Genomic DNA, 57,671 nt, shown 5'->3' on the forward strand with positions numbered 1-57,671 from the left:
CAGGCCGGCATGAAGACAGATCTGCGCGAAATCTTTTCCGCCCCGAACCGAGCCTCAGCCGAGACGGCGATTGCCGTCTTTGTCGAGAAATATGATGCGAAATACGGCAAGGCGGTCGACTGCCTGACCAAAGATCAGAATGCCTTGCTGGCGTTCTACGATTTCCCCGCCGAACATTGGGATCATCTGCGGACATCGAATCCCATCGAGAGCGTTTTTGCCACCGTTCGCCATCGCACGGTGCGCACGAAAGGCTCCCTATCATCGAAGACCGCAAGGCTGATGGTCTTCAAACTGGTCATGGCCGCCGCCAGGACATGGCGACGATTGAAAGGACAAAATCAGTTGCCGAAACTCATCGCAGGTGCCAGATTCCAAGATGGAATCGAGGTCATCGAATTGAAGCCGCAGAGCGCCGCTTGATCAGCCTCGTCACCCAAATTCCAGCATAGCTCCGACCATGGGCCGGTCGATCGACGTTCGCTTGACCGTTGCAGCATTGAAGGCGGCAATCGAACGGCGAAAGCCACCGCCGGGCTGCGTCCATCACTCGGACCGAGGCGCCCAATATGCCGCACGCCTCTACCGCAATCTTCTCGCCGAGCACGATCTTATCGGATCGATGCGGCGGCGTGGCAATCCCTACGATAATGCCAAAGCGGAAAGCTTCATGAAGACGATGAAGGTCGAAGCCGTCTATCCGATGGCCTATGAAACCTTCACCGACGTCGCTGAGGACCTTCCCGCTTCATTAATGAGGTTTACAACACCCGCCGATTGCACTCAGCGCTCGGCTATCTCAGCCCGCAACAGTTCGAAGACCAACACGCCCGGAAGATGGTCAAAACTGCCGCTTGATCCTGTCCGCTCCGAGGGGCGCACTCCACTTGGGGCTGCGCAACAACTGCCGGACGTCTGCAGTCGCGATGTCAGAGATCAGACGTCCCAGTTCGATCAGGAGCGGGATCGGCGCCAATCCAAATACTGCCAGGCGACGGATTTCCTGCCACTCCATCCGCCCTCGGACTTTCTCGGCGAAGCCGGCCCGCAAGTTGCGGACGTGGACGCGCCAGAAGTCCGGTTCGTGATCGGGCAGATCGAGCGTCGAGAGATCGAGATCAATCCAACCATGGTCAAGGGGATAGCGATCCGGGATCATCGACCATTTGAGGTCGCCTTTGGCCACGGGGGATTCGTTGGTCCCGATACTCGCAGCGTATCGAATGACGTGACTGCCCAGATCCTCGTCGATGGCTGTGACCGTCCGGATCCGGTCTTCGTGGCGGCGCTTCATCGCCATCAGCACATCCGCGGGATGCTCGGCGACCATCTCGCGATCGAAAACGCGATGATGGCGGTCGCAGACCAACATCAGGTTGTCGGGCTCTTGGGCAAAATTGGGTGAGAGAACCGAACCGCCTCGCGGGCCGCCCTCTGTGTCCGCAATGATGTGCCCGATATAGGCCGAGTTAGCGTTGGCAGCTCCCTACACCTCGTCGCCGATGAGCAGGGCATTGCATCCCGCATACTGACACCGTCCCGCAGCGCGGCCCCATACGATGTTCTTGACTTTGTCCGGTAGCGCCCGCCGGCGACCGCGGCGCGGCTCTGCGGGACCTGATCTTCCATCTCGGGTTCTGCAACCACACGCATGGTTTCGTCTCAGAGTTGATTCACGATTCGTTCGGCCTGGCATTTCGCGGCAAGCATGAGCCCACCGCGAAACCCCTTGTTTATCGCTCAGCGCCAGTGGCACCGAGTGGGGAATTACGTGACCCCGACGGGGGGGAAGTATCCGGTTTCGCGGCTGAAGCATCAAGCGCCAGCAGGATGAGCGCACGCCAAAGCGCCAGCGTGGCGAGGATGAGGCGCAGATTGTGGCCTGCGGCCACGAGCAGCGCATTGATGGCGTCGCCAACATGGCCGAGAAAGAAGTTCCCGTCCAGCCGCCCATCGGTTTTCATATGACCGATGGTGGCCTCGATGGCCGACCGTCGCTTCAGTTCCCGCTTCATGGTTGCCGTCAGGCCGCGCCGATGGCCGGCGATCATCACCGAGCCCGAGCCTTTGTAGTCGTGGCCGCGATAGCCCTTGTCGACATAGATGCGGTCCGGTTCGACGCCGCCAATCTCCACCGCCTGATCGACGGTCGCGGCGAGCGTATGACCGTCATACGGATTACCTTCGAAGGATTTGGCGGCCAGCACGAGGCCTTCCCGGTTCGTCGTTGCGATCCCGACCTTGCAGCCAAACTCGTAGGGCGTACGGGCTTTGCCTTTCGAGATGCAGATCATCTCGGGCGCATGCAGTGAATAGAGCTTGTTCTTGTCTTTCGGCTTCTGGACCAGCAGCCGCTCGACCAGCCCGAGCAATCGAGCAAACCTGACCTCGAGTTCACCATTGCCGGCGATCTTGCGGCTGATGTCGAGGAACACACGTCCGAGATAGGTGCGCAGGCGCTTCAGTTCGCGTCGCATCCGGCAGAATTGCCGGGCGTGGGCATAGCGGCCGGCGCGAACCGCCGCGGCCTTGGCCAGTCGAGCGTGGCTCTGCCTGAGCACGACGCCATGCCGCTTCGCCTGGCGAACCAGTATCTGGATGGCCTTCAGGTAAAGCCGGCTGTCGGTCGGATGGGCGATCGCCCTCGGCTGCACCGTGGTGTCGATGGTGATCCGCTCCAGCGAGTTCGGCTTGGCCGTCCCGGTGTCAAGTGCAACCTCGACGCTCGCCTTCAGCATTTCCTCAAGCCCCTCCGGCCCGACCCGCTTGCGCCAGCGCGTCATCGTGCTGGCGTCGATCGGCGCCTCGTGCTGGAAGAACTCCAAGCCGCAGAAATACTGCCAGTAGGCATTCTCCAGCCAGCGTTCCACCACCTCCTCGTCCGACACGTCATGGCCGTGCTTGAGGTAATGCAGCCCGACCATCAACCGCGTCGGCTTGGCCGGCCTGCCGACCGGACGGTAGAAGCGGCCCAACGCCTCATCGAACCGTGCCCATCGCATCAGACCCGACGATCGCGTCCAGACGTTCGCGGAAGAGGTCATTCCTGTTGCGTGTCGGACGGGATGGCAGCATCGTTAAAACACCAGAAAGGGACAGGATCAGATTCGATTTCTGGCATTTTCCAATACTTCAAACCTTGGGAATCCCTGCAGCACAAGGCTTCAACCTATTTTTCAGGCCGAACCAATTAGCGCCGAGGCCCTCGCGATAAGCGTTGGCGTTTTGGATGATGAGCGCGCCTTCACCGAGCTATGCTGGAATTTGGGTGACGAGGCTGATCAAGCGGCGCTCTGCGGCTTCAATTCGATGACCTCGATTCCATCTTGGAATCTGGCACCTGCGATGAGTTTCGGCAACTGATTTTGTCCTTTCAATCGTCGCCATGTCCTGGCGGCGGCCATGACCAGTTTGAAGACCATCAGCCTTGCGGTCTTCGATGATAGGGAGCCTTTCGTGCGCACCGTGCGATGGCGAACGGTGGCAAAAACGCTCTCGATGGGATTCGATGTCCGCAGATGATCCCAATGTTCGGCGGGGAAATCGTAGAACGCCAGCAAGGCATTCTGATCTTTGGTCAGGCAGTCGACCGCCTTGCCGTATTTCGCATCATATTTCTCGACAAAGACGGCAATCGCCGTCTCGGCTGAGGCTCGGTTCGGGGCGGAAAAGATTTCGCGCAGATCTGTCTTCATGCCGGCCTGCATTGAGTTCGCACCTTGTTGAGCACGTTGGCTGTCTTGTGCACCCAGCACCGCTGGTGCTTGGTGCCGGGAAGGACCTCATCGAGCGCGCTCCAGAAGCCAAGCGCGCCGTCGCCGACGGCAAGATCGGGCGCGATTTGCAGGCCACGACGCTTCACGTCGACCAGCAGCTCGCGCCAGCTCTGCGCACTCTCACGAATCCCTGTCTGGAAGCCGACGAGTTCTTTTTTGCCCTCAGGCGTGGCGCCGATCAGCACCAGCATGCATTCGGCATGGTCTTCCATGCGCGCCTGGAGATAGACCCCGTCCGCCCACACATAGACATAATGGCGCGCCGAAAGATCGCGCTTTTGCCAACGCTCGTATTCGGTGGTCCACTCTGCCGTCAGCCGCGTGATCACCGAGGGTGAGAGGTTCGCTGCCTCCTTGCCGAGCAGGGCTGCCAGAGCTTCCTGAAAGTCGCCCGTCGAAACGCCGCGCAGGTAAAGAACGGGAAGCAGCGCGTCCAGACTTCGCGTCCGACGCGCCCATTTGGGTAGGATCGATGAGGAAAACCGGACCCGGTCCGCTTCGCCGGTCGCGCCGCGGTCCCGGACCTTCACCCGGCTGACGGGCACCGGCCCGATCCCCGTCTGGATGCTCCGCTCCGGGCCGCGACCGTGCCGGACCAGCCGCTCACGTCCGTCCGGCAGCTTCAGATCCCGCATCTCGGCAAGAAACGCTTCGGCCTCCATCTCGATCGCCTGCGCCAGCAATTTGCGCGCGCCGGTGCGGAGCACATCCGTCAGGGGATCATCGATCTCGTCGGGCTGACGAAGGCGAACAATGTTGATAGTCTCGTTCATGGCGTATCGCTCTCCTTGAGAGGTTCTGGCAGGCTTCAATCACCCGCCTCGATACGCCGCCCTTCTCAAACCGTCATCACCCATTTTCCGCCATAGCTCGCCTTCACCTGGTCGGGACGGCTGAGCGCCATGCGGAACCCGACCGGGCCGCCATAGTCCTGCATGAAGAGCGCGTAGCTGTCGATCTTTAAATATGCGAGCAAGGCGCTGATGGACGCGGCTAATGCGTCAAAGGTGTAGCTGTAGCGATCTCGGGACGGCGCTTCGATGTGACCGAAGCCGGGATAGTCGGGCGCGATGACGTGATAAGTGTCCGCGAGCAGCGGGATCAGCAAAGTACATGCGCGAGGACGAAGGGAAGCCATGGAGGAGCACGATGGTAGGGGCGTCGGTGGGGCCGGCCGGCCGATAGAAGGCATCCAGTCCATCTACTTTGGCCTGGCGATAGGTATTCGATACTGAAGTGAAGGTCGTCACGGTGCTGTACTACTCCGTGGCGAAGGTGCCGGTTCATCGAGGTGCGTAGGGCTCCTGCTAAAGCAGAGTGCGCCAGCGACCAGCAGAGCCAATGTCGCGATGACAAGCGAGGCATCGAAGGAGGCGGTCCGGAGGTAGAGAGCGTTAGCCATCAGAGGACCGATGACCTGTCCCACTCCATATGCGGCGGTCATGATCGCAAGCATGTTGAAGTGAACTTTCCCTGACAGTTTGCGAGCTGCGGGCATCGCAATTGTCACTGTCCCCATAAAGGTCCCGCCGACAAGCAACGCGCTGACGATGTAGGCTGCGGGCGTGTGGAGAACCGGCAAGAGGACACCCGTGGCTTGAACGACCAAGTTCAACATGAGGCTGCGGTGGGTCCCCCACCTTTGATCCAGAGCATGCCACAAAAAGCAAGATGGCACGGCCCCTAGGCCGAACATCGCCCAAATATGCACTGGGTCGAATGAGGCACCCGCGCTGCGCACGAGAAGAGGCAGATAGGTCGCAGTGATGATATAGCCCAGGCCCGCGAGCCCGTAAATCAGGATGAGCCTCGTTGCGCCGAGCATAATTGGGTTTTGTTCTTCTGAGGCAAGTTGCGATTGAACTTGATGAGGTTTTGAGCCATCTGCCCGACCCTGCATCGCAACGGATATGATTGTCACAGCGAGCGCCGCGGCAGCGAGGGCAAACCAGATCGTGTAGCTCGACAGAGAGGTCAGACGGCCTACGGCGATTATCTCAGCCGAAACGACAATACCGAGACCTACCCCCGAGTAAAGCGCCGGAGCGCTTCTATGCTGTCTGTGATCATGTATGAGCCAATGCGAAGCGGCCACCATGGACATAGCACTGAAAAGGCCCGCAAATCCGCGGATCGTCACGACAAGCCATTCCGGCAAGGGAAACGCCAAAAGCCAAAGAGTGATAACTGTCATGAACGTTGCGAAGATGCACAGCTTGCGACTTGGGACACCCGAGAGCAGCGCGGTCAGCAGGGCGCCGATCAGATATCCGGCGTAGTTTGCCGACGCCGCATAAGAGCCGCCCCCAACCGTAATCTGCTGGTTGACGACCATCAGCGGATAGAGACCTGTGAAGGCGAAGCGGCCGAATCCCATGCCGATGACCAACACCAAGGCGGCCGCGACTGTGGCCTCGGTCGCAGCCTTCTCATGCATCGCCCTGATCCTTGATGTCCGAAAACGCCTCAAGCGTCTTGCGAAACTCGGAAAAGGCCGGCGTAGCGAAGCCCGGTCGACAAGCCAGATAGGTATCGACGGACATTAGCGGATGCTCTTGGACCGGTCCCAGATGCCGCATCAGGTCCACGACGCTGCGAGGAATAATGCTGACGCAGGAGCCTGCAGCCGTGCAGGCAAACATCGCGTGGTAGGATTTCACCTCCTGGACCGCAAAGCGCTCCTTGAGCGTGCCGAATCCAGTCAGCCATTCCTCGGCAAGCATGCGGTATGTGCAGCCTGGTGCAAAGGCGGCTAACGCCTTCGGCTTGATGTCACTCGCATCGCGCACGACGGGATGTTCGGGCGGCAATAGCAGCACCAGCTCCTCCCGAAAGATCGCAATCTTATCAAGCTCCGTCGGTGCGAGCCACCATTCTCCTGAAGGCACCGCAATGAGGGCGCAGTCAATCCGGTGTGCAAACAGCGCGTCGATGAGCTGCCGGGTAGGGGCCGTCGACAGGTCGATTATCACCTGAGGCCACTTCTTGTTGTAGGTGGCAAGTGGAATCGGAAGCCGGCTCGCCACTGTGCTCTCCATGGAGCCAACGCGTAAGGTGCCGATCGGCCCCGACGGATTGACGAGCTGCTGCGCCTCTTCGGCGAGATTCAGAATCCGATCGGCAAAGTCGAGGTAAGTCTGCCCTTCGTTCGTCAGCGTCATGCGCTTCTTGTCGCGTTGGAACAGCGGCACACCGATCTCGGCCTCGAGCTGCTGAATGCGAGTGGTGACGTTAGAAGGGACGCGGCCGAGCAATCCGGCAGCTCGGGTGATGCTTTGCTCGCGGGCGACGGTGCGGAACACCGCGAGAGCTGCGAGATCCATAGAAGATTCTCCATTGCAGAATTGTTTCGAGTATGTATTCTTCTTTTGTGAACGTTAGTCAATCAAAAATTCCGACCCAAGGCGGAGCCCGATCCTAGAAGCCATGACAACACTGGAGCCGATTCTGTCTGTGCGACGGCGCTCATTCGTCACTGACCTGATTCGGGCAGGCGCATCGCCGGACCACGCACATACGATTCTTCGGTCCGACCGACGAACTCTTGAGCTGCCGAGGAGAAGCATTCGTGCTGGATAAACTTGGAATGACACTACCGATCGTTCAGGCGCCGATGGCCGGGGTTTCGACCCCGGCATTGGCTGCCAAAGTCTCCAATGCCGGCGGGCTCGGCTCTATCGGTATTGGCGCGAGCGACGCAAATGGCGCGCGAACGATGGTCGAGGAACTGCGCGCAAGGACCGATCGCGCCTTTAACGTAAATGTGTTCGTGCATGGCTCGGCGAAAGTTGATCGCGAGCGTGAAGCGGCCTGGCTCGAATGGCTAGCGCCGGTCTTTCGCGAGTTTGGTGCCGAGGCTCCAAAGGAACTCCGCACGATCTACAAGAGCCTCAACGATGACCCTGAACGATTGTCGTTTCTGCTCGAAACAAAGCCACCCGCCGTCAGTCTGCATTTTGGCTTGCCGTCGACGGACGCGATCAGGGCGCTGAAGGCGGCTGGTATCATGCTCTTTGCGACCGCGACCAGCCTTGAAGAGGCCCGCAAGATCGAAGCGGCCGGCATCGATGTCATCGTGGCACAGGGAATCGAAGCCGGGGGGCATCGCGGCGTCTTCGACCCAGCCTCGCCCGATGACGGTCTCGGCACATTTGCATTGACGCGGCTGCTCGCTCGCCAAGCCAATCGGCCCGTCATCGCGGCGGGCGGTATCATGGATGGTGCAGGCATCGCAGTGGCACTTGATCTCGGTGCAGTTGCCGCGCAACTCGGGACGGCGTTTATCTCCTGCCCCGAGTCCGCCGCGGACGAGGCCTATCGCAAAGCCTTGACCGGACATGGCGCGTATCACACTCGCCTGACTTCGCTCATCTCCGGACGACCGGCACGGGCGCTCGCCAACCGTTTCACGGCGCTGCAGGAGACGCTCCTTGACCAGCTGCCGCCCGATTATCCGATCGCCTATGACGCTGCGAAGGCATTATACGCCGCAGCCAAGGCCAAGGGCGAACATGGTTTTGGTGCGCAATGGGCCGGGCAAGGCGCGCCGCTGTCGCGTGCGCTGCCAGCAGCTGAACTGATGGCTACGCTGGCACGCGAGTTGGCGAACGCGCCCCGTCCTTCCGCTGCTGAAGGGCGCCTGTCGATCTAACAGGACGCATCCTATTTGATAGTCGGGTTCATTCTCTCGACCTGGCCGTTGGTCCACGGGTGCCTGGCCTTGGTCGTGCGGTGCTCGATGTCGTTCCTGGCGCAGGCGTATTCGAAGGCGTGAGCGCGGAATATCTCGCCATTTGCTATTGCCTCCTTGATCAGCGGCACCGCCGAGCCACCGGCACCGGGGGTGGTGAACCGGATGCCATTGTCGGTAAGCACGGTGTGGATCTTGTAGGGCACGGCCGCGATCAACCGCAGTAGAAAGTCTCTTGATACGGCTGTGGGGGCTTCTCGTGCAACTCGACGAAGGCGAACTTCGAGGTGCGGTCGATAGCGACGAACATGTGCAGCTTGCCTTGCTCGGTCCTGACCTCGGCAATGTCGATGTGGAAGTAGCCGATCGGGTAGCTCTTGAATTTCCTCTTCGCCGGTTTGTCGCCCTCGACATCCGGGAGCCGGCCGATGCCATGGCGTTGCAGGCAGCGATGCAATGAAGACCGCGTCAGGTGCGGGATGGTCGCTTGAAGCGCATAGAGGCAGTCGTCGAGCGGCAGCAGCGTGTAGCGGCGGAAACCGCCCTTGCTCGTTCCGCAATCAGGGCAAATCCAATCATCGGACACGTCTTCCCAATGGGTGCCGGGCGGGATGCCCTCTTCTGGTGACGTGCCCCCGTTGAATTAGGCCATTCAGACTTGGAATTTTCCACTTATTATCCCTGTTGGGCAGAAGAGGAGAATTCGATGAAGGCCTCGAAGTTTTCGGAAGCGCAGATCGCCTTTGTTCTGAAGCAGGCGGAGGACGGGACGCCGATCGGTGCGGTCTGCCGCAAGGCAGGAATTTCGGACGCGACCTTCTACAATTGGCGCAAAAATATGCCGGTCTGATGCAGTCAGAGATGAAGCGGTTGCGGCAGCTCGAGGAGGAGAACGCCAAGCTGAAGCGGATTGTTGCCGACCTGTCGCTGGACGAGGCGATGCTTCAGGACGTGCTGTCAAAGAAGCTCTGAAGCCTGCCCGCAAGCGCACGCTTGTCGACACGATCAAGGCAGACTGGAAGGTTTCTATCCGGCGCGCATGTTCGGTGCTGAAGATTGACCGGTCGCTTTATGTCTACAAGTCCAGGCGCGGCGAGCAGGCCGAGTTGAAGCTGAAGATCAAAGACATCTGCCAGACACGGGTGCGTTACGGTTATCGTCGCGTTCATGTCCTGCTCAAGCGCGACGGGTGGCCCGTCAATCCGAAGCGAATCTATCGTCTTTACAAGGAGATGGACCAGCAACTCCGCAACAAGGTTCCCAAGCGTCGGGTAAAGGCGAAGCTGCGAGCCGACCGGACGGAGCTGACCCATTCCAATCACGTCTGGGCGATGGATTTCGTTCATGACCAGTTGGCCACCGGGCGCAAGATCCCTTTGTTGACGGTGGTCGATACCTCCTCGGGCTTCTCACCAGCAGTCGATGCACGCTTCAACTACCGGGGCGAGGACGTGGTCCAAACGCTCGAACGAGTATGCCGGCTAGTCGGTTATCCGGCGTCCATTCGTGTCGACAATGGCAGTGAATTCATCTCCCGAGATCTTGATCTGTGGGCCTACCACAAGGGTGTCGTGCTCGACTTCTCGCGCCCAGGCAAGCCGATGGACAACAGCTACATCGAGAGTTTCAACGGCAAGTTCCGGGCTGAGTGCCTGAACGCTCACTGGTTCATGAGCCTTGACGACGCGCGCTTGAAGATGGAGGATTGGCGTAGAGACTACAATCCTGTTTCATAACACCCATCTGTCTATGTTGTTGAATGGAATAGGCTTTGCTGATCTGGATGCGATCCTGCGGGGTATTTGGGGTTCTGTCGCGCGCGATGAACGATCTGCAGGGCATGCGGCGTTGCGAGTTCTGACCGGCTGAAGATCCACGGACCATCCGGCAGGGGATGAACGCCTTCGATCTCGCCTGTCTCGGCGGCGAGCCTGAGGGTCTTCGGGGCAACGCCGAGAAGGCGTGCGGCCTTGTTCAGGTTGAGCCACGGTTCGTTGCCCTCCGGCGCCGGCCGGAAGACCGGAATCTTGTGATGCGACCGGTGCGCGCGCCGTGACCCGTTCGCGCGTCCAGCGATTGCCATGCCCGGTCACCAGGCTGTTGCGGTTGAGAATGCCGGCAATCTGATCGTCGCTGGCGATCAGTACCAGTTGCCGCATGGCGGCGATGATGTCGGCGGAGGTGCTGGTGCGTTGTCCGCGGCGCCGCTTCGGCAAGCGCAGTTCAGTGTGAACCCCGCCGATCCAGTGGATCAGCAGCACGATCTCGGAGGCTTCATCATCAATATCGGCGATCACCTCCTGAATGACGGTACGCGCGATGCGCTTCTTGAGCCGCGCATCTGTCGTCGGTGCCGCCCAGACGCTGTGGAGGTTCGCGGCCAGCGCGCCAAGGTCCATCGTCAACACAGGCGACGGCTTCGCCCTTGCGGTATCATGTGTGGCGATCTTGCCCTCGATCTCGCCGACATGTGCGAGGGCACGGTTCCACCGCATCTCCAGTTCGGCAGCGACCAGCCGGTTCTCGGGGTCGGCCGCGTCATATTGCCGGAAAGCCCGGTCGGCGGCGTAGCGTGCAGCCTCCAGATCGCGACTGAGAGCGTCCCGAACCTGGTCGCGGCGATTGGCTGCCTGCGCTTCGGCCTCGGCGGCAGCCGCGACCGCGCCGGGCTCGACGACCCGCAGAAGGGCCTCTTCAATAGCGTCATCGACGCGAAGTCCGCCGAAGGCGATGCAGCGCGGTTCGCCATTGTCCAGCAGGCCCCGCCAGCAGGAATAGCGCGGGATGTTGTGCTTGATACCCGTGTATCGCACCGTGAGCTTGCGGCCGCAGCGGCGGCACCGGACAAGCCCGGCGAGCAATGCATCGCCATGCTTCGGTGCTCCGTGATGCCGGCCCGTTGGCACGTTGTCGCTCACCATTGTGCGGATTGCCTCCGCTCGTTCCCAACTGACGTAACCTTCATGGCTGCCCGGGATCAGAGCCAGCCATTCCTCCCGGGCTTGGCGACGAACGCCCGGCCGAGGGGCTGTCGATCCAAATCCCGGCGCGGCACGAGTCCTACCATAGGCATAGGCGCCGCCGTAGATCGGGTTCTCGATCATCCGGTGGATCGTGGCATAGCTGGGTCTGCGCCAGATGACATCGCCGTTGTTGCGCCTGGTGGGCAAATCCAGGCCATGCTCGAGGAACCACATCAAGGCCTGACGGGCGCTGCCGAGCGCGGCGACCTTGTCGAACACAAGGATGATCGCCTCTTGCACGCGGCGGTCGGGATCCTTCTCGAGCCGATCCCCGACCTTTACGAAGCCGACAGGTGCCGCGACCACGAGTTCGCCACGGCGTGCCTTCTCGTAGCGGGCCGAGAGCGACCGCTGGCGCAAGAGATCGAGTTCGTACTCGTTGAGGCTTCCCTTTAACCCCAGCAGCAGCCGGTCGTTGCCTTGGCGCGGCGCATAGACCGTCTCCTGGTCGACCAGCACGGTGTCGACGACGCGGCACATCTCGATGAGCTGCTGCCAGTCGCGGCTGTTGCGGGCAAACCGCGACACTTCCCGCGCCGCGACCGCACCGACTTTGCCGAGACAGACTTCCGCGACCATTCGGTCGAAACCGACGCGTGCGACGCCGCCGGCGGCGGACCGGCCGAGATCGTCATCGACCGTCTCGACGCGAGACCACCCAAGCGCCGTCAGGCGATCGCGCATCGCATATTGAAGCGTGCTGCTCTCGCGGTTGTGCAGGACCTGATGGGCCGACGACTGCCGCACGTACAGTATCGCCTTGCGCTCAAGATGGTGCGGCCTGATCTTCTCATGCATCATGATCCGCGCCCTCCTGTCGCCCGGCGCGATCGCCGCCGACGTGGTCGAGGATCAGACGCACCATCAGCTTCGTCACTGACCGACGCGTCTCGACAGGCAGCGCCTGCCATCGCGGCGCCTCCATCATCGTGTCGGTGTCGTTCAACCTGGAGAACAGATCGAACTGGTAAGTCGTGGGCTTGCGCGGCATGGACCTCTCCCCGATTCGAGTCGTGAGAGTCCGATGCTGCGCCGATCCTCTGAGATTGCGACGGCACGCCTGTGTCACGCAGAAACTCAGCCAAGGCGACAAGCACGGCAAGATCGACCTGCGCGGCAGCCGTGATGCGCCAGCTCATGCTAGCCGATCGGTCGAACATCCACGCCGGAACCTCCAGCCACCGGTCCGGCGCTTGGCCGGAAAGGCTGCAGCGGAAAACCGTCACATCACCCTTCTTGATCACTTCATGGGTATGGACCTGCAGCCCGGCCCACGGATGCCACGGGTAGCAAAGCTCGCGTTCAATCCCAGTCCCGTGGGTGTTAAGTCGTCGAGTTGTATAACGAGTTCCGGCCACACAGAGCGATCGGCAACAAGGTGCCGATTTCGCTGATGAACGGCTCATCGGCACCCCCGCCGAGCTGAGCTTTACCCCGGAAAATCCAGCTCCCGCTGGCCCAAAATCGGGGAGCACTTCAACCCACGCCGGAAACGAACTCAAAACTGGATAAAAACTGGAGGCAACGTCACCCTCTCAAAGAGCCGCGCCCTGGCTCGGTTTGTTTGGACAGGAATTCCCGATTTATAAGTGGAACACTGCCTCTGATTAGGCCGCCTCGGGAAGCGGTATCGGGGTGAAGTAGGCCTCATCTGGCGCTCTGCCGTCAAGGCTGGAATGCGGGCGTCCCCGATTGTAGAAATCGAGATATTTTCCGATCGACGCTCGCCCTTCGCGAACGCTGTCATAGGCCTTGAGATAGACCTCCTCATATTTCACCGACCGCCAGAGACGCTCGACGAAGACGTTGTCGCGCCAGGCGCCCTTGCCATCCATGCTGATCCTGATCTCCCGGTCGAGGAGGACCTTGGTGAAGTCATGGCTGGTGAACTGGCTGCCCTGATCGGAGTTGAAGATCTCGGGCTTGCCGTATGTCGCCAGCGCCTCCTCGAGGGCTTCAATGCAAAAGGCCGCATCCATGGTGATCGACAGCCGCCAGCTCAGTACCTTGCGCGTGAACCAGTCGACGACAGCAACCAGGTAGCAGAAGCCGCGGGCCATCGGGATATAGGTCAGGTCCGTCGCCCAGACCTGGTTGGGCCGCGTCACCGCCAGCTTGCCCAGCAAATACGGATAGATCTTGTGCCCGTCGCCCGGCTTCGAAGTGCGCGGCTTGCGGTAGAGCGCCTTGATTCCCATGCGCGTCATCAAGGTGCGCACATGCAGCCGACCCGTCTGTAGCCTTCGCGCTTCAAAAGCTTCTGCACCATGCGGCTGCCCGCGAACGGGTAATCCAGGTGCAATTCGTCGATGCGCCGCATCAGCTTCAGGTCTGCCGCCGATGTCGGCTTGGGTAGGGAGTAGACGCTGCCGCGGCTGATCCCCAGTTCGGCCGCCTGCTTGGCAATCGGCAGTTCATGTTCCCGGTCGATCATCGTCTTGCGCTCCCCGACCAGCCGGCCTTGCCGAGCGCCGAGCCTAAGAAATCATTGGCCAGCGTCAGCTCTCCGATCTTGGCATGGAGGGCCTTTATGTCCACCGTCGGCTCCGATTTCTCCGCGCCAAACACGTTCGAGGCCCCTTCCAGAAGCTGCTTTAGCCAATCCGTGATCTGGTTCGCATGCACATCATACTGCTGCGCCAGCTCGGCCAGCGTCTTTTCTCCCTTGATCGCCGCAAGCGCAACTTTCGCCTTGAAAGCCGGGCTGTGGTTCCGGCGTGGTCGTCTGATCATTCGTCATTCTCCTGTTCCGGCACTCATGCCGATCTCAGGCAGAAATTCCACTTATCACCCTGTCCAATTTTGCCGAGCCACCTCTGACCTCTGTGCCCCTATTCAGCCGTCGCAACAAAACCTCGTAGTCGTCAGGTTCTCAACAGCTTCCCTGTGATACATCCAATCGCTTATATTGCTGAAAGTGACAACGGATGGATTTCACCTCAACCAAGCGGGTGCGCGGACAATCGAACCGGGCCAGCCTGGAAGATAGCTCACGTTCGGCTCCGATCGCAGGTGTGGCCGCGTTTGAGCGGCAACTGAGCGAAATCGCCAATTCAGGTGGAGGTGGTGGAGCAGTGCCGGCCGGCTCGGCGCCGCAGCCGCCTCAGTTTGTGAAAAGGCTCAGTAAGCGCCCTCTTCACGCCGTGGATTCTGAGTCTATTTCGGCCCTCGAGGCTGCCCTCATTAAGGGCAATGCCGCCGAGTACACCGCCAGCACCTATGTAGGTGTTCTTCGCGGCTTTGGCCGCTGGCTCTTCGCAAACAACAAAGATCCCATTAAGGATCGGCTAGATCTCGAGTCGCTGACCGATGATGCGCGCGAGTTCGTTGGAAAGGGTGATCCCAAGACACTCCTTACGGCAATTGATCATCTCCGGACCTCGCAATCGACGGGGGGCGTCGTGCCGATCGCAGCCCGCGCTGAGTTGATTCCTCACCCCGAGGATGTGGCCCTGATACATGAGTACAAAAACGAAGTGGCGACAAAGACCGGCAGTACGTATGCAGGTTCTCTTAGGAGCTTCAGTGACTACCTACGTCAAAACAACAAGAAGGGAATTGCTGGTCGACTTTCCGACGGGTTGTTGAATGGAGATGTCAAGGGCTATAAGGAGGACGCTGGTGGTAATCGAAATATCGCTTACGCACTGGCTTGTCTCCGAAAATCGCAGGCTGGGGTTAAAGCGATTGAGCGCGCGCGCCACATGTTTGGGGTGATGGCCGAACAGGGCGTGTCGTGTTCGGCGCCGCAGCAGACTCAGTCAGCTCGGCTGGGCAGAAACCAGCCCCTTTATCTCGAGGACACAACTCTTATTTCGGCGCTTGGCGCGGCCCTCATCAAGGGCAACGCCGCCAAGCGCACCGCCAGCAACGACATAAGTTCTCTTCTCAGCTTTGGCCGCTGGCTCTTCGCAAACAACAAACCTCCTATTAAGGATCGGCTCGATTGCGAGTCGCTGACCGATAATGCGTCCGAGTTCATCGGAAAGGGTGACCTCGCGAGGCTCCTTAGGGCAATACGCCATCTCCGGACCGCGCAGTCTACCGGCGGGATCGTGCCGATCGCAGGCCGCGCTGAGTTGGCTCCGCATCCGGAAGACGCGGCTCTCATCAACCAGTACAAAGACGAAGCCCAGACAAATACCGGCAGAAGCAATGCAACGGTTCTCAGGAGCTTCAGTGACTACCTGCATCAAAACAACAAGAAGGGCATTGCTGGTCGGCTGTCCGGCAAGGCGTTGGATGGAGATGTCAAGAGCTACAAGGAGGACGCCGGCGGTGGTCCAAGGATCGGTTCCGCACTGACTGACCTCCGAAAATCGCAGGCCGGCGTTAGAGCGATGGAGCTCGAGCGCCGGGTTCCCCTCGTTCCTATTCCCGCGGACGCGGCACTGATGGAGCCGAGGCGGGCCGGCGAGGCGATTGCGCAGCACAGCGCGTCGCAGGAAGCTGTTAGTTGGCCAAAGGAGCTTCGGACACGGCAGGATAATCAACCAGCCCCGTCATTTTTCATCGCTCCAGGGAAGTTGCCCGCTGGACCGGATAGCCTTAACAATATCGCGGCGGGCGCTTTCGGAGCAGCCGACGCTCGGCACGCTGGGGATCAGGCTGCCGCCCGGCCGTTGTTAGCGCTTAGCGAACAGCAGATTCGCCGCTCGCCTGGCGCGCCTGACAGGGGCAACCTCCTACCGACCGATTGGGTCATCATCAACAATGAACATTCCACAGCGCTGTTGAGGCCAGCGAAGCGGCAGAGGAAACTGAATGCGCCGCCAGCCGTCGCCATTCAGCTGCAGCTGAACGGGATCGCTAATTCAGGCGGTTGCATGCCGATGCAGCCCTCCGCCTACCAGGTGGGCGCATTGCCATTGGAAGAGCAGCTCGTCGTGCGGGGGAGAGAGTCCGAATACATTCCAAGGCTGCAGTCTGAGATTAGGGGTATCGGGGGCGCCGCTGCGCAGCACAGTGCCCCGCATGACGCTATCGCTCCGCGATTCGTCGTTCCTATGGAAGATTACGATCAGGATCTACTTTGGGAGGGAATGAACAAGGCCGACTCACTGCCCTCTCTGGGGTCAAGTGCGAGCCATTGTCAACCGCCGGCGTCTGCAGGAGCCGTGCATGCTTTGAACAGGCGTCACGACCGCCATCCGGGTGCGGACGAGTTTGCCGGGAGCAGCGTCCTGCCGAGGCGCAAGGACGGCGGGTTCGAGGCAATGGTCCATCGGAATCCGCCCACACCATTCGAGCTCAATGCTATGGTTCCGGCACCTGATTTTCCGCCGCCGTTTGCCGGGCCAGTACCGGCTCATCACCATGGCGCTCGACAACCCAGCGTGCCGCAGGAACTTTCTCCCGTGCCAACGTCATCGAACGGTAAAGGTTTGGCGTGGTTAAGCGAGGAGTTGGTGCGGCGGCAGATGCAAGAGCTGGCTTCACTATTACGTGCCGGAGCTCAGCATCTCTATCCTGGCTCTGAGGCATTGGTTGCTTCAGATCCGTCCGACTTGCGCGACGATGCTCACTTTGCGCCAGGGCCGCCGCCCGGTACGAGGGCTCGTTCAGGCACCTTCGATGGTCTTCAGTCTTTTGTTGATCTGAATGCGCCCACACCGTCCGACTTGCGCGACGATGCTCACTTTGCGCCAGGGCCGCCGCCCGGTACGAGGGCTCGTTCAGGCACCTTCGGTGGTCTTCAGTCTTTTGTTGATCTGAATGCGCCCACGCCGTCCGACTTGCGCGACGATGCTCATTCCGCACCGGTGCGTCCGCGCAAGCAGACGCTCGGCGACACGGAGCGGCAAACGATGATGCAAGGGACAGAGGCCGCCGCCGTCTTCGGGCCGGGAGGCCCCGGTGACGGTCCGCTCATGCATCGCGGTCGACTTTCGCCGATGGGTGAAGCTGCGCCAGCGACGCGGGCCAAGATTCGCCAACCCGCATCGCCAGTAACCACCAGGCCGGGAGACACCTACCGCGGCCTTCCAGTGGTTGATTTGACTACGTCCACGACCACCTCCTCCGATACTCAGCTCGGGGCGTCGGGTCCGAGAGCCTCATCCAATGTCGCGAAGGGATTGGTGCTCGGGCCCGACCAGTGGCTCGCCGACGAGCACATACTGAGGGATTACAATTTGCTTCACGAGCAGCTGCAGGCGCTCGATCCGATGCTCGCCGCGCGGACGCTGCTGGTGGATCCGTCGGTATCCCATCTACTGCGTCATCGCGAGCTGCAATACGCGCGAGACATATTGCAGTCCATCTATAATCGAAATGCCGGCCCAGCCGACTTCGTGTTCGTGCCAGTGAACAACGGCACTCTTACCCGCGAAGGCAGTCATTGGTCACTGCTGCTGGTTGATCGCCGCAATCCAGAAATGCCGGTCGCCTATCATTACGACTCCCTCCAGCGAGCGGGCCACAACAACGCGCCTGCAAAACGGCTCGCGAGAGTGCTGAACGCCACCTCGGAGCCAGCTCCCATGGCCCAACAGCTGAACAATCATGATTGCGGCGTCTTTGTCTTGGACGGCACGTGGGAGCTGGTTCGACAATTGTTGGACGGGCAGCGGCCGGACCACGGGCCCCTACCCCTGGACGACCTCGTCGCCGACCGGCCGGCGCTGCAAGACCGCCTAAGGAGACGCTTGCCACACGAGTAGCAGCTGCGGCAGCCGCTGGATTATAAACTCGCGCCCCAATGATGGCGTTCGAGCCAGGGGAATTCCGGCAGCTGTTGGATAAGAAGCATGCCTCATCGACGCCGGAACTAGATGTTTAGTCCCGGCATTTGCTGGAGCGGATTTAGCGTGAAGCGTTCCGGCTGTGCAGCCCAGGGCTTGCAGATGAACTCGTATGGAGTGAGGCCCTTGAGGGTCTTCAGTCTGCGAGCGAAGTTGTAGGCTGCGACGAAGTCGGCGAGGTGCTGCCGGAGCTGATCGTGGCTCTCGTGGTAGAAGCGCTTGACGGTTGCGTCCTTGATGGTCGGTTTCATCCTCACGACCTGGCCGTTGGTCCATGGGTGCCTGGCCTTGGTGGTGCGGTGGTCGATGTCGTTCCTGGCGCAGGTGTATTCGAAGGCGTGCGCCCGGAACAGTTCGCCGTTGGTGATGGCCTCTTTAATCAGCGGGACGGCCGAGCCACCGGCGCCAGGCGTCGTGAATTGGATGCCGTTGTCGGTGAGCACGGTGTGGATCTTGTAAGGGACGGCCGCGATCAGCCGGAGCAGGAACTCTTTGGAGACGGCGGTGGTGGCCTTCTCGTGCAGTTCGACGAAGGCGAACTTCGATGTGCGATCGATGGCGACGAACATGTGCAGCTTGCCCTGTTCGGTCCGCACCTCGGCGACGTCGATGTGGAAGTAGCCGATCGGATAGCTCTTGAACTTCTTTCTCGCGGGCTTGTCACCCTCGACATCCGGCAGCTGTGGCGCGACAATTCTGATGAGAAGCGCGCGACAATCTGGATGAGAATCTGGTGTCGCGGCGGAGGTGATGATCGCGGCATTGATTGCCGCGCGCAAGAGGGTTTGTCGGTTTGATTGTCGCGGCGCGTCAATCAGCGACGCTGTTGGCGGGTGTGGCATAGGACGCGGGGCGTCCCGGGCCACGCTTTCGCTCCATGGCCTCGCGGCGCCTGTAGCTCTCGACATTCATCTCGAAGATGGTGGCGTGATGGACGAGGCGGTCGACCGCGGCGAGCGTCATGGCGGGGTCGGGGAAGACCTTGCCCCATTCGCCGAACGGCTGGTTGGCGGTGATGAGCATTGAGCGCCGCTCGTAGCGGGCGCTGATGAGCTCGAACAGCACGCTGGTCTCGGCCTGGTCCTTGGTGACGTAGGCGAGATCATCGAGGATCAGGAGATGGAACTTGTCGAGCTTGGCCAGAGCGCTCTCGAGCGCCAGGTCTCGCCGTGCCGTCTGAAGCTTCTGGACGAGGTCGGTTGTTCTGGTGAAGAGCACCCGCCAGCCATTCTCGATGAGCGCAAGGCCGATGGCTGAAGCGAGATGGCTTTTGCCGCCGCCGGGCGGGCCGAACAGAAGCAGGTTCGCCCCCTTCTCCAGCCAGCTGTCGCCGGCGGTGATCGCCATCACCTGGGCCTTGGAGATCATCGGCACGGCCTCGAACGCGAAGGTGTCGAGGGTCTTGCCCGGCAGGAGGCGGGCCTCGGCGAGGTGGCGTTCGATGCGGCGGCGGTCGCGTTCGGCCAGTTCATGCTCGGTGATCGCGGCGAGAAAGCGGGCGGCGGGCCAGCCTTCCTTGTCGGCCTGTTCGGCGAATTGCGGCCACATGAGCTTGATGGCCGGCAAGCGCAGTTCGTTGAGGAGCAGGCTGAGCTTGGCGGTATCGACAGTGGTGTTGGTCTTCATGCCGCGTCTCCCGTCAGGCTGGCGCCGAGCAGGGCTTCATAGGCATTGAGCGGCGCAAGGCGCACGACGACATTCGGCAGCCGGGAGGGATCGGGGGCGAAGCGTTCCCGCAAGGCGGCCATGTCGGGCAATCGGCGCGCCTGCAGCGCGGCATCCAGTTGGTCGGCCAGTTCGCTCTCGCAGGCGCGCTCGTGAGCCATGGCGAGAAGATCCACCATGATGCGGCAGGCCTGCCGCTCCGGCAGCCGCTCCATGAGCATGTCGAAGGTGTGCCGATACGCCTCGCGCGGAAAGAGCTGGTCGCGATAGACCAGGTTCAACAGCGCCATCGGCTTGCGACGCAGCGAATGGATGACATGCCGGTAATTGACGACCTGATCGTGTTTGCCCGATGGAGAGGCACGTCCGCGCGGCAGCGTCACGAGAAGGGTGCCGCCGATGAAGATGTCCAGTCGATCGTCGAAAAGGCGCACCCTGAGCCGGTGGCCGATCAGGCGCGAGGGCACGGTGTAGAACACCTTGCGCAGCGTGAAGCCGCCCGATGAGGTGACGCGCACGGTGACCTCCTCGTAGTCGGATGTGCGCCGGACGGGCAGTTCCTGGAGCTCGGCGCGCTCGATGTCGATGCGCTTGGAATTGCGGGCGTTCATGCGGCTGACGATCTCGTCGACGAAGCGGCGGTAGCAGACCAGATCGCCGAAATCGCTCGATCCTCTCATCAGAGCCGCGTCGTCGATCGCCCGCTTGAGATGGCCGTGCGGGCCTTCGATGGAGCCGTTCTCATGCGCGATGCCGCGATTGTTGCGGGAAGGGGTCATGCCGTAGTGGCCGCACAGTTCGTCGTAGCGGCGCGTCAGGTCCGCCCGGGCGTCCTTGTCCAGGTTGCGGAATGCCGGCGAGAGGCTGTCGCTGCGATGCTCGCGGGGAGCCCCGCCGAGCGACCACAGCGCGTTCTGCAGGCCTTCCGCCAGGGCGACGAAGCTCTCGCCGCCGAGCACGACATGAGCGTGCTCGAAGCCGGAATAGGCGAGCCGGAAATGATAGAGCCGGTGGTCGAGCGGCTGGCCGGCGATCGTGATGCCGGCTTTACCCATGTCGGTGAAATCCGACAGGCCGAGGCGGCCGGCCTCATGCACCTGTCGGAAGATGACCTCCTGCTCCACGCCGTGGACGGCGCGCCAGGAGCGGACGCGCCGCTCCAGCGTGCGGCGAACGCCGTTGCCCAGATCGGGGTGGCGGCGCAGCATCTCCTCGAAGATAGCTATCGCGCGAATGCCGGGCGCGGCTTGCAGCATCGGCACGACCTCGGTCTGAAAAATATCGGCAAGCGGGTCGGCACGGCGTCGTTCCCGCGGCGCCTTCTTCTGCGAGGGCAGCCTCGAATCCTTCTCGATGCGATAGGCCGTGGCCGTGCTGATCGACGCCTTTGCCGCCGCGACGGCTGTCGAATTGGTCTGACGGAACTTCATGTAGAGTCTCATCTGGTGATCGGTTACGTGGCGGCCGGGCACAAAGTGATTCCTCCAAATCGGAAAAACCACCGGCATACCCGGTCGACCGCGATCACCAGACAAACGCCCCCAAAAAGGCAGCGGCGCTGGCGGGTTGAAACTCCAGTCGGGCTACGCCCTCCCTGCGATCCAACCCGCCAGCATTCTCATCTTGATTGACGCAACGCTCGCACCTTCATTGTCGCGCCGCAGGCAGCCGACCGATGCCGTGGCGCTGCAGGCAGCGATGCAATGAAGACCGGGGTCAAATGCGGGATCGTTGGCTGCAGCGCATAGAGACAGTCGTCCAGTGGCAGCAGCGTGTAGCGACGGAAGGCGACGATGATCGCCTCTTCCTCGACGCAGAGCACCGTCGAGCGCGGCGTTGGTGCACGGATCTTTTATTGGTGTGGGTTTAGGCAAGCGGTCACCGCAATAGCCTTTGTAGCGTAGCCATGCCTTTCAAACACAATACCAGCCGCCGCCATCATATTGAGAAGATGAAGTTCAGGGTGACGAACTGGCCAGAATATGAGGCAGGACTTCGTCATCGCGGCAGTTTGACCCTGTGGGTGACGCCGGAAGCCCTGTCCAGGTGGCAAGCGCCGAGACGCAAGACACGTGGCGGCCAGCACCGCTATTCTGATCTGGCGATCGAGACCACCTTGACGCTGGGCCTTGTGTTTGGCCTGCGGCTGCGCCAGGCAGAAGGCTTGCTGGAATCGGTGCTGCAACTGATGGGGCTGGCGCTCGCTGTCCCCGATCATACCACCCTGAGCCGTCGGGCGCGGACATGGCAATCGCCCAACAAACGGCATGATCGCCGGGTTGCGCCGGAGGGACCAGTGCATGTTCTTGTCGACAGCACCGGCCTGCAGGTCTACGGCGCGGGTCAGTGGCTGGAGGAGAAGCACGGCGCCAGATCCCGTCGCAGTTGGCGCAAGCTGCATCTGGCACTGGATGCCAACAGCGGCGAGATCATTGCCCATACCCTGACTGATCAGGACACTGGCGATGTCTCTCAAGTTGAGCCACTACTCGACCAGATTGGCGGTCCGATCGGACAGTTTACTGCTGACGGCGCCTATGACGGAAAACCGACTTACGACGCAGTCATCGATCATAGCGCTGCCGCCGCAATCGTCATTCCGCCTCGCGTCAACGAGCTATGGCGGAAAATGGGTGATGACGGTTTGAGAAGGGCGGCGTATCGAGGCGGGTGATTGAAGCCTGCCAGAACCTCTCAAGGAGAGCGATACGCCATGAACGAGACTATCAACATTGTTCGCCTTCGTCAGCCCGACGAGATCGATGATCCCCTGACGGATGTGCTCCGCACCGGCGCGCGCAAATTGCTGGCGCAGGCGATCGAGATGGAGGCCGAAGCGTTTCTTGCCGAGATGCGGGATCTGAAGCTGCCGGACGGACGTGAGCGGCTGGTCCGGCACGGTCGCGGCCCGGAGCGGAGCATCCAGACGGGGATCGGGCCGGTGCCCGTCAGCCGGGTGAAGGTCCGGGACCGCGGCGCGACCGGCGAAGCGGACCGGGTCCGGTTTTCCTCATCGATCCTACCCAAATGGGCGCGTCGGACGCGAAGTCTGGACGCGCTGCTTCCCGTTCTTTACCTGCGCGGCGTTTCGACGGGCGACTTTCAGGAAGCTCTGGCAGCCCTGCTCGGCAAGGAGGCAGCGAACCTCTCACCCTCGGTGATCACGCGGCTGACGGCAGAGTGGACCACCGAATACGAGCGTTGGCAAAAGCGCGATCTTTCGGCGCGCCATTATGTCTATGTGTGGGCGGACGGGGTCTATCTCCAGGCGCGCATGGAAGACCATGCCGAATGCATGCTGGTGCTGATCGGCGCCACGCCTGAGGGCAAAAAAGAACTCGTCGGCTTCCAGACAGGGATTCGTGAGAGTGCGCAGAGCTGGCGCGAGCTGCTGGTCGACGTGAAGCGTCGTGGCCTGCAAATCGCGCCCGATCTTGCCGTCGGCGACGGCGCGCTTGGCTTCTGGAGCGCGCTCGATGAGGTCCTTCCCGGCACCAAGCACCAGCGGTGCTGGGTGCACAAGACAGCCAACGTGCTCAACAAGGTGCGAACTCAATGCAGGCCGGCATGAAGACAGATCTGCGCGAAATCTTTTCCGCCCCGAACCGAGCCTCAGCCGAGACGGCGATTGCCGTCTTTGTCGAGAAATATGATGCGAAATACGGCAAGGCGGTCGACTGCCTGACCAAAGATCAGAATGCCTTGCTGGCGTTCTACGATTTCCCCGCCGAACATTGGGATCATCTGCGGACATCGAATCCCATCGAGAGCGTTTTTGCCACCGTTCGCCATCGCACGGTGCGCACGAAAGGCTCCCTATCATCGAAGACCGCAAGGCTGATGGTCTTCAAACTGGTCATGGCCGCCGCCAGGACATGGCGACGATTGAAAGGACAAAATCAGTTGCCGAAACTCATCGCAGGTGCCAGATTCCAAGATGGAATCGAGGTCATCGAATTGAAGCCGCAGAGCGCCGCTTGATCAGCCTGCGGATTCCGACGTGAAGCCGGCCGCCATTCCGATCAAACACCGGCCACCATTCCGGTATGAAGCCGGCCACCATTCCAACCAAAGACCGGCCGGTTTTCGGCACTGAAGATTACCTCCTGGGTCAGCAACTTTGGCATCAATTACCTCGCGATGAACGAGGACATTTTGATGCCGGCAAAGAGAAGGCTGACCATGAGACAGTTGAGACAAATGCTTCGGCTTGCCGGAAGCGGGACCAGCTCCCGCGAGATTGCGGTCGTGCTGGGAATAGCACGCAGTACGGTGCAGGATAATCTGCGGCGCGCAGCGGCAATCGGGTTGAGCTGGCCCCTGCCAGGCGCAGCTGACCGATGACGCGCTTGAGAACAAACTCTTCGCTCGCAATGGCGTCAAGCAGGGCACGCGGCGGCGCACAGAGCCGAACTGGGCCCATCTTGCCGTCGAGCTCAAGAAGCCGGGCGTCACGCTCCTCATCTTGTGGGAGGAGTATCGAGGAAGTCATCCCGACGGATATGGCTACAGCCGGTTCTGCGAGCTCTTTCGCAGCTTCGAACAGCGGCTTTCGCCGACGATGCGCCAGGAACACGCCGCCGGCGACAAGGTCTTCGTCGACTATTCCGGCAAGAAGATCCCGATCGTTGATCGAGACACCGGCGAGATCCGTGAGGCGGAGATCTTCGTGGCAGTGCTGGGTGCGTCCAGCTTGACCTATGCCGAAGCGACCTGGACCCAGACACTGCCGGATTGGATTGGTTCACACGTCAGGATGTTTCGTTTCTTTGATGGCGTTCCCCGCCTGATCGTCCCCGACAATCTGAAGTCGGGCGTCAGCCGCGCCAGCTTCTACGATCCCGAGATCAATCGCAGCTACGGCATGATGGCATCCCATTATGGCGTCGGCGTTCTTCCGGCACGGCCGCGACGGCCGAAGGACAAATCGAAAGTCGAGAACGGCGTGCGTTTCGCCCAGTCATGCATTCTGGGGCGGCTGCGCAACCAGACCTTCTTCTCGCTGGCCGAGGCCAATGCCGCAATTCGCCAGGCACTCAATCGCATCAATGATCACGTCATGCGTCGGCTGGGCGTCAGTCGCCGGCAACTGTTTGAGAGCGTCGAGCGTGCTGCGCTGGCAAGCCTTCCGAGCGAAGACTACGAATTCGCCGAGTGGCGTTTGGCCCGCGTCTCGACGGATTACCACGTCGAGTTCAAGACCTTCTTCTATTCCGTACCGCACAACCTCATTCGTCAGCAAGTCGATCTGAGGGCAACGGCACGCACCATCGAGATCTTCCACCGCGGCAAGCGCATTGCCGTCCATCAGCGCCGCTATGGCGGCCCTCGTCATGGGACGGATCCGGATCATATGCCCAGCTCCCACCGGCGATATGCCGAGTGGACGCCGGATCGTTTCCGTCGCTGGGCCGCATCCGTCGGGCCCGAGACGGAAGGCTTGGTTGTCGCAATCCTCGCCAGCCGCCCACATCCTGAACAAGGCTTTCGAACATGCCTGGGTGTCCTTCGCCTGTTTCGCGATGTCACACGCGATCGCGCCGAAGCCGTCTCAGCCCGCGCTGTCGAGATCGGTGGGCTGAACTGCAAGAGCATCGCCTCGCTCATCGCCAATCACAAGGCCGCAAGGCATTCCACCGAACCGACCGCCATCGTCGATCACGCCAATCTGCGTGGCCCTGATTACTTCCATTGAGGAGACATACCAATGCTCATCCATCCGACCATCAACATGCTGCGCGAACTCGGCCTTCATGGCATGGCCACTGCCTTCCAGGAACTCGACGCACAATCCGAAGCACGCGGCCTCGAGCATGGCGAATGGCTTGCCATGCTGCTCGAGCGCGAGGCTACCATGCGCCGCCAGAAGCGTTTCGAAGCCCGCGCCAGAGCTGCAAAACTTCGCCATGACGCACAGATCGAGAATGCCGACTTTCGTGCCGCACGCGGTCTTGATCGCAATCTGTTCATGGCGCTCGCCGGCTGCGACTGGATCAGAAAGCATCACAGTCTTCTCATCACCGGGCCGGCCGGCGTCGGCAAGAGCTGGCTGGCCTGTGCGCTTGGCCACAAAGCTTGCCGAGAGGATTTCTCCGTCGCCTATCACCGCGTTCCCCGGCTGTTTGCAACGCTTGCCCTCGCGAGAGGCGACGGACGTTATGGCCGGATCCTCAAGCAACTCGCCAAAACCGACCTTCTCATTCTCGATGACTGGGGACCGGAAAAACTCAATGATGACCAGCGGCGTGATGTGCTTGAGATCATTGAAGACCGCTACGAACGCCGATCGACAATCGTCACCAGTCAGCTGCCCCTGGATCGCTGGTACGAGATCATTGCAAACCCAACCCTGGCCGATGCCATCCTGGACCGCCTCGTTCACAACGCCTATCGCATCGATCTCACCGGTGAAAGCATGCGAAAACAGCGCTCGCCGAGAGCGTCCGAAACAGCGCACGCTTGACCTGAAACGAAACCCAATCCAAACATCAACGAGACCCAGGATCAGTCCGAAAAATGGCCGGCTTCAAATCGGAACACCGGCCGGAATGAAATCGGAATGACTGGCCGGCTTCAAATCGGAATCGATGGCCGGCTTCGTCGGAATACGCAATCAGCCTCGTCACCCAAATTCCAGCATAGCTCCGCGTCAACGCGGTCGAACCATTCGACGATAGACCTGCCGGCCAAAGGGACCAGCATATCGCCGCAATCGGTAGAGACAGCCGGATGAAATGGCAGGTCTCCAACGGTTATGGCAAACGCTCGTTGGTCGAGACCGCCATAGGGCGATACAAGTCCACCATCGGGCGGCGTTTGCGGGCACGGTCGCTTCCCGTTCAGCAGACCGAAGTCGCCATCGGCTGCGCCGTCCTCAACCGCATGCTTGCCTGCGCACGCCCGAAATCCGCCCGCCGCAAGGCGGCCACGGCATAGTCTGGCTCTGTCGCAAACCTTTCGGTAAGCGGACTATGACATGGAACGCCCCTCAGCTTTGGAGGAGTACGTGATGTTCAAGGGCCGCCATTTCGACCAGTCGGTGATCCTGCTGTGCGTACGGTGGTACTTGGCCTACAAGCTCAGCCTCCGCGATCTGGAAGAGATGATGGCCGAGCGCGGCTTGAACGTCGATCATTCCACCGTGCATCGCTGGGTCGTGCACTTCTCGCCGCAGCTGCTGGAGCGCTTCAACCGGCGCAAGCGCACCGTCACCGGGAAGTGGCACATGGACGAGACCTACATCAAGGTGCACGGCAAGTGGATGTATCTCTACCGCGCCATCGACAGCGTCGGCGACACGGTCGAGTTCTTCTTCAGCGAAAACCGTGACCTGCCGGCAGCCAAACGCTTCTTCCGCAAGGCCTTTGAGCGCCATGGCCGGCCGGATCGCATCGTCATCGACGGCAGCCAGACAAATCACGAGGCGATCCTTTCCTGCGATGCTGAAAGCCGTTTGCGCGATCGATCGCGGCGATCGCTGAAGCCGATCCGCACCCGCCAAAGCCAGTACCTCAACAATCGCATTGAGCAGGATCATCGACGGATCAAGTGCCGCATCAGCTCCATGCTCGGCTTCAAGGCGAAGGCGACCGCCGAAATTATCCTGTCTGGCATCGAGATGATCCACATGATGCGCAAACGGCAGGCGAGGTATGCCTACAATCCCAGCCCCTCAATCGCCGAGCAGTTCGCCATCCTCACGGCATAGAACGCCGACCCGGATTCCTGCCATCCTTTGTCCCGTTTCGATCTTTGCGACAGAACCGCTGTCTTTGGTTGATAAAGGCCGCGTACGATTTCGAACCGCTCTTGTTCCGACCCCTTCTTAGGTTTGCTCCTCGGCCACCCCATTGACGTTGGGAGAATCCTTTTGCGGAGCCACACAGATAGTGCCGTGACAAACCTTCTCACCCTTGTAGTTGGCCAGAGCCTGCAGCAACTGCGGTAGAAGGTGCTGTTTCAGGTCGTTCGAGATAGGCTCCGGACCGTCCAGCGCCTTAAGTGCCTGCTCGACCAACTCGATCGCGCGATCTTTGTTGCCGCTCTTATGATAGTACTGAGCGACCATCGGATAAGACATGAACTTAGAGCCGTCGCCTTGCGGCAGTGCCACGATGTGTTTAGACAGCTCTTCGCCCATCGCAAAGCGCTCAGCAGACGGCAAGCCGGCATAATCAAAGCACGGCGCGAAGAGTAGGAATAGCCCGTAATATATCCAATGCTTGGACTCTCTGTCGATCGCGTCGCGAACGAATTGGCGCATGACGGGCAAGCCGGCCTCCATGTCGCGCATTTTGTGAAGCAACAGATGCGCATGAGTCACGCGGAAATCGAAGTTGTCGGGCAACAAGGTGATGCCCTCTTCGATCGCCGAGAGCGCCGTCTTCCAATCCTCGGTCTGCATTGCCGGCCCAAGTTTGTCGTATATGGGCTTCTTCAGCGCTTTTTCGCGCGCATGGGTTTCGCCTTTCTCGATCCGCTCCCTGTCGGCGGCTTTCGCTTGATCGCTGGCGCGCCAGCTGCCGTTAAGCACCTTCGGCAAGACCTCATCGAGTTTCGTCGGACCACCAATAAAGGCGATGTGGGCGTCTCGGTCGACCACGAACGAGGTGGGAATCGTGAAAGAAAAGCTGGGCTCCATCCAAAGCTTTTTCATTTCGCCTGTGGAGTCGAACGCCATCCGATAGTTCAGATTCGAGAACTTTTCGGTCAACCAGGCGTCCAGCTTGCTTCGGGCCTCATCGGCCGTTGGAGCGGCTTCAGAAGCCGCGACTCCGACGATCTCAACGCCGCTGTCCCTGTATTTCTCCTGCAGCTGCATCAGATGGGACATCCCGTCCACACATGGGCCGCACCACGTTGCCCAAAATTCGATGATGTAAACTTTGCCGGGCTCAAAGGTCGTGAGGGGCTCGCCACGCAGCCAGTTCTCGACTTTAATCGAAGGAGCCGGGGAGTCGATCTGCAACACCACGTTGCGGTGCAAAGCTATTTCCAAAGGTTTCTGCACGAGCTGGTTTCCTCTCAGAGACGGCACACGGGTTCAGGGGAGAGAGCATCGCTCGTCTTGCCCATTGCGTGCAGTCGCCAACAAGAGGTGCAAAAGCCGTGCCAGGGCGCTCAGCGCGCTCAGCGCGCGGTAAGCGCCTGTTTGCTTTGAAAAACCTCACAGTCCCACATGGCCGGTCGTAATGACCTGACATTTTTGCGAATGTTTGTTCTGAACCTGACATTTTGTCCGCCGCTGTCAGGCTTGGTTCTGTCGCAAAGATCGAAACGGGACAAAGGATGGCAGGAATCCGGGTCGGCGTTCTATGCCGTGAGGATGGCGAACTGCTCGGCGATTGAGGGGCTGGGATTGTAGGCATACCTCGCCTGCCGTTTGCGCATCATGTGGATCATCTCGATGCCAGACAGGATAATTTCGGCGGTCGCCTTAGCCCTGTTGCATGGATCAGACTTTGGACGAGGCAACCCTATCCACTGCATTTTTCATGCAACGCGCTCGAACTTGGGCCGGCCAAGTTCTGTCATCCGGTTAAGAACACGGACGCCAATCTTCGCTTCAGTCTTCTGATTGTCAAAATGTCGCGCTTTGAGTTTGGGCCCGATCACAGCCTTCCATCGACCCATCTGGGTCTCAGCGCGACTGCGCTTGTTGTAGCCGGTGGATTTCTGCCATGCCATCCGCCCTTTGGTCTGGATTTCTGCAATATGGCGATCGCGGACAGATGGAACCAGCACCGATTGAGGGCTGGCAACGGCAGTCTTGGGAGGTGGGATAATGACCTCCACGATCTCACCAAAGCGTGTCGCCAGAAGATCTCGGGTTGGCGTTCCATCATAGGCGCCGTCGGCAATGAACTTCTCGACGGGGCCACCGATCTGGTCCAGAAGTCCTGGTAACGCTGTCGGATCGCCGACATCATCCACGGTCAGATCGGAACAAACAATCTCACCACTGACAAGGTAATTACCCACGCCCTTGTCAGGGGCAAGAATCCCTGAATCTATGGGGATATGGATCGCACTGATTTGCAGCGTCTGACGAAGGAGGAACTGATCGATCTGGTGCTGCGGATGCAGCGACCGGACAAGACGTCGCGCACGTCATCCAAGCCACCTTCGAGCGATCGCAAGGCGCGTCGGGACAGGGCAAAGCCTGGTGGCGCCAAGGCGGGTCATGAAGGTCACAGCCGCGCCATGAGTGAGGATGCCGATCGCATCATCGATCATCACCCCGACCAATGCCTTTGCTGCCGCGCCAGCCTGTCGAGCGACCTTGCTGCCGAAACCGTCAGCGAGCACGACAAGATTGAGCTTCCCGCGATCAGGCCTTTGATTGAGCGCCATCGGCGTCTGGCAGTCCGTTGCCCGTCCTGCGGCACGCTGGTCGTCGCGGCTGTGCCGGATGCGGCGAAGGGGACGCCGTTCGGGCCACGCGTGCACGCCGTAGCGACCTATCTCAAGACTTTCCAGGCCCTGTCCTACGAGCGGCTGCAGGGCGCGTTCGCGAACCTTTTCGGTCTCACCATCAGCCAGGGCGGACTGATGAACATGTTGCGCCGTGCGCAGGGCGCGTTCGCGGCCGAGTGCGACAAGGCCGTCGCGGCGTTGCGCCGGGCCAAGGTCATCTCCTCCGATGAGACCGGCGTGCGGATCGAAGGAAGCAACGCCTACCACTGGGTGTTTCGCTGCCCCGAAGCGGTTGTTCATCAAGCGGCGCCAACGCGCGGCGCCGTCGTGGTCCGGACCCTGATGGACGGCCATCGGCCCGACGTCTGGTGTTCCGATCGCTATGCCGCGCAACAAGGGCACGCAAATGCGCATCAGACCTGCCTGGCGCATCTCGCCCGCGACTTCGCCTATGCGGACGAGGCAAGTGAGGACATGCTGCCCTCACGGCTCAAGCGTTGGCTGCAAAGGGCCTTCGCCCTAGCCGACGGTGTCGAAACCTTCGCCGCCTCGACCATCGCCGGCAAGCGACGCGCCCTGGAGCGAAGTCTGAACGATATCCTTGCCACCACAACGTCGTGCGATCTGGCCCGCGACATCCAAAACAAGTTCAGGCGAGCTCGCGATCAACTTTTGACCTTTGCCCAATGGCCAGGAATGGTCGACGCGACGAACAACGCCTGTGAACGGGCGCTGAGACCCGCCGTCGTTCAACGGAAGATCACCAACGGCTATCGCGCCATGTGGGCCGCAAAGGGCGAAGCCGACATTCGAACCGTCGTCGACACAGCTCGTCTCACGCCAGGCACGAACCCCTTCAAAATCATCCTTCAAACCGTCAGCACCTGAAATCCGCCATGACTGAGCCCGCGACCTTGATCTTCCGAGCCTCTCTTCGGGCGCGGCTTTATCGGGACATCGAGGTGTTGAGTTCGAGCACGCTAGCGGAGCTGGCCGAAGCCATCGTAGCGGCATTTGGCTTCGACATGGACCACGCCTACGGCTTCTATTCAAAGCTGACGGGAAAGCTGTTCGACTCGCCCCAGCGGTTCGAACTCTTCGCCGACATAGAGGGGAGCGGCTCTCGCAGCGTGAAGGGCGCGCGCGTCACCACAGCCTTCCAGAAGGTGGGCTCGGCAATGACCTTCTTGTACGACTACGGTGACGAGTGGCGCTTCCGCGTTGAAGTTATTGGAACAGGGCAGGCGCAGCCCGATGCCAATTACCCGAGGATCGTCAGCAAGATCGGCAAGGCTCCCCCGCAGTACCCGGACATCGACGACGAGTGACGACGCATCGAGGGGACGAGGGGTGGGTAATTACCTGACAAGATTGAGACCAAGGTGCAGTTTGCGCCATCTTTTGCGTTTGCCCTTGGTTTTGTGCTTGTTTTCCAGCCACTCACCCTCGCCGAAGACCTTCAAGCCGGTGCTGTCGACAACCAGATGGACCGGACCTGATGTTGTGGCTCGGGACTTTGTCGACGGCAACGCCAGCCCTTTGCTCCGGCGAGACAGGGTGGAGAAGTCAGGCACGGCAATATCGAACCCCATCAGCGCCGCGACACTGCGCATCAAGCCTTGGGTCTGGCGTAGCGCCAGCCCGTAGACGACGCGCAGGGTCAAGCACAACGTAATCGCCAGATCCGAGTATTTCGGCTGACCACCCCGCGATGTCCGCCTCCGCGCCGTCCATAAAGACAGGGCCTCATCCTTCACCCAGATGGTCAAATCACCACGTTGACGCAGGCTTTCATTATATGCCGGCCAATTCGTCACTCGATATTTCTGCTTGGCAATCTTGTCCCGCCGATCGGCATTGAACTTGTGCGGCATCGTCGAAATCCGGATCAGGAGACTGAAAACCACCGCTCAATATCAGTCGCCGGGTGATCCACGCAACAACGCCGGTAGCAGCCTCACGCGGCCACATTGCAAACAACGTGACAACGCCCAACTGCGTGCTCGTCAGCACCATCGCTTGCAGGGCTAGGTTCGGCCTTCGGGCAATCGCAAAGCGGTTCCTCGAACAAACGCTCTTTCGCCTCCCTCGGCGCTGGCCGCGATTCCTATTTTGCCTTGGCGACCTTGTTGCTGGCGGCAAAGCTTGGCCAGTATTTCGAGATGGCGAGCGTCGCGCCGGCGGACGAGAAATGACCGTAGTCGAAGTAGAGGAACTGCCGGGTGCCGGCGTCGGCATAGGAGCAGCCTGCTGGGTCGCACAGATAGGCCAACGGGTCGATGAAAGTTGCCCCTTTGACGAATGGCAACACCTGCTTGTTGATGTCCGGATCCATGGCCATCGGCCAGGATGTGTTCGCGGCGTGCTCCCGTTTTGCGAAGAACGCGATTTTCTGGACGTCGGCGATGAACTCCGGAGACTGGCCGATGACGTAGACCTTGACGCCCATGTCGCGCAGCCGGTCCACCGTCTTCTGCAGGCCGTCAAAGCCCCTTGCCTGGTAGTCGGTCCATCTGCCGCTCAGGATCACCGCCTGGATGTTGGCATCGCGGATGATCGACAGCGCCCGTTCGTTGAAGCGAGTGCAGGCCGGCCGAGCATAGGAGAAGTAGCTCAGATTGGGCGGGCAGCCGGCATAGGTGTACTGGACGACGTTGGCCTGGATCTTCTGTGCATTGGCCTCCAGCCCCGATACGTAGTGCGCGGCGAAGGAATCGCCCCACAGCAGCACATTGGTGGCAAAGCCATGCGTCCGCGTGCAGTCGGCGAGGTTCCAGTTCTCGATCCGGCTCCCGCCCTCGTTGAAACAGACGCCATTGCGCCAGTCACCCACCAGGACCCGTTCCGTCGAGAAATCGGGGAACCGCTGCGGAAAACCCTTGCCCAGCGCACCAGCCAAGCCGACGACGCACAACAGGGCGATCGCCGTCGCCGAGAACGCGAAGATGGGCAGGGGGGCAGTGAAGGCCCGCTTCTGGCGGAAGGGCTGCTCGACATATTTCCACGAGAACGTCGCCAGCGCGACGCTGGCCACGATCATCGCCATGATCGTCGGCACGCCGATGGCCTTGAGCGAGAGATAATGGACGAACGAATTGATCGGCCAGTGAACGAGGTAGAGCGAATAGGAGATAAGGCCGATCCACACCAGCGGTGTGAGCCGCAGCACCTGCGTGGCGACAGGGACCGGCCTGTCCGCATGGGGCTGGCCGGCATAGATGAGCAGCGCCGTTCCGATGCAGGGAAACAGGGCATTGTAGCCCGGAAACGGATCGCTTTCCGAAATCGTCAGGAAGCCGAAGGCGATCAGGCCAAAACCGGCCAGCCCGATCAGTTCAGTCAGCGGACGGCTGGCAAGCGCCGGCGGCTTTCTCAGCATGAGCATGGCGCCCAGCGCCAGTTCCCAGATGCGCGTCGGCAAGAGGTAGAAGCCGGCGGTCGGCGCCAGCGTGGTTGCCATGACCGCCAGGGCAAAACTGCCTATGGCAATCGGCAGCAATATCGTCAGCCAGCGCTTCGAGGCGTATCGGTAGATCAGATATACGAGGACCGGCGCGAAGATATAATACTGCTCCTCGACCGAAAGCGACCATGTGTGCAAAAGCGGCCGCAGTTCCGCGTCGATGGAGAAATAGTTGGTCGTTTTCCAGAAATAGATGTTCGACCAGAAGGTCGAGGCCGCAATTACGCTCAGGCTGTACTCGTGGAGATCCGACGGCAGGAGGATGAACCAGGCGGCGATACTGGCGAGCAGGATGACGAAGGTCAGCGCCGGCAGGATGCGCCGCGCGCGGCGCCAGTAGAAGCGGCCGATCGAGAACTGGCCGCGCTCGAGATCGTCGAGCAGGCTGCCGCTGATCAGATAGCCCGATATGACGAAGAAGATATCGACGCCGGTGAAGCCGCCGGGAATGGCCGATACGCCGAAGTGGAAGAGCACGACGGGCAGCACCGCAACGGCCCGCAAGCCATCAATATCGCGCCTGTAGTTCATTCGGCGGGTCCGCATGCCGCGATCGGCTGTATTCGCATGCCACAGGGCTCTGTCGCAAACCTTTCGGTAAGCGGACTATGACATGGAACGCCCCTCAGCTTTGGAGGAGTACGTGATGTTCAAGGGCCGCCATTTCGACCAGTCGGTGATCCTGCTGTGCGTACGGTGGTACTTGGCCTACAAGCTCAGCCTCCGCGATCTGGAAGAGATGATGGCCGAGCGCGGCTTGAACGTCGATCATTCCACCGTGCATCGCTGGGTCGTGCACTTCTCGCCGCAGCTGCTGGAGCGCTTCAACCGGCGCAAGCGCACCGTCACCGGGAAGTGGCACATGGACGAGACCTACATCAAGGTGCACGGCAAGTGGATGTATCTCTACCGCGCCATCGACAGCGTCGGCGACACGGTCGAGTTCTTCTTCAGCGAAAACCGTGACCTGCCGGCAGCCAAACGCTTCTTCCGCAAGGCCTTTGAGCGCCATGGCCGGCCGGATCGCATCGTCATCGACGGCAGCCAGACAAATCACGAGGCGATCCTTTCCTGCGATGCTGAAAGCCGTTTGCGGGATCGATCGCGGCGATCGCTGAAGCCGATCCGCACCCGCCAAAGCCAGTACCTCAACAATCGCATTGAGCAGGATCATCGACGGATCAAGTGCCGCATCAGCTCCATGCTCGGCTTCAAGGCGAAGGCGACCGCCGAAATTATCCTGTCTGGCATCGAGATGATCCACATGATGCGCAAACGGCAGGCGAGGTATGCCTACAATCCCAGCCCCTCAATCGCCGAGCAGTTCGCCATCCTCACGGCATAGAACGCCGACCCGGATTCCTGCCATCCTTTGTCCCGTTTCGATCTTTGCGACAGAACCGCCCTGGTTAAGGGCTCGCGCGCGAATGTGCGCAGCTTCGCCAGATGATCGACTGGACGAAGCACCGGATCGACTTCCTCGACCAGCGCCATCGCCTCGGCGTCAGCGCCGGTAAATTCTCGCACGCGGCTGGTAAACACGCTGCATCTGTGTATCAGCGTCTTAAGTGTCTTGATGACTGCCTTCCACGCGAGCAAGCGCGACAATGAATCGCAGGCCTGCACGGCGTAGAAACTCCTGGCTGTGGCGGCCAACGGTGGCTCATCCCTGAGCCAGACTAAGCCGTGTGCGCCGAGGTACGTCGCAAGCCAGATAACGGGGCGTTGTTTTCGTGGCCCGAAACCGAGGAGACGATAATGGCCAATGGTGACACTAATCTAGACCGTAATCTAGACCGTGGGGAACCGATAGCAAAGCAGTACTTGCTGTCAGAGGGGATCATTGGCGACAGTTTGCCTTTGCGCAATCTGCTTCAAACAGTCGCGCGCGTCGCTAAGTACAACTTTCCGGTTCTCTTGCGAGGCGAATCCGGTACCGGCAAGGAGCTGGTCGCCAAGGCTATTCACGAGTTGTCGCCCCGCGCCAAGCGGCCCCTGGTAAAGGTCAACTGTGCGTCGCTGACAGAAAGCGTCCTCGAATCCGAATTATTCGGTCATGAGAAGGGCGCATTCACAAGCGCATTCTACTCGCATAAGGGACGCTTTGAGCTCGCTCACAAGGGGACGTTATTCTTGGACGAGATCGGCGAGATCTCACCCTCGTTTCAGGCAAAGCTCTTACGCGTGCTGCAGGAGCAGGAGTTCGAGCGCGTCGGCGGCAACCAGACCATTAAAGTCGATGTTCGCATCATTGCCGCGACGAACAAGAATTTGGAAGAGGCCGTTGTAAAAAATGAATTCCGTGCCGACCTCTATTACCGCCTCAATGTGGTTCATTTGCTGGTGCCGGCGCTACGCGAAAGGCGCACTGATATTCCGCTCCTCGCAGCCGAGTTTCTCAAGAAGTTCAACGATGAGAACGGCGGTATGCTGACCTTCGATGCCAGTGCGATTGAAGTACTGACAAGCTGTGATTTTCCCGGCAACATTCGCGAGCTCGAAAACTGCGTGTATCGGACAGCGGTTCTGGCCGAGGGAGCATCAATCGGGAGAGGCGACTTTGCATGCTGTCGGGGCCAATGCTTCGCTGCGGCGTTGCATAAGCTCACATCTGGAGAACTCGCGCTGCGACCCCGGTCGAACATGCCGCAGCAAGCGATTTCGGCCCCCTCCGCCGCAGTCTCGTCAGAGGCTGGAGGACAGCCGCCGGCGCGGCCTGCCGACGCAGTCCACTTGAACAATGCCGATCGGATCACGGCCGCCATGGACATATGTGGCGGGGTCCAAGCGAAGGCCGCACGCCTGCTTGGACTGACACCGCGCCAGATTGGTTACGCGCTGAAAAAACACGCCATCAATGTGAAGCGTTTTTGAAACAAACGACCGACGATGGCAGCTGGGGCAAATCCGACTTGGTGCTTTGGCGACTCGAGACGAAACGACGGAGTTCTGGCGTCAGTGGGCGTTGTCACGTTGTTTGCAATGTGGCCGCGTGAGGCTGCTACCGCGCTTTTCAGGCAGGCAGTGCACTCACGGCTTCCCACGCGGCCATTGCCTGGCGTCGATGGGTTCGAATTTGTGCTGCCGAGCGGTTGGTCTGGGAGGGGACGAAGAGATTTCGGACGGCGGAGAAGATCGACACGAAATGCTGCAATGAGCCGACCGACCGGAAACCCTGTCGCGTTCGTTCCCGTTTTCGGAACGGCAGATGAGAATTCTCCGCCCGGTTGTTCAAGCCTTTATGCGAGCGGTGTTCCACGTTCGGCATGACCTGGCGTTTGGCCGCCCCGTAGGAGCGCAGTTTGTCGGTGATCATACGCTTTGGCGGCAGACCCTGCTTCTTCAGAAGTCGCGTCAGCAGGCGCCTGGCGGCCTTGGTGTTGCGACGCGTCTGGACAATCTCGTCGAGCACATATCCGTCCTGATCAACCGCTCTCCACAACCAGCACTTCTGACCGTTGATGCGCACCACGACTTCATCCAGATGCCAGACATCGTCTTTCGTTGGTGCCTTGCGGCGTATGCGGCGCGCATAATCAGGGCCGTGCTTTCGGCACCATCGGCGGATGGTCTCGTAGGAAACGACGATCCCGCGATCGAGCAGCATTTCCTCGACATCGCGCAGGCTCAGATTGAAGCGGAAGTAGAGCCAGACAGCACGGGCCACGATTTCGATCGGATAGCGGTGGTTCTTGTAGGTCGGTGCACTCACGGTCATGGGCGCGCTGCTACCTCAATTTCCTTACGGGACTGTCAGGAATTCCGTGTGCGGGCGGGCATAATGGGTAAAAAGGTTTCCCACTATGACCCGACGCAAAGAACCTGCGATACCGAATGATCTTCTCGACCAGCTTCTGGCAGGCGGGGCAGCCAGTGCTGCCTTCGAACAGGGCGGCCTGCTGGATACGCTCAAGAAGGCTCTGACCGAGCGCGCGCTGAACGCGGAGATGGACCATCATCTGGCGAGCGGCGAAGACGCTGGCAACACGCGCAACGGTTATGGCCGCAAGACGGTGACGACCGAGACCGGCAAGCTGGAGATCGATGTTCCGCGTGACCGCCAGTCGAGTTTCGATCCGCAACTGATCGCCAAGTACCAGCGCCGTTTTCCCGGCTTTGATGACAAGATCGTGTCGATGTACGCGCGTGGCATGAGCACCCGGGAGATCACCGGGCACCTGCGCGATCTGTACGGCATCGATGTGTCTGCGGACCTGATCTCAACGGTGACGGACGCCGTGCTCGACGAAGTCGCCACCTGGCAGCAAAGGCCGCTCGATCCGATTTACCCGCTGGTCTTCTTCGATGCGATCCGGGTCAAGATCCGCGATGAAGGGATGGTCCGCAACAAGGCCATCCACATCGCACTGGGCGTGCGCGCCGATGGTGCAAAGGAGGTGCTGGGCCTGTGGCTCGAGCAGAATGAAGGCGCCAAGTTCTGGCTGCGGGTGATGAACGAGCTCAAGAACCGCGGCACGGAGGATATCCTTCTGGCCGTCGTCGATGGCCTGAAAGGCTTCCCGGACGCGATCACCGCTGTGTTCCCGGAGGCGATCGTCCAGACGTGCATAGTCCATCTGCTGCGCAACTCGATGGACTTCGTGTCCTGGAAAGATCGCAAGAGCCTCGCCGGCGCACTCAAGGAAATCTACCGCGCCGTCGATGCCGATGCCGCCGAAAAGGCGCTGGCGGCGTTCGAGGCCGGCCCCTGGGGCCTGCGCTATCCCGCCATCGGCCAGAGCTGGCGGCGCGCCTGGGCCGAGGTCATTCCATTCTTCGCGTTCCCTGACGACGTCCGCCGGATCATTTACACGACGAACTCAATAGAGGCGTTGAACTCGAAACTTCGACGGGCTGTCAGGGCCAGGGGCCATTTCCCCAGCGACGACGCGGCGACCAAGCTGCTCTATCTGATCTTGAACCGATCCGAGAAAGAGTGGAAAATGCCGCCACGTGAGTGGACCATGGCCAAGGCCCAATTCGCTGTCATCTTCGGCGAGCGCTTCATCAGGGCAATGGCTGCATAATGTTCAACAGCCCGCCCGCACACGGAATTCCTGACAGTCCCTTTCCTTACCCCTCAATCAATGTGACAGCACCTGTAGCGGTCTTTACCGAACTTGACCTCTTTGACCCACAACTGAGTTTCACCGCGCTGGCGCTCGAGAACGAGCGGAACCATCGGCGCCGTGTCATTGAGCACGACGTTGTGGATCACGCTGCTCGAGCGTTCGCGGGCCCCCAGAATGTATTCCATGCCCAGCTTTTCGAGCGCGGCGATGGTATCGGCGCTGATCATGCCGCGATCGGCGACAACGCAGGCGCGTGTGACGCCGAAGCGCGTTCGCAGCCGATCGACCACCGGCAACAGGACGGTCACGTCAGCGGTGTTGCCAGGCACCATCTCGGTGCAGATCGGCCGGCCCTCGCCATCAACGACCAGCGCCAGGATCATTTGCGCCAGATCGGGGCGGAAGTCCTTGGAATGCCCGCGCTTGCCCAGCGTCTCGCCGCCCGCGCCGTAGAAGGATAACGAGGTTGTGTCCATGAACACAAGGCTGAGGTCGGTGAACAGGTCCTGCCGGCGCGCGAAGAGCTTTTCCTCGATCACGTCTTTCACGCAGCGCGCCACCAGCGCGCCTTGCGCCTTTTCGCCGCGTTCCTCGCCCAGCCACGCCATGGCCCGGTAAAAGTGATGGAGCGCCAGACCCTCGGCGCCCTCGATACCATAATCGGCCATCCAGTTCGCGCAGTCGCGGTCCGAGCCCGACACGAACAGCCGATGCAACGTGCCAATGAACACCGCCCGTTCCACCGCAAAGCCGAACTGGCGCCCTTCCAGCACCTCTTCCAGCACATCGCCAATCCCGAGCCGCTGCCACAGCCGCCCGAACAACAGCGGACCGCCAATGCGGCGAGAGGCAATCCGCCCCGCGTCAATGTCGGACAGGATGAGGCTGCGTTCGCCATGGCGCGCAATCGAGGCCGCCAATCTGTCAAGTTCGCCGCTGGCAACCAGCGCATCCTTGCGGCCCAGTGGTAATTACCCACGCCCTTGTCAGGGGCAAGAATCCCTGAATCTATGGGGATATGGATCGCACTGATTTGCAGCGTCTGACGAAGGAGGAACTGATCGATCTGGTGCTGCGGATGCAGCGACCGGACAAGACGTCGCGCACGTCATCCAAGCCACCTTCGAGCGATCGCAAGGCGCGTCGGGACAGGGCAAAGCCTGGTGGCGCCAAGGCGGGTCATGAAGGTCACAGCCGCGCCATGAGTGAGGATGCCGATCGCATCATCGATCATCACCCCGACCAATGCCTTTGCTGCCGCGCCAGCCTGTCGAGCGACCTTGCTGCCGAAACCGTCAGCGAGCACGACAAGATTGAGCTTCCCGCGATCAGGCCTTTGATTGAGCGCCATCGGCGTCTGGCAGTCCGTTGCCCGTCCTGCGGCACGCTGGTCGTCGCGGCTGTGCCGGATGCGGCGAAGGGGACGCCGTTCGGGCCACGCGTGCACGCCGTAGCGACCTATCTCAAGACTTTCCAGGCCCTGTCCTACGAGCGGCTGCAGGGCGCGTTCGCGAACCTTTTCGGTCTCACCATCAGCCAGGGCGGACTGATGAACATGTTGCGCCGTGCGCAGGGCGCGTTCGCGGCCGAGTGCGACAAGGCCGTCGCGGCGTTGCGCCGGGCCAAGGTCATCTCCTCCGATGAGACCGGCGTGCGGATCGAAGGAAGCAACGCCGGTGCTGTCACATTGATTGAGGGGTAAGGAAATTGAGGTAGCAGCGCGCCCATGACCGTGAGTGCACCGACCTACAAGAACCACCGCTATCCGATCGAAATCGTGGCCCGTGCTGTCTGGCTCTACTTCCGCTTCAATCTGAGCCTGCGCGATGTCGAGGAAATGCTGCTCGATCGCGGGATCGTCGTTTCCTACGAGACCATCCGCCGATGGTGCCGAAAGCACGGCCCTGATTATGCGCGCCGCATACGCCGCAAGGCACCAACGAAAGACGATGTCTGGCATCTGGATGAAGTCGTGGTGCGCATCAACGGTCAGAAGTGCTGGTTGTGGAGAGCGGTTGATCAGGACGGATATGTGCTCGACGAGATTGTCCAGACGCGTCGCAACACCAAGGCCGCCAGGCGCCTGCTGACGCGACTTCTGAAGAAGCAGGGTCTGCCGCCAAAGCGTATGATCACCGACAAACTGCGCTCCTACGGGGCGGCCAAACGCCAGGTCATGCCGAACGTGGAACACCGCTCGCATAAAGGCTTGAACAACCGGGCGGAGAATTCTCATCTGCCGTTCCGAAAACGGGAACGAACGCGACAGGGTTTCCGGTCGGTCGGCTCATTGCAGCATTTCGTGTCGATCTTCTCCGCCGTCCGAAATCTCTTCGTCCCCTCCCAGACCAACCGCTCGGCAGCACAAATTCGAACCCATCGACGCCAGGCAATGGCCGCGTGGGAAGCCGTGAGTGCACTGCCTGCCTGAAAAGCGCGGTAGCAGCCTCACGCGGCCACATTGCAAACAACGTGACAACGCCCAATCGGCAGTTCATGTTCCCGGCCGATCATCGTCTTCCGCTCCCCGACCAGCCGGCCTTGCCGAGCGCCGAGCCTAAGAAATCATTGGCCAGCGTCAGCTCTCCGATCTTGGCATGGAGGGCCTTTATGTCCACCGTCGGCTCCGATTTCTCCGCGCCAAACACGTTCGAGGCCCCTTCCAGAAGCTGCTTTCGCCAATCCGTGATCTGGTTCGCATGCACATCATATTGCTGCGCCAGCTCGGCCAGCGTCTTTTCTCCCTTGATCGCCGCAAGCGCAACTTTCGCCTTGAAAGCCGGGCTGTGGTTCCGGCGTGGGCGGCTGCTCATTCGTCATTCTCCTGTTCCGGCACTCATGCCGATCTCAGGCAGAAATTCCACTTATCACCCTGTCCAATTTTGCCGAGCCACCTCTCTTCGTCATTCCTCCAACCATTCTAGACATGGATGAGTCTTATCCAAACAACTGATTTTACCGATCTATGAAAATGCTGCATAGCCCCATCCCTGCGGCGCCCCATCTGCGCTGACATAGGTCCGGCTTCCGACTCGGGGCTGCGCTTGAGATGGTCTCGCCCTCGTGGCAAAGACGACTTCATTGATGGGAGACCCTCCGGCCTTGGTTGGAGCATTGACGATTCGCAGGAGCAAACAAATGCACGTTCTCGATATTGACCACGTGACTCAGATATTCGTGACATCGTTTGAACTAGTTGTAATGTTCGCAACCGTTTGCGCCGCGCTGGAGTTAACCTTTCCGGCTCATCGATACAGCTTTGCGTCGTACGTTCGCGGCTTTAGAAATTGGACTATTCGCCTCGGGTGTGCTGCTGTTATCTGGCACCTCTACGCTCTGACAGTGAGCTGGTTAGGGATAAAACCTCTCGTAACTATCAGTTTCGGTACGTTGCTTCATTCTGAAAACGCGTTCGTAAATAGTGGATTGGCGGTCCTTTCAGGTGTTTTGGTCGCGATTGTGGCCGACTTCTTCTACTACTGGATGCACCGCGCTCAGCATGCTTTTCCATTCCTTTGGCGCATGCACGCTACCCACCACTCGATCCGCGAATTGACGGCATGGAATTGCCATCATCACGTTTCGGAGCCACTTGTTTACGCAGGGTTTGTGGCAGTACCACTCACGCTACTCCACTTCGAATCTGGCGTAGTGCCCGCGGTCGCCATGACGCTGATCACTTTTCAGGCTCATCTCTCACACTCTAGCACCCGCATCAATCTTGGCCCGCTTCGATATATCATTGGCGACAATAAATTCCACCGCATTCACCACTCGTTGGAGCCGCTCCACCGGCGTCGAAACTACGGGTTTTTTACAACTATCTGGGACACCATTTTTGCAACGGCATACTGGCCAAAAAAGAACGAGTGGCCGGAAGTTGGCCTGCGAGACCAGCCTGAGCCGCTCACCGTGCGCGATTACATTATGTTCCCATTTGATCGACGTCGCTGGCGTAGAGCCAAAGACGGAAGTGGTGTAGAGGCCGGGAAACCCGCGGAGGTTTACGTTTCGAGTTCGATTGTCGAGGGCGGCTCCCATCAACTGGGCCTGGAAAGGGATGGATCATTGTCGAAGGGCTTGCCCGAGACATAGGATCTGTAACTCCAGAAGGCGGGCATTGCTCCTCGCGTGCAATACAGGCACGCCGAAGTTTTGCAGACCTTGCCTGGAAGTTGCAGACGACTCTAGCACTACTTTGGCAGTTTTTAGCGACGGGCAGTTTTTGTGGTTCCCAAGAGAGGGTTTGCGTGATTGATGGGAGGAGCCCTGTTGCATGGATCAGACTTGGACGAGGCAACCCTATCCACTGCATTTTTCATGCAACGCGCTCGAACTTGGGCCGGCCAAGTTCTGTCATCCGGTTAAGAACACGGACGCCAATCTTCGCTTCAGTCTTCTGATTGTCAAAATGTCGCGCTTTGAGTTTGGGCCCGATCACAGCCTTCCATCGACCCATCTGGGTCTCAGCGCGACTGCGCTTGTTGTAGCCGGTGGATTTCTGCCATGCCATCCGCCCTTTGGTCTGGATTTCTGCAATATGGCGATCGCGGACAGATGGAACCAGCACCGATTGAGGGCTGGCAACGGCAGTCTTGGGAGGTGGGATAATGACCTCCACGATCTCACCAAAGCGTGTCGCCAGAAGATCTCGGGTTGGCGTTCCATCATAGGCGCCGTCGGCAATGAACTTCTCGACGGGGCCACCGATCTGGTCCAGAAGTCCTGGTAACGCTGTCGGATCGCCGACATCATCCACGGTCAGATCGGAACAAACAATCTCACCACTGACAAGATTGAGACCAAGGTGCAGTTTGCGCCATCTTTTGCGTTTGCCCTTGGTTTTGTGCTTGTTTTCCAGCCACTCACCCTCGCCGAAGACCTTCAAGCCGGTGCTGTCGACAACCAGATGGACCGGACCTGATGTTGTGGCTCGGGACTTTGTCGACGGCAACGCCAGCCCTTTGCTCCGGCGAGACAGGGTGGAGAAGTCAGGCACGGCAATATCGAACCCCATCAGCGCCGCGACACTGCGCATCAAGCCTTGGGTCTGGCGTAGCGCCAGCCCGTAGACGACGCGCAGGGTCAAGCACAACGTAATCGCCAGATCCGAGTATTTCGGCTGACCACCCCGCGATGTCCGCCTCCGCGCCGTCCATAAAGACAGGGCCTCATCCTTCACCCAGATGGTCAAATCACCACGTTGACGCAGGCTTTCATTATATGCCGGCCAATTCGTCACTCGATATTTCTGCTTGGCAATCTTGTCCCGCCGATCGGCATTGAACTTGTGCGGCATCGTCGAAATCCGGATCAGGAGACTGAAAACCACCGCTCAATATCAGTCGCCGGGTGATCCACGCAACAACGCCCCATTTCCCCAGCGACGACGCGGCGACCAAGCTGCTCTATCTGATCTTGAACCGATCCGAGAAAGAGTGGAAAATGCCGCCACGTGAGTGGACCATGGCCAAGGCCCAATTCGCTGTCATCTTCGGCGAGCGCTTCATCAGGGCAATGGCTGCATAATGTTGGCGTTGTTGCGTGGATCACCCGGCGACTGATATTGAGCGGTGGTTTTCAGTCTCCTGATCCGGATTTCGACGATGCCGCACAAGTTCAATGCCGATCGGCGGGACAAGATTGCCAAGCAGAAATATCGAGTGACGAATTGGCCGGCATATAATGAAAGCCTGCGTCAACGTGGTGATTTGACCATCTGGGTGAAGGATGAGGCCCTGTCTTTATGGACGGCGCGGAGGCGGACATCGCGGGGTGGTCAGCCGAAATACTCGGATCTGGCGATTACGTTGTGCTTGACCCTGCGCGTCGTCTACGGGCTGGCGCTACGCCAGACCCAAGGCTTGATGCGCAGTGTCGCGGCGCTGATGGGGTTCGATATTGCCGTGCCTGACTTCTCCACCCTGTCTCGCCGGAGCAAAGGGCTGGCGTTGCCGTCGACAAAGTCCCGAGCCACAACATCAGGTCCGGTCCATCTGGTTGTCGACAGCACCGGCTTGAAGGTCTTCGGCGAGGGTGAGTGGCTGGAAAACAAGCACAAAACCAAGGGCAAACGCAAAAGATGGCGCAAACTGCACCTTGGTCTCAATCTTGTCAGTGGTGAGATTGTTTGTTCCGATCTGACCGTGGATGATGTCGGCGATCCGACAGCGTTACCAGGACTTCTGGACCAGATCGGTGGCCCCGTCGAGAAGTTCATTGCCGACGGCGCCTATGATGGAACGCCAACCCGAGATCTTCTGGCGACACGCTTTGGTGAGATCGTGGAGGTCATTATCCCACCTCCCAAGACTGCCGTTGCCAGCCCTCAATCGGTGCTGGTTCCATCTGTCCGCGATCGCCATATTGCAGAAATCCAGACCAAAGGGCGGATGGCATGGCAGAAATCCACCGGCTACAACAAGCGCAGTCGCGCTGAGACCCAGATGGGTCGATGGAAGGCTGTGATCGGGCCCAAACTCAAAGCGCGACATTTTGACAATCAGAAGACTGAAGCGAAGATTGGCGTCCGTGTTCTTAACCGGATGACAGAACTTGGCCGGCCCAAGTTCGAGCGCGTTGCATGAAAAATGCAGTGGATAGGGTTGCCTCGTCCAAGTCTGATCCATGCAACAGGGCTGGGAAATGGCCCCTGGCCCTGACAGCCCGTCGAAGTTTCGAGTTCAACGCCTCTATTGAGTTCGTCGTGTAAATGATCCGGCGGACGTCGTCAGGGAACGCGAAGAATGGAATGACCTCGGCCCAGGCGCGCCGCCAGCTCTGGCCGATGGCGGGATAGCGCAGGCCCCAGGGGCCGGCCTCGAACGCCGCCAGCGCCTTTTCGGCGGCGTTGTTGCGTGGATCACCCGGCGACTGATATTGAGCGGTGGTTTTCAGTCTCCTGATCCGGATTTCGACGATGCCGCACAAGTTCAATGCCGATCGGCGGGACAAGATTGCCAAGCAGAAATATCGAGTGACGAATTGGCCGGCATATAATGAAAGCCTGCGTCAACGTGGTGATTTGACCATCTGGGTGAAGGATGAGGCCCTGTCTTTATGGACGGCGCGGAGGCGGACATCGCGGGGTGGTCAGCCGAAATACTCGGATCTGGCGATTACGTTGTGCTTGACCCTGCGCGTCGTCTACGGGCTGGCGCTACGCCAGACCCAAGGCTTGATGCGCAGTGTCGCGGCGCTGATGGGGTTCGATATTGCCGTGCCTGACTTCTCCACCCTGTCTCGCCGGAGCAAAGGGCTGGCGTTGCCGTCGACAAAGTCCCGAGCCACAACATCAGGTCCGGTCCATCTGGTTGTCGACAGCACCGGCTTGAAGGTCTTCGGCGAGGGTGAGTGGCTGGAAAACAAGCACAAAACCAAGGGCAAACGCAAAAGATGGCGCAAACTGCACCTTGGTCTCAATCTTGTCAGTGGTGAGATTGTTTGTTCCGATCTGACCGTGGATGATGTCGGCGATCCGACAGCGTTACCAGGACTTCTGGACCAGATCGGTGGCCCCGTCGAGAAGTTCATTGCCGACGGCGCCTATGATGGAACGCCAACCCGAGATCTTCTGGCGACACGCTTTGGTGAGATCGTGGAGGTCATTATCCCACCTCCCAAGACTGCCGTTGCCAGCCCTCAATCGGTGCTGGTTCCATCTGTCCGCGATCGCCATATTGCAGAAATCCAGACCAAAGGGCGGATGGCATGGCAGAAATCCACCGGCTACAACAAGCGCAGTCGCGCTGAGACCCAGATGGGTCGATGGAAGGCTGTGATCGGGCCCAAACTCAAAGCGCGACATTTTGACAATCAGAAGACTGAAGCGAAGATTGGCGTCCGTGTTCTTAACCGGATGACAGAACTTGGCCGGCCCAAGTTCGAGCGCGTTGCATGAAAAATGCAGTGGATAGGGTTGCCTCGTCCAAGTCTGATCCATGCAACAGGGCTCATAATGTTCAACAGCCCGCCCGCACACGGAATTCCTGACAGTCCCCCGCCCGGTTGTTCAAGCCTTTATGCGAGCGGTGTTCCACGTTCGGCATGACCTGGCGTTTGGCCGCCCCGTAGGAGCGCAGTTTGTCGGTGATCATACGCTTTGGCGGCAGACCCTGCTTCTTCAGAAGTCGCGTCAGCAGGCGCCTGGCGGCCTTGGTGTTGCGACGCGTCTGGACAATCTCGTCGAGCACATATCCGTCCTGATCAACCGCTCTCCACAACCAGCACTTCTGACCGTTGATGCGCACCACGACTTCATCCAGATGCCAGACATCGTCTTTCGTTGGTGCCTTGCGGCGTATGCGGCGCGCATAATCAGGGCCGTGCTTTCGGCACCATCGGCGGATGGTCTCGTAGGAAACGACGATCCCGCGATCGAGCAGCATTTCCTCGACATCGCGCAGGCTCAGATTGAAGCGGAAGTAGAGCCAGACAGCACGGGCCACGATTTCGATCGGATAGCGGTGGTTCTTGTAGGTCGGTGCACTCACAGTCATGGGCGCGCTGCTACCTCAATTTCCTTACCCCTCAATCAATGTGACAGCACCCCGCGCCCTCGTCTTGTGCCGTAGCGCCGCGACAAACGGCGCGAGCCAGCGATCCAGATCGGCTTGCCAATCCACGTCCATTGATCGGCCCTCCATAAGCCGACCTCCCATCGGCGTTGTTGCGTGGATCACCCGGCGACTGATATTGAGCGGTGGTTTTCAGTCTCCTGATCCGGATTTCGACGATGCCGCACAAGTTCAATGCCGATCGGCGGGACAAGATTGCCAAGCAGAAATATCGAGTGACGAATTGGCCGGCATATAATGAAAGCCTGCGTCAACGTGGTGATTTGACCATCTGGGTGAAGGATGAGGCCCTGTCTTTATGGACGGCGCGGAGGCGGACATCGCGGGGTGGTCAGCCGAAATACTCGGATCTGGCGATTACGTTGTGCTTGACCCTGCGCGTCGTCTACGGGCTGGCGCTACGCCAGACCCAAGGCTTGATGCGCAGTGTCGCGGCGCTGATGGGGTTCGATATTGCCGTGCCTGACTTCTCCACCCTGTCTCGCCGGAGCAAAGGGCTGGCGTTGCCGTCGACAAAGTCCCGAGCCACAACATCAGGTCCGGTCCATCTGGTTGTCGACAGCACCGGCTTGAAGGTCTTCGGCGAGGGTGAGTGGCTGGAAAACAAGCACAAAACCAAGGGCAAACGCAAAAGATGGCGCAAACTGCACCTTGGTCTCAATCTTGTCAGTGGTGAGATTGTTTGTTCCGATCTGACCGTGGATGATGTCGGCGATCCGACAGCGTTACCAGGACTTCTGGACCAGATCGGTGGCCCCGTCGAGAAGTTCATTGCCGACGGCGCCTATGATGGAACGCCAACCCGAGATCTTCTGGCGACACGCTTTGGTGAGATCGTGGAGGTCATTATCCCACCTCCCAAGACTGCCGTTGCCAGCCCTCAATCGGTGCTGGTTCCATCTGTCCGCGATCGCCATATTGCAGAAATCCAGACCAAAGGGCGGATGGCATGGCAGAAATCCACCGGCTACAACAAGCGCAGTCGCGCTGAGACCCAGATGGGTCGATGGAAGGCTGTGATCGGGCCCAAACTCAAAGCGCGACATTTTGACAATCAGAAGACTGAAGCGAAGATTGGCGTCCGTGTTCTTAACCGGATGACAGAAATTGGCCGGCCCAAGTTCGAGCGCGTTGCATGAAAAATGCAGTGGATAGGGTTGCCTCGTCCAAAGTCTGATCCATGCAACAGGGCTACAGGTGAGTGCGCCGAGAGGGGAGGGAAGCGAAGGCCCCCGGCGGGTCAGAAGAGTTCAGAGTCTCCCGTCCAGTTTGTCAGACGGTGAAGTGGTGTTAATTAACATCTATCTTTCGAACCGAGACTTAGAGCAAGCCTTACTGCTGAAGCAGCAGTGTGTTGCCTCTCGACGACCGTCAATAAGACTTGTCAAAGATAAATTCATACTTCGTAATATTGCGAAATATTCACTTTGACTGATGAAAGTCGCATAATCTATCTTATGGAACTAAGGAATCGCTGCGTCACCCACCAAACCGGGTCCGCTCTGTCATTCTATATTCCGATCGCAACTTGCCGCCCAGAAACGTGGGGTAAAACTGCCGGTGCACATTCAGTTCAGGCTGCACCGCAGAATAATGACTTGACTGCCAGCATTGACAGATGCCGATCATACCGCGGCGGTAACCACGGCATGATCGGATCGACTCGAAGAACGGCTCTACTCCTATGCTGCCTTGGGTGAAGCGCTACGGATCATTTTGACCTTGTCCATGAACGCCTTGACTCGGGCAGGATCGACCGCGTTTTCGAACACGCCATCGATCTTGAAGGTGGAACCCACGACCGCACCGTCCGAGACAGAAAGCTGCCGTTCGACATTCTCGAGGCGGCAACCTGTATTGCAGAATACCACAGTGCTCGGAACAGCATTTTTCACGCTGGAGAGAATTTGCGTGTCTGTCTCGGCGCCGGCGGTCAGGCCAGAAACGCAGAGCGCATCAGGGCGGTTATTGAAGACAGTGGAACGCGCGATATCGATGATGTTGCGGTTTCCAAGATACGAGGCTGCCTCGGGAACAATGTTGTATAGGAGCTTCAAATCCGGGGTGAGGCGCATCTTATGACGGACCGTCTCCCCGACATTCGTGTTCCAAAGTCCGAAATCGCTCGCATAGACGCCGCTAATGATTTCGCGAATGAAGAGGGCACCGGTTGCTGCCGCGAGGTCAATGGAGGCGATTGGATCCCAAAGCACGTTGACGCCGAACGGCACCTTGATCGATGGCATCAGCTCACCGATGAGCCGAGCCATGGCGGCCGTCGTCTCCGGACGCACCTTTGTCAGATAAGGAAGGCTGAATTCATTGGAGAACATCACTGCATCGAGCCCTGTTGCATGGATCAGACTTTGGACGAGGCAACCCTATCCACTGCATTTTTCATGCAACGCGCTCGAACTTGGGCCGGCCAATTTCTGTCATCCGGTTAAGAACACGGACGCCAATCTTCGCTTCAGTCTTCTGATTGTCAAAATGTCGCGCTTTGAGTTTGGGCCCGATCACAGCCTTCCATCGACCCATCTGGGTCTCAGCGCGACTGCGCTTGTTGTAGCCGGTGGATTTCTGCCATGCCATCCGCCCTTTGGTCTGGATTTCTGCAATATGGCGATCGCGGACAGATGGAACCAGCACCGATTGAGGGCTGGCAACGGCAGTCTTGGGAGGTGGGATAATGACCTCCACGATCTCACCAAAGCGTGTCGCCAGAAGATCTCGGGTTGGCGTTCCATCATAGGCGCCGTCGGCAATGAACTTCTCGACGGGGCCACCGATCTGGTCCAGAAGTCCTGGTAACGCTGTCGGATCGCCGACATCATCCACGGTCAGATCGGAACAAACAATCTCACCACTGACAAGATTGAGACCAAGGTGCAGTTTGCGCCATCTTTTGCGTTTGCCCTTGGTTTTGTGCTTGTTTTCCAGCCACTCGCCCTCGCCGAAGACCTTCAAGCCGGTGCTGTCGACAACCCAGATGGACCAGACCTGATGTTGTGGCTCGGGACTTTGTCGACGGCAACGCCAGCCCTTTGCTCCGGCGAGACAGGGTGGAGAAGTCAGGCACGGCAATATCGAATCCCATCAGCGCCGCGACACTGCGCATCAAGCCTTGGGTCTGGCGTAGCGCCAGCCCGTAGACGACGCGCAGGGTCAAGCACAACGTAATCGCCAGATCCGAGTATTTCGGCTGACCACCCCGCGATGTCCGCCTCCGCGCCGTCCATAAAGACAGGGCCTCATCCCTCACCCAGATGGTCAAATCACTACGTTGACGCAGGCTTTCATTATATGCCGGCCAATTCGTCACTTGATATTTCTGCTTGGCAATCTTGTCCCGCCGATCGGCATTGAACTTGTGCGGCATCGTCGAAATCCGGATCAGGAGACTGAAAACCACCGCTCAATATCAGTCGCCGGGTGATCCACGCAACAACGCCGCCACGGTGGCTTCATCGCTACAATTGGCATAGGCCACATGGCAGTTACAATCAAAACCACCCATCAGCCGCCTCGGCTTCGATCGGAGCTATGCTGGAATTTGGGTGACGAGGCTGATCAAGCGGCGCTCTGCGGCTTCAATTCGATGACCTCGATTCCATCTTGGAATCTGGCACCTGCGATGAGTTTCGGCAACTGATTTTGTCCTTTCAATCGTCGCCATGTCCTGGCGGCGGCCATGACCAGTTTGAAGACCATCAGCCTTGCGGTCTTCGATGATAGGGAGCCTTTCGTGCGCACCGTGCGATGGCGAACGGTGGCAAAAACGCTCTCGATGGGATTCGATGTCCGCAGATGATCCCAATGTTCGGCGGGGAAATCGTAGAACGCCAGCAAGGCATTCTGATCTTTGGTCAGGCAGTCGACCGCCTTGCCGTATTTCGCATCATATTTCTCGACAAAGACGGCAATCGCCGTCTCGGCTGAGGCTCGGTTCGGGGCGGAAAAGATTTCGCGCAGATCTGTCTTCATGCCGGCCTGCATTGAGTTCGGCACCTTGTTGAGCACGTTGGCTGTCTTGTGCACCCAGCACCGCTGGTGCTTGGTGCCGGGAAGGACCTCATCGAGCGCGCTCCAGAAGCCAAGCGCGCCGTCGCCGACGGCAAGATCGGGCGCGATTTGCAGGCCACGACGCTTCACGTCGACCAGCAGCTCGCGCCAGCTCTGCGCACTCTCACGAATCCCTGTCTGGAAGCCGACGAGTTCTTTTTTGCCCTCAGGCGTGGCGCCGATCAGCACCAGCATGCATTCGGCATGGTCTTCCATGCGCGCCTGGAGATAGACCCCGTCCGCCCACACATAGACATAATGGCGCGCCGAAAGATCGCGCTTTTGCCAACGCTCGTATTCGGTGGTCCACTCTGCCGTCAGCCGCGTGATCACCGAGGGTGAGAGGTTCGCTGCCTCCTTGCCGAGCAGGGCTGCCAGAGCTTCCTGAAAGTCGCCCGTCGAAACGCCGCGCAGGTAAAGAACGGGAAGCAGCGCGTCCAGACTTCGCGTCCGACGCGCCCATTTGGGTAGGATCGATGAGGAAAACCGGACCCGGTCCGCTTCGCCGGTCGCGCCGCGGTCCCGGACCTTCACCCGGCTGACGGGCACCGGCCCGATCCCCGTCTGGATGCTCCGCTCCGGGCCGCGACCGTGCCGGACCAGCCGCTCACGTCCGTCCGGCAGCTTCAGATCCCGCATCTCGGCAAGAAACGCTTCGGCCTCCATCTCGATCGCCTGCGCCAGCAATTTGCGCGCGCCGGTGCGGAGCACATCCGTCAGGGGATCATCGATCTCGTCGGGCTGACGAAGGCGAACAATGTTGATAGTCTCGTTCATGGCGTATCGCTCTCCTTGAGAGGTTCTGGCAGGCTTCAATCACCCGCCTCGATACGCCGCCCTTCTCAAACCGTCATCACCCATTTTCCGCCATAGCTCCTTCGATCGGGACAACCTGCTGAGGCACCACAGCCAAAAGCGCCCGACCATCGCAATGGTCAAATCGTCGACCGCCAAACGGTGCTGTAAACGTGATACGCATGAAAAAGCAGTTCGATTGGCGGTCCCAGAATGGTTTGCTTTCGGGATGTTGGCTCCGATCGGGGCAAGCTCCATCGTGGCGCCTCGACGATCCGGCTGATCTTTGTTGGACAGGCTGAGGACTGGCGCGATCGCGAGGGCTTGGCCGAGCTTAAAAGCCGGATCCTCTCTCGATCAGAAGCTCTTGGGCCGAAGCATCGCTGGTCATAGCATCATTGGCGCATGCGAACGCGGCGTGCGGGCAACGCTTGCCTCGCGCGAGAACGGCGATGGCGGCCGAGCACCCTGGTCGCGATGAGCCGGATCTGCCTATGAGTGGCCGCCGCTATCGAAAGACGCCATCACTTATCGCCGTCACCCCGAGCTGGGGGAGGATTTTACCGGCCCGACCGGAAAGGTCTTGAGGTCGACGCAGACCGGCGCGCCTCTTGCTTCGCTGTCCTATAGTTGAAGCGGCCATTGTGCTTCGGGCACTTGATGATCTCGTCCATCACAAAGCCAATCGGCGAGATGAACTTTCTCATGCGTGCACAATCGGTTCCAAAAAAATCATCGTGCGGGCTGCGATAGATGCCTAACGTGCGCCCGGCGTGGTCGAAGCGGATCACGTCCCCTTGTTCGACGTCTTACATCGCAAGGGTTGGATCCAGTCCGTCACGGTTAACTCCCTGGATTTCTTGTTGGGTTCAATTGGGGACGGCGATTACAGCCGCCGACGCCGGCCGGAACGGTCGTGTCAACATGATCCCTTCTAGGTGAGATCTGAGCCTCATTAAGCCTTGGATCATTGACCGGAAATAACAAACACCTGCAATGTATTTGCAATATTATCTTTCATTTATTATCATTCACAAATCGGCAAAAACCCGATGAGTGCACAATTGGCCAAGCGACCCACGATTTCAGATATTGCAAAGGCTTCGGGAGTTAGCGTGGCGACCGTCGATCGGGTGTTGAACGGGAGGTGTCCTGTTCGGGGGGAAACCGCAAGGCGGGTCTACGACGCCGCAAGCGTTATAGGCTACCATGCCACCAGCCTGATCAAGCAGCGCATGCGCCAAGACCTCCCGGAGTATAGGCTCGGTTTCCTTCTTCAGAAGCCCGAGCAGCATTTCTATCAGGAGTTTGCACGCGAACTGAAGTCCGCGGCTGCCCACGCGCCCCGGTTCCGAGGTGTTCCGATCGTCGACTTCTGGGCGAGCCAGTCACCGGAGGAAATTGTGGCGCAATTGAACCGCTTGGCGGGCAAAACGCAAGCGGTCGCGCTCGTTAGCCCGGATCATCCCACGGTAACTGTCGCTGTAGAGGCTTTGAAGGTTCGTGGCATACCTGTGTTCTCACTGCTGTCTGACTTCGCTGCCGGCGTTCGCGAAGGCTATGTAGGTCTGAACAATCGCAAGGCAGGACGCACCGCAGCTTGGATGATTGCCAAATGCGCGAAGCGGCCTGGAAAGGTGGCGGTTTTTGTGGGCAGCCATCGCTTCCACGGTCAGGAATTACGCGAGATCGGCCTTCGTTCTTATTTTCGGGAACACGCCCCTGACTTTACGGTGCTAGAGACCCTGGTCAATCTCGAGACCACCCAACTGACGCATCAAGCGATGGTCGACGTGCTTAAGCGGCACCCAGACCTGGTCGGCTGCTACGTAGCCGGTGGCGGTATGGAAGGAGCAATCGCCGCAGTGAGAGCGATCAATCCGAAGGACCCGCCGGTTGTGATCTGCAATGAAATCACGCCAGAATCGCGGGGGGCGCTGACGGACAATATCGCAACCATGGTAATCGCGACCCCCTTGGAAAGGCTTTCCCGGGAGCTGGTAGAGCTCATGGCTCATGCGATCAGCGACGGTGTCGCCAATGCGCCCGGACAGACGTTTCTGCCTTTCGATATCAATCTGCCTGAGAGCATCTGAAACCGCTGCGCGAGAGAATCTATAAGTCTCTCCTGAGAATGGTCAAAAGGAACGATGTGTGCTTTTGAGCGCAAAAGAGAGGTGGCTCGGCAAAATTGGACAGGGTGATAAGTGGAATTTCTGCCTGAGATCGGCATGAGTGCCGGAACAGGAGAATGACGAATGAGCAGCCGCCCACGCCGGAACCACAGCCCGGCTTTCAAGGCGAAAGTTGCGCTTGCGGCGATCAAGGGAGAAAAGACGCTGGCCGAGCTGGCGCAGCAATATGATGTGCATGCGAACCAGATCACGGATTGGCGAAAGCAGCTTCTGGAAGGGGCCTCGAACGTGTTTGGCGCGGAGAAATCGGAGCCGACGGTGGACATAAAGGCCCTCCATGCCAAGATCGGAGAGCTGACGCTGGCCAATGATTTCTTAGGCTCGGCGCTCGGCAAGGCCGGCTGGTCGGGGAGCGCAAGACGATGATCGACCGGGAACATGAACTGCCGATTGCCAAGCAGGCGGCCGAACTGGGGATCAGCCGCGGCAGCGTCTACTCCCTACCCAAGCCGACATCGGCGGCAGACCTGAAGCTGATGCGGCGCATCGACGAATTGCACCTGGATTACCCGTTCGCGGGCAGCCGCATGGTGCAGAAGCTTTTGAAGCGCGAAGGCTACAGACGGGTCGGCTGCATGTGCGCACCTTGATGACGCGCATGGGAATCAAGGCGCTCTACCGCAAGCCGCGCACTTCGAAGCCGGGCGACGGGCACAAGATCTATCCGTATTTGCTGGGCAAGCTGGCGGTGACGCGGCCCAACCAGGTCTGGGCGACGGACCTGACCTATATCCCGATGGCCCGCGGCTTCTGCTACCTGGTTGCTGTCGTCGACTGGTTCACGCGCAAGGTACTGAGCTGGCGGCTGTCGATCACCATGGATGCGGCCTTTTGCATTGAAGCCCTCGAGGAGGCGCTGGCGACATACGGCAAGCCCGAGATCTTCAACTCCGATCAGGGCAGCCAGTTCACCAGCCATGACTTCACCAAGGTCCTCCTCGACCGGGAGATCAGGATCAGCATGGATGGCAAGGGCGCCTGGCGCGACAACGTCTTCGTCGAGCGTCTCTGGCGGTCGGTGAAATATGAGGAGGTCTATCTCAAGGCCTATGACAGCGTTCGCGAAGGGCGAGCGTCGATCGGAAAATATCTCGATTTCTACAATCGGGGACGCCCGCATTCAAGCCTTGACGGCAGAGCGCCAGATGAGGCCTACTTCACCCCGATACCGCTTCCCGAGGCGGCCTAATCAGAGGCAGTGTTCCACTTATAAATCGGGAATTCCTGTCCAAACAAACCGAGCCACATCTGACTTCGTGTCCTGGAAAGATCGCAAGAGCCTCGCCAGCGCACTCAAGGAAATCTACCGCGCCGTCGATGCCGATGCCGCCGAAAAGGCGCTGGCGGCGTTGGAGGCCGGCCCTTGGGGACTGCCTGGCGGCGCGCCTGGGGCGAGGTCGTTCCATTCTTCGCGTTCCCTGACGACGTCCGCCGGATCATTTATACGACGGATGAGATCGACAAGCGCTTTCTTTCGGATCGTGATATCATTTCCTTGCGCGGGCGACCTCGTGGCGAAGCGCGGCGCACCGGTTGAAAGCGCCGCCGGACAGCCTCATTCAAGCCTTGCCGGATTGAGGCGCCCGCACGCCTTTTCCTTTGGCGGGCGCGGGCGCCAAGCCTGCTGCCACGGCCAGGTTGACGCCGGTGATGGTGAGCAGACGCCTGATCGCTGGATCGTCTAGCGTGGTCTCGGCAATCTCCCGGTCAAGGATCGCAAGGTCTTCGGCAAGCCGATTGAGCTCGCTCACATGCCGCTCGATCGCAAACCGCTCATCTTCGGGCACTGGCTGGCGCGCCAGCCAGGCACGCCCGCGGACGTTGAACAGATCGGCATGCGGACACTTCGGGATCAGGTGCGCATGCAGGATCGCATGCACCTCGTTCTTGATCCGGGTTCGATGCCGCACGACCTGATAGCGCCGCGCGACCAGCCTGCGCATTCGCTCGGTGGCCGCATCTGGTGTCCAGATCTCCGGCAGGTAGCCGGCCGCGTACAAGCTGGCCAGCGTGCCCGCGTCAACCTTGTCGGTCTTCACATGGGGCATGGGCGATCGCCTTCACCTGAAGTGGGTTGGCGATGACTACCCGCTTCACGAAGGGCGATAACACCCGTGACACCGCCATGCAGTTGCCAGTCGCCTCGATTACCACCTCGTCTGTCGCCAGAAGGATCTTACCAAAGCCCTCCAGCGCCGTTCGGGTCATGTCGACACGCCCTCCATGTCGAAGCTTACCATCTTCCCAGAAAACCACCTCCCCGAAGGTTCGGTGGATGTCCATTCCAATCACGCGTCGCATATGCGCCTCCTGTCAGAGCGAAACGACGGGAGCGGCGGGCGACACGACAACTACGGATTCGCGCTCACGGCGCAACCGGGCGAGTCGCAGAGGCGGCCAGCTACTAACACGAGCTCTCGGCTCATCGTGTGGATCGGCCTGCCCGCACCTTCGTGCTCCCGGGCCTCCGTCCCGGATGGTCGCACCATACACCGCGATCCTGGAAACCGCAGCCGGACATCGGCACCGAGATCTTCATACCGGTTACGAACTCGATAGCGGCGTTGAACCCGAAACTTCGACGGGCTGTCAGGGCCAGGGGCCATTTCCCCAGCGACGACGTGGCGACCAAGCTGCTCTATCTGATCTTGAACCGATCCGAGAAAGAGTGGAAAATGCCGCCACGTGAGTGGACCATGGCCAAGGCCCAATTCGCCGTCATCTTCGGCGAGCGCTTCATCCGGGCAATGGCTGCATAATGTTCAACAGCCCGCCCGCACACGGAATTCCTGACAGTCCCGCGACCGGTCGATCTCGTCCTGACGGCCGGACAGGCACAAGCCCGCCATCGCCACGCTCGACTCTCTCCACCCGATAGGATTCCGATTGCCGACCGCGCCTATGACAGCAACGCCATTCGCGACCTGAAGCGCAACGCTCAGCTTGGGCTGACATCCCGCCGAGGTATCCCGCACCAGCGATTCCCTTCAGTCAACGGGGCCCACAAGCAGCGCAACCTGATTGACAGATACAGCAACAAACTAAAACCTTTCAAAGGCATAGCAACGCGTTAGCACCGATGCCCCGCTCCACTTCCTTGCCACCGGCCCAACTCCCTTCTGTCCGCGTTCTGCTAGAGAAGTTATCAGTCCGCGGCCTAAGTCAAGCCTGCGGCAAAGAGTGCTCTCGCCACGG

At 59.8% G+C, this 57,671-nt stretch carries 32 protein-coding genes and 26 pseudogenes (2 of these 58 cut by a window edge); 27 read left to right on the forward strand and 31 right to left on the reverse strand.

All coding sequences use genetic code 11. The features are described 5' to 3' along the window. Both ACVILI_RS32060 and ACVILI_RS32065 read left to right on the forward strand, forming a co-directional pair. Positions 1 to 423, forward strand: partial view of an IS256 family transposase gene (locus ACVILI_RS32060; protein ID WP_457102496.1) — the 3' end only. It extends 846 nt beyond the left edge of the window; only the last 423 of its 1,269 coding nucleotides appear in the window; the start codon falls outside the window, past its left edge; the stop codon is at positions 421 to 423. Between the two features lie 37 nt (positions 424 to 460). Next, positions 461 to 631: pseudogene (locus ACVILI_RS32065) on the forward strand (DDE-type integrase/transposase/recombinase); the annotation flags it as partial. A gap of 210 nt (positions 632 to 841) precedes the next feature. Here the strand turns inward: ACVILI_RS32065 and ACVILI_RS32070 are convergent. The 6 genes and pseudogenes from ACVILI_RS32070 to ACVILI_RS32095 form a co-directional block, all read right to left on the reverse strand. After that, positions 842 to 1,372, reverse strand: coding sequence for an SAVED domain-containing protein (locus ACVILI_RS32070; RefSeq protein ID WP_051726968.1), 531 nt, complete (start codon positions 1,370 to 1,372; stop codon positions 842 to 844). A 361-nt stretch (positions 1,373 to 1,733) separates the two neighbouring features. Continuing rightward, a pseudogene (locus ACVILI_RS32075) lies at positions 1,734 to 3,075 on the reverse strand (IS5 family transposase). A 206-nt stretch (positions 3,076 to 3,281) separates the two neighbouring features. Continuing rightward, positions 3,282 to 4,549 (reverse strand): annotated as a pseudogene (locus tag ACVILI_RS32080) (IS256 family transposase). A gap of 65 nt (positions 4,550 to 4,614) precedes the next feature. Next, positions 4,615 to 4,884 carry an alpha/beta fold hydrolase gene (locus tag ACVILI_RS32085; RefSeq protein ID WP_051726969.1) on the reverse strand — a complete coding sequence of 90 codons (270 nt, stop codon included), beginning with the start codon at positions 4,882 to 4,884 and terminating at the stop codon, positions 4,615 to 4,617. A gap of 138 nt (positions 4,885 to 5,022) precedes the next feature. Then, positions 5,023 to 6,213 (reverse strand): YbfB/YjiJ family MFS transporter, encoded by a 1,191-nt coding sequence (locus ACVILI_RS32090; RefSeq protein WP_084791822.1) that lies wholly within the window; start codon positions 6,211 to 6,213, stop codon positions 5,023 to 5,025. After that, positions 6,206 to 7,099, reverse strand: coding sequence for a LysR family transcriptional regulator (locus tag ACVILI_RS32095; protein ID WP_038654498.1), 894 nt, complete (start codon positions 7,097 to 7,099; stop codon positions 6,206 to 6,208). Before ACVILI_RS32095 ends, ACVILI_RS32090 begins: the two co-directional genes overlap by 8 nt. A gap of 245 nt (positions 7,100 to 7,344) precedes the next feature. Here ACVILI_RS32095 and ACVILI_RS32100 point away from each other — a divergent pair, with 245 nt between their 5' ends. Further along, positions 7,345 to 8,427 (forward strand): NAD(P)H-dependent flavin oxidoreductase, encoded by a 1,083-nt coding sequence (locus tag ACVILI_RS32100; protein WP_457102758.1) that lies wholly within the window; start codon positions 7,345 to 7,347, stop codon positions 8,425 to 8,427. Positions 8,428 to 8,441: 14 nt separating this feature from the next. On the opposite strand, the pseudogene ACVILI_RS32105 reads toward ACVILI_RS32100, so the two are convergent. Then, positions 8,442 to 9,004 (reverse strand): annotated as a pseudogene (locus ACVILI_RS32105) (DDE-type integrase/transposase/recombinase); the annotation flags it as partial. A 168-nt stretch (positions 9,005 to 9,172) separates the two neighbouring features. On the opposite strand from ACVILI_RS32105, the pseudogene ACVILI_RS32110 reads away from it, so the two are divergent. Continuing rightward, positions 9,173 to 10,190, forward strand: a pseudogene (locus ACVILI_RS32110) (IS3 family transposase); the annotation flags it as partial. A 6-nt stretch (positions 10,191 to 10,196) separates the two neighbouring features. Here ACVILI_RS32110 and ACVILI_RS32115 read toward each other — a convergent pair. From ACVILI_RS32115 to ACVILI_RS32125, 3 genes and pseudogenes are all read right to left on the reverse strand, one after another. After that, positions 10,197 to 12,290, reverse strand: coding sequence for a recombinase family protein (locus tag ACVILI_RS32115; protein WP_240565466.1), 2,094 nt, complete (start codon positions 12,288 to 12,290; stop codon positions 10,197 to 10,199). Beyond that, positions 12,280 to 12,480 carry a hypothetical protein gene (locus tag ACVILI_RS32120; protein ID WP_038654504.1) on the reverse strand — a complete coding sequence of 67 codons (201 nt, stop codon included), beginning with the start codon at positions 12,478 to 12,480 and terminating at the stop codon, positions 12,280 to 12,282. Before ACVILI_RS32120 ends, ACVILI_RS32115 begins: the two co-directional genes overlap by 11 nt. Before the next feature lie 616 nt (positions 12,481 to 13,096). After that, positions 13,097 to 14,222: pseudogene (locus ACVILI_RS32125) on the reverse strand (IS3 family transposase). A gap of 194 nt (positions 14,223 to 14,416) precedes the next feature. Here ACVILI_RS32125 and ACVILI_RS32130 point away from each other — a divergent pair. Next, positions 14,417 to 18,151, forward strand: coding sequence for a C48 family peptidase (locus ACVILI_RS32130; protein WP_457102759.1), 3,735 nt, complete (start codon positions 14,417 to 14,419; stop codon positions 18,149 to 18,151). 107 nt (positions 18,152 to 18,258) lie between these two features. Here ACVILI_RS32130 and istB (ACVILI_RS32135) read toward each other — a convergent pair. From istB (ACVILI_RS32135) to ACVILI_RS32145, 3 genes and pseudogenes are all read right to left on the reverse strand, one after another. After that, a pseudogene (istB, locus tag ACVILI_RS32135) lies at positions 18,259 to 19,858 on the reverse strand (IS21-like element helper ATPase IstB). Next, a complete protein-coding gene (gene istA / locus ACVILI_RS32140; RefSeq protein WP_457102398.1) occupies positions 19,855 to 21,369 on the reverse strand; it encodes an IS21 family transposase in 1,515 nt (504 codons plus the stop codon). The pseudogene istB (ACVILI_RS32135) and the gene istA (ACVILI_RS32140) overlap by 4 nt, the downstream one beginning before the upstream one ends. A 190-nt stretch (positions 21,370 to 21,559) precedes the next feature. Continuing rightward, positions 21,560 to 21,731, reverse strand: a pseudogene (locus ACVILI_RS32145) (IS481 family transposase); the annotation flags it as partial. Positions 21,732 to 21,803: 72 nt separating this feature from the next. On the opposite strand from ACVILI_RS32145, the pseudogene ACVILI_RS32150 reads away from it, so the two are divergent. The 6 genes and pseudogenes from ACVILI_RS32150 to ACVILI_RS32175 all read left to right on the forward strand — a co-directional run. Beyond that, positions 21,804 to 22,517 (forward strand): annotated as a pseudogene (locus tag ACVILI_RS32150) (IS5 family transposase); the annotation flags it as partial. Positions 22,518 to 22,610: 93 nt separating this feature from the next. Continuing rightward, positions 22,611 to 23,878 (forward strand): annotated as a pseudogene (locus tag ACVILI_RS32155) (IS256 family transposase). Positions 23,879 to 24,079: 201 nt separating this feature from the next. Then, positions 24,080 to 25,592: pseudogene (gene istA / locus ACVILI_RS32160) on the forward strand (IS21 family transposase). 12 nt (positions 25,593 to 25,604) lie between these two features. Further along, a complete protein-coding gene (gene istB, locus ACVILI_RS32165) occupies positions 25,605 to 26,360 on the forward strand; it encodes an IS21-like element helper ATPase IstB (protein ID WP_038646815.1) in 756 nt (251 codons plus the stop codon). 182 nt (positions 26,361 to 26,542) lie between these two features. Continuing rightward, positions 26,543 to 26,833, forward strand: a pseudogene (locus ACVILI_RS32170) (IS5/IS1182 family transposase); the annotation flags it as partial. 73 nt (positions 26,834 to 26,906) lie between these two features. Then, positions 26,907 to 27,605: an IS6 family transposase gene (locus ACVILI_RS32175; RefSeq protein WP_457102804.1), complete on the forward strand. Its 699-nt coding sequence runs from the start codon at positions 26,907 to 26,909 to the stop codon at positions 27,603 to 27,605. Between the two features lie 117 nt (positions 27,606 to 27,722). On the opposite strand, the gene ACVILI_RS32180 is transcribed toward ACVILI_RS32175, so the two are convergent. The 3 genes and pseudogenes from ACVILI_RS32180 to ACVILI_RS32190 form a co-directional block, all read right to left on the reverse strand. Beyond that, positions 27,723 to 28,871, reverse strand: coding sequence for a redoxin family protein (locus ACVILI_RS32180; RefSeq protein ID WP_091586688.1), 1,149 nt, complete (start codon positions 28,869 to 28,871; stop codon positions 27,723 to 27,725). A gap of 338 nt (positions 28,872 to 29,209) precedes the next feature. Beyond that, positions 29,210 to 29,332: pseudogene (locus ACVILI_RS32185) on the reverse strand (IS6 family transposase); the annotation flags it as partial. Positions 29,333 to 29,389: 57 nt separating this feature from the next. Continuing rightward, positions 29,390 to 29,878, reverse strand: a complete 489-nt coding sequence (locus ACVILI_RS32190; protein WP_457102760.1) for a transposase — start codon at positions 29,876 to 29,878, stop codon at positions 29,390 to 29,392. A gap of 39 nt (positions 29,879 to 29,917) precedes the next feature. Between ACVILI_RS32190 and tnpC the strand changes: the two genes are divergently transcribed. Next, a complete protein-coding gene (gene tnpC / locus ACVILI_RS32195; protein ID WP_240565528.1) occupies positions 29,918 to 31,201 on the forward strand; it encodes an IS66 family transposase in 1,284 nt (427 codons plus the stop codon). Between the two features lie 8 nt (positions 31,202 to 31,209). Continuing rightward, complete coding sequence (locus ACVILI_RS32200; protein WP_240565529.1) at positions 31,210 to 31,641, forward strand: plasmid pRiA4b ORF-3 family protein; 432 nt, start codon at positions 31,210 to 31,212, stop codon at positions 31,639 to 31,641. Positions 31,642 to 31,671: 30 nt separating this feature from the next. On the opposite strand, the gene ACVILI_RS32205 is transcribed toward ACVILI_RS32200, so the two are convergent. Next, the gene (locus ACVILI_RS32205; protein WP_457102761.1) at positions 31,672 to 32,187 is read right to left on the reverse strand and encodes an IS5 family transposase; all 516 of its coding nucleotides are present in this window, start codon (positions 32,185 to 32,187) and stop codon (positions 31,672 to 31,674) included. Positions 32,188 to 32,420: 233 nt separating this feature from the next. Beyond that, a complete protein-coding gene (locus tag ACVILI_RS32210) occupies positions 32,421 to 34,307 on the reverse strand; it encodes an acyltransferase family protein (protein WP_019863152.1) in 1,887 nt (628 codons plus the stop codon). Positions 34,308 to 34,422: 115 nt separating this feature from the next. Here ACVILI_RS32210 and ACVILI_RS32215 point away from each other — a divergent pair, with 115 nt between their 5' ends. Beyond that, a complete protein-coding gene (locus tag ACVILI_RS32215) occupies positions 34,423 to 35,121 on the forward strand; it encodes an IS6 family transposase (protein ID WP_457102804.1) in 699 nt (232 codons plus the stop codon). Here ACVILI_RS32215 and ACVILI_RS32220 read toward each other — a convergent pair. Continuing rightward, positions 35,070 to 35,432: a hypothetical protein gene (locus ACVILI_RS32220; RefSeq protein ID WP_457102762.1), complete on the reverse strand. Its 363-nt coding sequence runs from the start codon at positions 35,430 to 35,432 to the stop codon at positions 35,070 to 35,072. The two genes, ACVILI_RS32215 and ACVILI_RS32220, sit on opposite strands and share 52 nt — an antisense overlap. A gap of 93 nt (positions 35,433 to 35,525) precedes the next feature. On the opposite strand from ACVILI_RS32220, the pseudogene nifA reads away from it, so the two are divergent. After that, a pseudogene (gene nifA, locus ACVILI_RS32225) lies at positions 35,526 to 36,650 on the forward strand (nif-specific transcriptional activator NifA); the annotation flags it as partial. A 139-nt stretch (positions 36,651 to 36,789) separates the two neighbouring features. Here the strand turns inward: nifA and ACVILI_RS32230 are convergent. Then, positions 36,790 to 37,494, reverse strand: a complete 705-nt coding sequence (locus ACVILI_RS32230; protein ID WP_038655013.1) for an IS6 family transposase — start codon at positions 37,492 to 37,494, stop codon at positions 36,790 to 36,792. Between the two features lie 85 nt (positions 37,495 to 37,579). Between ACVILI_RS32230 and ACVILI_RS32235 the strand changes: the two genes are divergently transcribed. Continuing rightward, the gene (locus ACVILI_RS32235; protein WP_038649879.1) at positions 37,580 to 38,803 is read left to right on the forward strand and encodes an IS256 family transposase; all 1,224 of its coding nucleotides are present in this window, start codon (positions 37,580 to 37,582) and stop codon (positions 38,801 to 38,803) included. Between the two features lie 74 nt (positions 38,804 to 38,877). Here the strand turns inward: ACVILI_RS32235 and ACVILI_RS32240 are convergent. After that, a pseudogene (locus tag ACVILI_RS32240) lies at positions 38,878 to 39,813 on the reverse strand (IS1634 family transposase); the annotation flags it as partial. 53 nt (positions 39,814 to 39,866) lie between these two features. Between ACVILI_RS32240 and ACVILI_RS32245 the strand changes: the two are divergent. Both ACVILI_RS32245 and ACVILI_RS32250 read left to right on the forward strand, forming a co-directional pair. Beyond that, positions 39,867 to 40,523: pseudogene (locus tag ACVILI_RS32245) on the forward strand (IS66 family transposase); the annotation flags it as partial. A 51-nt stretch (positions 40,524 to 40,574) separates the two neighbouring features. After that, positions 40,575 to 41,279 carry an IS6 family transposase gene (locus ACVILI_RS32250; protein ID WP_038655013.1) on the forward strand — a complete coding sequence of 235 codons (705 nt, stop codon included), beginning with the start codon at positions 40,575 to 40,577 and terminating at the stop codon, positions 41,277 to 41,279. A gap of 53 nt (positions 41,280 to 41,332) precedes the next feature. Here the strand turns inward: ACVILI_RS32250 and ACVILI_RS32255 are convergent. Beyond that, a pseudogene (locus ACVILI_RS32255) lies at positions 41,333 to 41,661 on the reverse strand (transposase); the annotation flags it as partial. Between the two features lie 325 nt (positions 41,662 to 41,986). Here ACVILI_RS32255 and ACVILI_RS32260 point away from each other — a divergent pair. After that, positions 41,987 to 42,943: a sterol desaturase family protein gene (locus ACVILI_RS32260; protein WP_457102763.1), complete on the forward strand. Its 957-nt coding sequence runs from the start codon at positions 41,987 to 41,989 to the stop codon at positions 42,941 to 42,943. Positions 42,944 to 43,166: 223 nt separating this feature from the next. Here the strand turns inward: ACVILI_RS32260 and ACVILI_RS32265 are convergent, their stop codons facing one another. Next, positions 43,167 to 44,147, reverse strand: coding sequence for an IS5 family transposase (locus ACVILI_RS32265; protein ID WP_457102752.1), 981 nt, complete (start codon positions 44,145 to 44,147; stop codon positions 43,167 to 43,169). A 68-nt stretch (positions 44,148 to 44,215) separates the two neighbouring features. On the opposite strand from ACVILI_RS32265, the pseudogene ACVILI_RS32270 reads away from it, so the two are divergent. After that, positions 44,216 to 44,377, forward strand: a pseudogene (locus ACVILI_RS32270) (IS256 family transposase); the annotation flags it as partial. 77 nt (positions 44,378 to 44,454) lie between these two features. Then, a complete protein-coding gene (locus ACVILI_RS32275) occupies positions 44,455 to 45,435 on the forward strand; it encodes an IS5 family transposase (protein WP_457102752.1) in 981 nt (326 codons plus the stop codon). Here the strand turns inward: ACVILI_RS32275 and ACVILI_RS32280 are convergent. Beyond that, positions 45,386 to 45,700 (reverse strand): annotated as a pseudogene (locus ACVILI_RS32280) (transposase); the annotation flags it as partial. The gene ACVILI_RS32275 and the pseudogene ACVILI_RS32280 sit on opposite strands and share 50 nt — an antisense overlap. A gap of 67 nt (positions 45,701 to 45,767) precedes the next feature. Here ACVILI_RS32280 and ACVILI_RS32285 point away from each other — a divergent pair. Further along, on the forward strand, positions 45,768 to 46,748 hold the full coding sequence (locus tag ACVILI_RS32285) for an IS5 family transposase (RefSeq protein WP_457102752.1): 981 nt from the start codon (positions 45,768 to 45,770) through the stop codon (positions 46,746 to 46,748). A 100-nt stretch (positions 46,749 to 46,848) separates the two neighbouring features. On the opposite strand, the pseudogene ACVILI_RS32290 reads toward ACVILI_RS32285, so the two are convergent. After that, positions 46,849 to 47,346 (reverse strand): annotated as a pseudogene (locus ACVILI_RS32290) (IS6 family transposase); the annotation flags it as partial. 236 nt (positions 47,347 to 47,582) lie between these two features. On the opposite strand from ACVILI_RS32290, the gene ACVILI_RS32295 reads away from it, so the two are divergent. Continuing rightward, complete coding sequence (locus ACVILI_RS32295) at positions 47,583 to 48,563, forward strand: IS5 family transposase (protein ID WP_457102764.1); 981 nt, start codon at positions 47,583 to 47,585, stop codon at positions 48,561 to 48,563. 543 nt (positions 48,564 to 49,106) lie between these two features. Here ACVILI_RS32295 and ACVILI_RS32300 read toward each other — a convergent pair. The 4 genes and pseudogenes from ACVILI_RS32300 to ACVILI_RS32315 form a co-directional block, all read right to left on the reverse strand. After that, entirely contained in the window at positions 49,107 to 49,787 is a 681-nt protein-coding gene (locus tag ACVILI_RS32300) for a BtpA/SgcQ family protein (RefSeq protein ID WP_276315580.1), read from the reverse strand. Between the two features lie 34 nt (positions 49,788 to 49,821). Next, positions 49,822 to 50,803: pseudogene (locus ACVILI_RS32305) on the reverse strand (IS5 family transposase). Positions 50,804 to 50,994: 191 nt separating this feature from the next. Continuing rightward, a complete protein-coding gene (locus ACVILI_RS32310) occupies positions 50,995 to 52,263 on the reverse strand; it encodes an IS256 family transposase (RefSeq protein ID WP_457102496.1) in 1,269 nt (422 codons plus the stop codon). 526 nt (positions 52,264 to 52,789) lie between these two features. Then, positions 52,790 to 53,072 (reverse strand): annotated as a pseudogene (locus ACVILI_RS32315) (Rieske 2Fe-2S domain-containing protein). A gap of 273 nt (positions 53,073 to 53,345) precedes the next feature. Here ACVILI_RS32315 and ACVILI_RS32320 point away from each other — a divergent pair. From ACVILI_RS32320 to ACVILI_RS32330, 3 genes and pseudogenes are all read left to right on the forward strand, one after another. Further along, positions 53,346 to 54,377: a LacI family DNA-binding transcriptional regulator gene (locus ACVILI_RS32320; RefSeq protein ID WP_038655441.1), complete on the forward strand. Its 1,032-nt coding sequence runs from the start codon at positions 53,346 to 53,348 to the stop codon at positions 54,375 to 54,377. Positions 54,378 to 54,539: 162 nt separating this feature from the next. Continuing rightward, positions 54,540 to 55,665: pseudogene (locus ACVILI_RS32325) on the forward strand (IS3 family transposase). Between the two features lie 49 nt (positions 55,666 to 55,714). Continuing rightward, positions 55,715 to 55,980, forward strand: a pseudogene (locus ACVILI_RS32330) (transposase); the annotation flags it as partial. Between the two features lie 103 nt (positions 55,981 to 56,083). On the opposite strand, the pseudogene ACVILI_RS32335 reads toward ACVILI_RS32330, so the two are convergent. After that, positions 56,084 to 56,777 (reverse strand): annotated as a pseudogene (locus ACVILI_RS32335) (IS110 family transposase); the annotation flags it as partial. Between the two features lie 245 nt (positions 56,778 to 57,022). On the opposite strand from ACVILI_RS32335, the pseudogene ACVILI_RS32340 reads away from it, so the two are divergent. Then, positions 57,023 to 57,235, forward strand: a pseudogene (locus ACVILI_RS32340) (transposase); the annotation flags it as partial. A gap of 398 nt (positions 57,236 to 57,633) precedes the next feature. Here ACVILI_RS32340 and ACVILI_RS32345 read toward each other — a convergent pair. After that, positions 57,634 to 57,671, reverse strand: partial view of an EscU/YscU/HrcU family type III secretion system export apparatus switch protein gene (locus tag ACVILI_RS32345; protein WP_457102765.1) — the 3' portion only. Its footprint extends 1,000 nt past the window's final position; the window shows 38 of its 1,038 coding nt (coding positions 1,001-1,038); its start codon lies beyond the right edge, outside the window — the gene reads right to left on this strand; the stop codon is at positions 57,634 to 57,636.

It is taken from the genome of Mesorhizobium sp. USDA 4775, assembly GCF_054062655.1.

What these genes read in the sequence shown, in the direction of transcription:
- ACVILI_RS32175 (WP_457102804.1), top strand. Translation starts at nt 26,907, where the DNA reads ATGTTCAAGGGCCGCCATTTCGACCAGTCGGTGATCCTGCTGTGCGTA.
- ACVILI_RS32210 (WP_019863152.1), bottom strand. Translation starts at nt 34,307, where the DNA reads ATGAACTACAGGCGCGATATTGATGGCTTGCGGGCCGTTGCGGTGCTG.
- ACVILI_RS32205 (WP_457102761.1), bottom strand. Translation starts at nt 32,187, where the DNA reads ATGCCGCACAAGTTCAATGCCGATCGGCGGGACAAGATTGCCAAGCAG.
- ACVILI_RS32295 (WP_457102764.1), top strand. Translation starts at nt 47,583, where the DNA reads ATGCCGCACAAGTTCAATGCCGATCGGCGGGACAAGATTGCCAAGCAG.
- ACVILI_RS32250 (WP_038655013.1), top strand. Translation starts at nt 40,575, where the DNA reads ATGACCGTGAGTGCACCGACCTACAAGAACCACCGCTATCCGATCGAA.
- ACVILI_RS32260 (WP_457102763.1), top strand. Translation starts at nt 41,987, where the DNA reads ATGCACGTTCTCGATATTGACCACGTGACTCAGATATTCGTGACATCG.
- ACVILI_RS32120 (WP_038654504.1), bottom strand. Translation starts at nt 12,480, where the DNA reads ATGCCGCGCAAGCCCACGACTTACCAGTTCGATCTGTTCTCCAGGTTG.
- ACVILI_RS32275 (WP_457102752.1), top strand. Translation starts at nt 44,455, where the DNA reads ATGCCGCACAAGTTCAATGCCGATCGGCGGGACAAGATTGCCAAGCAG.
- ACVILI_RS32215 (WP_457102804.1), top strand. Translation starts at nt 34,423, where the DNA reads ATGTTCAAGGGCCGCCATTTCGACCAGTCGGTGATCCTGCTGTGCGTA.
- ACVILI_RS32200 (WP_240565529.1), top strand. Translation starts at nt 31,210, where the DNA reads ATGACTGAGCCCGCGACCTTGATCTTCCGAGCCTCTCTTCGGGCGCGG.
- ACVILI_RS32130 (WP_457102759.1), top strand. Translation starts at nt 14,417, where the DNA reads ATGGATTTCACCTCAACCAAGCGGGTGCGCGGACAATCGAACCGGGCC.
- ACVILI_RS32235 (WP_038649879.1), top strand. Translation starts at nt 37,580, where the DNA reads ATGACCCGACGCAAAGAACCTGCGATACCGAATGATCTTCTCGACCAG.
- ACVILI_RS32285 (WP_457102752.1), top strand. Translation starts at nt 45,768, where the DNA reads ATGCCGCACAAGTTCAATGCCGATCGGCGGGACAAGATTGCCAAGCAG.
- ACVILI_RS32115 (WP_240565466.1), bottom strand. Translation starts at nt 12,290, where the DNA reads ATGATGCATGAGAAGATCAGGCCGCACCATCTTGAGCGCAAGGCGATA.
- tnpC (WP_240565528.1), top strand. Translation starts at nt 29,918, where the DNA reads ATGGATCGCACTGATTTGCAGCGTCTGACGAAGGAGGAACTGATCGAT.
- ACVILI_RS32095 (WP_038654498.1), bottom strand. Translation starts at nt 7,099, where the DNA reads ATGGATCTCGCAGCTCTCGCGGTGTTCCGCACCGTCGCCCGCGAGCAA.
- ACVILI_RS32310 (WP_457102496.1), bottom strand. Translation starts at nt 52,263, where the DNA reads ATGAACGAGACTATCAACATTGTTCGCCTTCGTCAGCCCGACGAGATC.
- ACVILI_RS32230 (WP_038655013.1), bottom strand. Translation starts at nt 37,494, where the DNA reads ATGACCGTGAGTGCACCGACCTACAAGAACCACCGCTATCCGATCGAA.
- ACVILI_RS32090 (WP_084791822.1), bottom strand. Translation starts at nt 6,213, where the DNA reads ATGCATGAGAAGGCTGCGACCGAGGCCACAGTCGCGGCCGCCTTGGTG.
- istB (WP_038646815.1), top strand. Translation starts at nt 25,605, where the DNA reads ATGCTCATCCATCCGACCATCAACATGCTGCGCGAACTCGGCCTTCAT.
- ACVILI_RS32265 (WP_457102752.1), bottom strand. Translation starts at nt 44,147, where the DNA reads ATGCCGCACAAGTTCAATGCCGATCGGCGGGACAAGATTGCCAAGCAG.
- ACVILI_RS32070 (WP_051726968.1), bottom strand. Translation starts at nt 1,372, where the DNA reads ATGTTGGTCTGCGACCGCCATCATCGCGTTTTCGATCGCGAGATGGTC.